We start from the raw sequence: 57,671 nt of genomic DNA on the forward strand, positions 1-57,671 counted from the left end.
TGCACCGCGACATCAAGCCCGCCAACGTCATGATCGGGCCCCAGGGCCAGATCAAGGTGATGGACTTCGGCATCGCCCGGGCCGTCGCCGACGCCAACGCCACGATGACCCAGACCCAGGCGGTCATCGGCACGGCCCAGTACCTCTCGCCCGAGCAGGCCCAGGGCCACCACGTCGACGCCCGCTCGGACCTCTACTCCACCGGCTGCCTCCTCTTCGAGCTGCTCACCGGCCGCCCGCCGTTCCAGGCCGACTCACCGGTCGCGATCGCCTACCAGCACGTCGGGCAGCCGCCGCCGCGGCCGTCCACGCTCAACCCGGCGGTCGACCCCGCGCTCGACGCCGTCGTCCTGCACTCGCTCGCCAAGGACCGCGAGGCCCGCTACCAGGACGCCACCGCCTTCCGTGCCGACCTCCAGGCCGCCCGGCTCGGGCGCCCGATCAGCGACGCCGCGCGCGGCACCGCCGGGAGCGCGGCCGACCCCACCGTCGCGATCGCCGCCCCGGTGGGCGCCGCCGCGACCACGGTGTTCGCCCCCACGGGCGGGTACGACGCACCGCCGGAGCCGGTGGGCTCCAACACCGCCAGCCTGCCCGCGATCGGCCACGACCCCGACGACGAGCCGCGCAAGCGGCGTGGGCTGGCCTACTTCCTGCTCGTGCTCGCGGTCCTCGGCGCGCTCGTGGTGTTGGGCGTCGCCGGCAAGGCCCTGCTCGACCGGCCCCCGACCGACGCGCCGAAGGTGGCCGTGCCGACCGTCATCGACCTGCCCCAGGCCGCGGCCGAGGCCAAGATCAGGGCCGTCGGGCTGGTCCCCGAGGCGACCCAGGTCGCCAGCTCCAAGGACATCGGGGTGGTCGTCGACCAGAGCCCCGGCGCCGCCGAGATGGTCGCCAGCGGCACCAAGGTGGGCATCAGCGTCTCCGCCGGACCGGACACGGTCGAGCTGCCCGACCTCAAGGGCTTCACCCAGGACGAGGCGACCGCTCGACTGGCCAACCTCGACCTCAAGGTCGGCACGGTCAAGGAGGTCGACGACACCGGGCTCGACAAGGGCAAGGTGTTCACGACGTCACCGGGCGCCGGCGAGGACGTCGCGGTGGGCTCCGCCATCAACCTCAACGTGTCCTCGGGCAAGGTGACCGTGCCGAACGTCGTGGGCAAGACCCGCAACGAGGCCGCCGACATCCTCGGCGAGCTCGGGCTCAGCGTGAAGACGACCTACGTCGACAGCACCGAGCCCGAGAACTCGGTGCTCAAGCAGAGCATCAAGGCCAAGACGAAGGTCGAGGACGGGTCGACGATCACGCTCACCATCGCCCAGCCTCCCCCGCCGGTGCAGACCCCGACGACCCCACCCACGACCGCCACCACGGAGCCGACGACCCCACCGACGACGGCCACCACGGTGCCGACCCTCACGCCGTAGGGAGCTAGCCGGCCGCGACCGCGCGCGCCACTCCCTCGGCGTCGTGGACCAGCGGGCTCAGGCCGGCCGAGCGCGCGACGGCGTCCTCGAGCCCGCAGCCGACCAGCCAGTTGGCCAGGATCCGGTGGCCGCCCTCGGTCAGCACGCTCTCGGGGTGGAACTGCACGCCGTGCAGCGGGAGGTCGCGGTGCCGGGCGGCCATGATGATCCCCGACTCGGTGTGCCCGTTGGCCACCAGGGTGTCGGGGACGGTCGCGGGGTCGATGGTCAGTGAGTGGTAGCGGGTCGCCGTGAACGGCGAGGGCAGACCGGCCAGCACCCCGGTGTCGTCGTGCAGGACCCGCGAGGTCTTGCCGTGCAGCAGCTCGGGCGCCCGCCCGACCGTCGCGCCGACGACGACCCCGAGGGCCTGGTGGCCGAGGCAGACGCCGAGCATGGGCTGGGACCGCTCGGCACAGGCCTCGATCATCGCCATGGAGACGCCGGCCTCCTCGGGCGTGCCGGGGCCGGGGGAGATCAGCACCCCGTCGAAGTCGGCTCCGTCGGCCGGGCCCAGGGCGTCGTTGCGCACGACCTCGCACTCGGCGCCGAGCTGCTGGAGGTAGCCGACGATCGTGAAGACGAAGCTGTCGTAGTTGTCGACGACGAGGATGCGGGTCATCAGACCTCCCTGACGTGGGCGACGACTCCGGCGCTCGGGTCGACGGTGTTGTCATTGAACGGCATCAACGGCGCGATCCGGGGAAACACCCACACGAAGAGGACCGCGACGACGGCCAGCACCAGCACGGCGGCGAGCAGCACCCGGACGACGAGGGGTCCGGGCAGCGCGCGCCAGATCGCGGCATAGATCATCGCTCAGGCCGCCTTCTTGGAGGAACTCAGGGGGACGGTCAGGGTGCCGGCGGGCAAGCCGTCGGCGTGCGGGTAGGTCTTCACCAGCTGCGCGAACACCACGTAGCGCTGCGCGGCGCTGTACTTCGGGTGGCACGCCGTCATCGTCATCCACCGCTCCGTCGGCTTCACGCCAGGTTTGTCGGGCACCGGCGCGACCACCTGCACGTCGGTGGGCGCCACGATCTCGTGCCGCTTCACGGCATACACGCTGTATGCCGTCTTGGTCTCGACCACGATCAGGTCACCGGTGCGCAACGTGTCGATGTCGTGGAAGGGACGCCCGTAGGTGGTGCGGTGCCCGGCGACGGCGAAGTTGCCGACCGCGCCCGGCAGGACGGTGCCGTCGTAGTGGCCGATGCCGTCCTGGAGGATGTCGCGACTGGTGCCCTCGAGCACCGGCCGGGCGTAGTCCGCGCCGAACCGGGGGATCCGCACGATCGCGAACGCCGACCCGAACGGCACCGCCTTGGGCGTCTCGGTGCCCGGGGTGCTGGCGGGCGGCTTGGCGAAGTCGCGGGTCAGTCGGGAGACGGTGGCGTCCTGCGTGCGGTTGGCGGTGACGTCGGTGAACCAGAGCTGCCACCCGACGAACAGGAGCAGCACGAGCCCAGCCGTGACCAACAGGTCGCCGACGATGCCGAGGGTCCAGCGCGCCAGCTTCACCGGGTGGTCCTTGCTCTCTCGAGGTTGATGGAGCCCGCATAGGCGGGGAAGGTCTGTTCACGACTCGACTGCACGTCGTAGCCGACGCCGACCGCGCCGACCCACTGCTTGTAGATGGCGACTGCCGGGCTGCGATCCAGTGACGCGCGCAGGTCGGACTGGTTGCCGATGGCAGTGATGACGTAGGGAGGGGAGTAGACCCGGCCCTGGAGGATGAGGGTGTTGCCGACGCAGCGGACCGCACTGGTGGAGATCACCCGCTGGTCCATCAGCATCATCGCCTCGGCGCCGCCCTCCCAGAGCGCGTTGACGACAGCCTGCACGTCCTGCTGGTGCACGACGTAGTCGTCGACCGAGATGCCGTCGGGGAGCACGGCCGGGACGTTGCGGGCATCGGTGAGGGTGACCCGCACCGTGGGGCCCGACACTGCCTGCGTGCCGGCGGCGAGCGCGAGCTTGTCGCCCTCCCTGGTCAGCTGGGTCACGCGCAGGTCGCCGGGCGCCTGCTGGGCGGACAACCGGTCCACCTCGGCGCGCAGCGAGGCGACCCGCGACGCCAGCGCGGAGTTCTGCCTGGTGTGCTCGCGGATCAGGCCGGGGAGGTCCCCGCCGGAGGAGCGCAGGTCGGTCCCGCGGGCGGTGGCCGCACTCAGCGCGAAGAGCACACCCGCGCCCAGCGCGACGAGGGGCACGACGGCCGACCAAGCGGTGGGGCGGCGTGTCAGCCACGTCAGCCGCTGGTCCGCCATGGCACTACGCTATGCCACACGTCGCGACGGTGATGGCGCTGTCCGAGCTACGAGGAGTGTTTCCGTGCCTGAGTCCAAGGGTCGCGCCAAGCGCGCGTACACCCCGCCGAGCAAGCCCGCGAAGGCCAAGGTCGGGAACCCGCCCTGGTTCGTGCCGGTGATGCTGACGCTCATGGTCGTCGGCCTCCTGTGGATCGTGGTCTTCTACATCACGAGCCAGCGGTTCCCCATCGAGGCGATCGGCCGCTGGAACCTCGGCGTCGGCTTCGGCCTGATGCTCTCGGGCTTCGCGATGACCACCCGCTGGCGCTGACCGACCCCTCGGTCCCCACCCGGTTGTCCACAGGGTTCTCCACAGCTGGGGACAAATGACAGGCGTGTAATCCGCCGCCGGTATCTCATGCAAAAGGCGAGTTAGCGCCGGAGGCAGGCGGCGCTAACTCGCCTTTTGCATGGGATGGCTCCGCCTGGTCAGGCGAGGATGTCGGTCGGCGACACGGCATACTTCGCGACCGCGACGGCGATGACCACCAGCAGCACGAGCACGACCCCCGGCCACTGCCAGCGGCGGCGCTGCTTCGACGAGGTCGCGGCGATGACGCCCGCCACGGCGGCCCCCGTCACCAGCCCGCCGAGGTGGGCCTGCCAGGCAATGCCCGGCACGACGAACCCGATCACGGCGTTGAGGCCGATCGTCGCGTACATGCCGGCCGACGACCGACCGAGGTGCCGGTTGAGCACGAGCAGGGCACCGAAGAGGCCGAAGACGGCACCGGAGGCACCCACGGCACCGATGTACCACGAGCTCGGGTTGCCCGGCTCGAAAGGAACCGCCGGTGACAGCAACAGGTAACAGGCCGAGCCACCGATGGCGCTGACGAGGTAGACCGCGGCATACCGGGCGCCGCCGAGCAGTCGCTCGAGGTACTGCGCGCCCACCATCCACAGGGCGAGCATGTTGAACAGGATGTGGGTGATCGTCGCGTGGGCGAACGCCGACGTGAGGAACCGCCACGGGTCGTGGGCCCCGAGGTAGGGCACGAACGAGATGTCGCGGCTCAGGCCGGGGCGCGCGGTCTGGAGCACGAAGACCGCGACACAGATCGCGATGATGGCGTAGGAGACCCTCGGGGTGTCGGTGACGTTGCCGCCGAACACCGTGCGCGTGGTGCGCATCGTGGCGGCCTGGGCCTTCACGCAGTCGACGCACTGGACCCCGACGGCGGCCGGGCGCTGGCAGTCCGGGCAGACCGGGCGGCCGCAGCGTTGGCAGCGCACGTAGGAGACCCGGTCGGGGTGCCGCGGGCACACCGGGGTCACCTGCTGCTGCGGGTCTGCCGTGGGCTCACTCATGGGTCGCGCTCCGGGGTCTCGGTGTCATCGCTGGGCCATCGGCGCGAGGTGCCCGACCCGTGGGGGCCGGGCACCTCGAACCGGTGGTCGGTCGCACTCAGTCGTTGACGACGACCGACTCGATGACAACGTCCTCGACGGGCTTGTCGTTCGCACCCGTGCGGACGGCGGCGATCTTGTCGACGACCTCGCGGCTGGGGCCGTCGGCCACCTCACCGAAGATCGTGTGCTTGCCCTGCAGCCAGGCGGCGTTGCCGACGGTGATGAAGAACTGCGACCCGTTGGTGCCCTTGCCCATCCGCTTGCCGGCGTTGGCCATGGCGAGCATGTAGGGCTTGGTGAAGTCCTTGTCGGGGCTGATCTCGTCGTCGAAGGTGTAGCCGGGGCCGCCGAAGCCCTGCCCCAGCGGGCACCCGCCCTGGATCATGAAGCCCGGGATGATGCGGTGGAACACCAGGCCGTCGAAGAACGGCGTGGGGTTCGAGCGGCCGGCGTCGTCGCGGTACTCCTGCTCGCCCTTGGCCAGTCCCACGAAGTTCTTGACGGTCTTCGGGGCGTGGTCGGGGAACAGCGTGACGTTGATGTCGCCGTGGTTGGTCTTGAGGGTGACGTCCATGTCACGCATCCTTCCATGCGGGCCCCCTCGAGATGGCTCCCAGTACCCCCACGGGCTTGCTCACCAGCGGAAACAAGGCAGGATGGGTAGCGAGAAGTCGTCCGTCCGGCCTTCGCCCGGCACCCTTCGGGGCACCGGTTCGCAGGCTCACGGAGTCCAGATAAGCCAAGCCACAGGAGGCACGGTGTTCCGCACCAAGACCAAGACTGAGCAGGCCACCGAGGCAGTCAGCAGCTCCGCCCAGAGCGCCGCCGACTACGCCTCGACACTGAAGGACCGGGTCGCCCCGGCCGCCGAGGTCGCCAAGGAGCGTGCCGTCCAGGCCAAGGACTGGGGCAAGCCGCACGTCGAGCACGGCATCGAGGCCGCCCGCGACTGGGCCAAGCCCCGCGTCGACCACGGCATCGAGGTCGCCGCTCCCAAGCTGCAGGGTGCCGTCGAGGGCCTGGCCCCGAAGGTCGACACCGCGCGCGACACCATCGTCGACTCGCTGCTCCCCAAGGTCGCCGAGGCCATCGCGGCCGTCGCCGCCGCCTCGGCTGCCGCGAAGACCGCGGCGAGCGACACCGCCGACCGGTCGTCTGACGCCTACTCGGTGCTCAAGGGCGACGCGGTGGCCAAGCCCCGTCGCCGCAAGGGCCGGTTCCTCCTGGTGCTCGGCCTCGCCGCTGCGGTGGCCGCTGGCATCGCCGCGTTCCGCAAGTCGGCGCCGCGCGAGGACCCCTGGGCCACCCCGCTCGACGACCCCTACACCGCGCCGACGACCGGTCGTGACTCCAGCACCAGCAAGGTCGCGAACCTCGCGGACGCCGCGAAGGACAAGGCCAGCAGCGCCGCCGAGACCGTGAAGGACAAGGCAGCCGAGGCGAAGGACAAGGCCACCGAGGCCGCGACCGATGCCAAGGACAAGGTCACCGCCAAGGGCAAGCACGCCGCCGACGAGGCAGCGGACGCCGCCGACGACGTGGCCGACAAGGTCGACTGACCCCGGCCGACGGGGCTGCCTCGACTACGGTTGGACCACATGTGGGACCTGGCAGCCGGACCGTTCCTCGCCGCGGCGGGGCTGCTGGTCGTGGCCGGGGTCCCCAAGGTCGTCGACCCGCTGCCCCTCGTCCGCGCCCTGCGCGCGGCAGGGGTGCGGGTCCATCGCCAGGTCGTGCGCGCCTTCGCCGTCCTCGAGGTCGCCCTGGGTGCCTGGGCGCTGGTCGCACCAGGTCGGTATGCCGCGGGGCTGGTCGCCGCGGCATACCTCGTCTTCACTGCCTTCGTGGCCCGGGTGCTGACGCGCGGTGGCGTCCTCGGGTCGTGCGGCTGCTTCGGCAAGCCTGACACCCCGGCCACCCGCACCCACCTGGTGCTCACCGCCCTGGCGGCGCTCACGGCGCTGCTGGTGGCGGTCGACCCGCCCACCGCTGCGTGGGCGGCGGTCGACGGGTCCACCGTCACCACGGTCGGATTCGCGGTGGTCATCGGGTTCCTCGCGTGGCAGGTGCTGGCCGTGCTGCCGACGACCGCACCGGCTGCCATCCGCACCACCACCGCACCGAACCCGAAGGGCTGACCCACAGATGCTTGCCGTCGTGATCGCCGAAGGCGTCGCCATCGTGCTCCTCGGCGTGCTCGTCCTCGGGCTGCTGCGCAGCCACGCCTTGATCCTCAAGGCGTTGCACGAGCTCGGCGCGGGTCTCGAGCTCGAGAAGGAGGCTGGCACCGGGGTGAGCCTGGCGACCACCGGCGGCAGGCCCGGCCCGGTGCCGGTCGAGCTGGAGACGGGCGTGGTGCAGGCCACCCGCAAGGACTCCACCACCGCCCACGACATCGTCGGCACCGACCTCGACCGCCGCGAGCAGCAGGTCACCGTGACGACCCCCGGCACGCGCACGCTGCTGGCCTTCCTCACCAGCGGCTGCTCGGTGTGCCAGACCTTCTGGGACGAGTTCCAGGGCTCGGTCGACGTGCCGGGCGAGGGGGCGCTGCACATCATCGCCAAGGGGTCCGGCGAGGAGTCGATCTCGAGCCTGCGGACGCTGGCCGGCGACCGCGACGTGGTGCAGTCGTCTGCGGCCTGGGTCGACTACGACATCCCCGGCTCGCCCTATTTCGTCTACGTCGAGGACGGCGTGGTAACGGGCGAGGGCTCGGCGACCACCTGGGCGCAGGTGCGCGGGCTGATGGCGCAGGGCGTGGCCGACAGCGTGGAGGCCCGCACCGCCGCCGGCCGCACCGGTCCCGGGCTGCTCGTGGGTGAGGCGATGGGGGAGGGCGGACGAGACAACCTGTCGCGCATCGACGCCGAGCTGCTCGCGTCGGGCGTCCGCCCCGGCGACCCCAGCCTCTACCGCGCCCCGGACGAGGACTCCCCCGAGGGGCCCGGTCACCACGACCACGACCACGACCACGACCACGCGCACGACCACACGCACCAGCACGACCACTGACATGTCGGTGACCGCGCTCGCCCTCGCCCTGGGTCTCCCGATGGCCGCGGTCGCGGCCGTCCGGGCGACCTGGTCCCCTTGAGGCGAGTCGATGCTCTCGAGCATCAGCCCGCTCGGCGAGCGGGCCCGACACTCCCGGTGGTGGCTGACCACCACGGCATACCTCCTCGGCTCGCTAGCCGGGGGGCTCGCGGTCGGTGGACTCGCCGCCACGCTCGGCGGGCTCCTGCCCGAGGCCGTCCGCACCTCGCGCTGGACCCTCGTGGTGGTCGCCGCGCTGCTGGTCGTCGGGCTGGCCGTCGACCTGCGCAACCAGCGCTCGGTCCCGTCGTGGCGCCGCCAGGTCGACGAGCGCTGGCTGACCCGCTACCGCGGCTGGGTCTACGGCGTCGGCTTCGGCGCCCAGCTCGGGTTCGGCCTGGTCACGATCATCACCAGCACCACGACGTATGCCGCGGTGCTGCTGGCGGCGCTCACCGGCCACCTCGGCGCGGGGCTGGCGATCGGCGCGACCTTCGGGGTGGTCCGCGCGCTGCCGTCGCTGCTGATGGCGGGCGTGGTCGACCGTGACGACCTGCACCGGGTCTTCATCCGGGTCGAAAGATGGGCAAATCCGGCACGAGCCCTCGCTAAGGTGGCTCTGGGAGGAGCGGCGGCGATCGTGCTGGCCGCCGCCGCGTTCGCGAGCTGACGCAGGGGAGTTGAGGAGCTGTGGCTGACCACTACGGGATGAGGGCTGACGCCCCCCCGGGCTGGCAGGTGGCCGTGACCCGCAGGCCCGGCGGCGAGCCGGGTGGCCCCCCAGCCCCGGCCGCGCGTGGCACCGCCGGCAGCAGCGTCGTGCCCGAGGGTGACGTGACCCGGCCGGTGCTGCACGCCTGCACGCGACCGATGCCGGCCGACCGCGGTGACTTCGGCAGCAACGTCGTCGACCTCTTGGGCCCCGACGACGTCTTCGTGGCGCTGGTCGACTACGGCACCGAGGTGGCCGACCAGGGACTGTTCGAGCGGCAGGGGATGCCGCGGCTCGCGCCCTCGCAGTTCGGGCCGAACCGGCTGCAGCGTCCCCTCCCGGGACTCAGCGCCTCGCAGCACTTCTTCAGCTCCGGCGGTCGGGCCTTCTGCCTGTTCACCGTCGTGGGCAGCCACGCGCGCCGGATGGCCTCGGTGCCCCGGGCCGCTGCCCTCGTCTCGACGATCAGGATCACCGACCGGGCCACCCTGGCCCGCCAGGGAGGACGCCCGTGAGCACGCTCGACGACCTCAACGCCGGGCCGGGCGGGATGGCGGGTTTCGTGTCCGCCCTGACCCGCCGGATGCGCCCGGTGTCGCGCCGCGACGTGCTCGTGGGCGCCACGGTGGCCGCCACGGCGCTGGCCACCAGACCCAAGGAGTACGCGCTCACTCCGGTCGCGGCATACGCCACCATCTGCGGGCCCGGCAACACGGCCTCGAGCGGCTGGACGGTGTTCTGCTCCACGGTGAACAAGGGCGTCAACACCTGTCCGCCGGGCAGCTTCGCCGCGGGCTGGTGGAAGGCCGCCGACTCGTCGTGGTGCGGGGGCGGCTACCGCTACATCGTCGACTGCAACGCCAGCTGCTCCAAGTGCACCACCGGCTGCAGCGACGGCATGTGCGACTCCAGGTGCTGGAGCTGCTCGTGCGGCACCGGGTCGTCGGCGACCTGCGACCAGCGCCGGGTCTGCTGCAACGCCTTCCGCTACGGCCAGTGCAACACCCACGTGAAGTGCTCCGGAGGGGTGCACTGCCGGGTCGTCAGCTGCGTGCCCCCCTACAAGTTCGCGAACTGCACGACCGCGTCGTTGTCCGACAACCGCACGAGCGAGCACAGCGCCCCGAGCCTGCCCCGCTGGGAGGCGATCACCCAGAAGTACCACGCGATGGGTGAGCAGGCGTCCTACCTCAAGGCCTCCACGGGCCCGGTCCGCTACGTCGGCGACGGCATCGGTCGCTACGTGCTGTTCCAGGGTGGGGTCATCTACTACACGTCGAAGTACGGCGCGGTGGCCGTCACCGATTACATCCGCAAGGTCTACGCGACCCACGGTGGACCGCTCGGCGCGCGGCTCGGCTACGCCACGGCCGACATCGTCTACACCGCCGACAAGGGCTGGCTCCAGACCTTCGAGCGCGGGGCGATCACCGACTCGGCAAGCAGCTCGACGCAGGCCGTGTGGGGCACCCACTGGACCATCTGGAAGGAGAACGGCCGCGAGGGCGGCATCCTCGGCTACCCGACGACGCCCCCCACCGCGGGCACCCAGGGCGGGTCGCTCCAGCTCTTCCAGAAGGGCGCCATCGTCGACCCGCCGTCCACCACCGCCCTGGTGGTCGCCGGGTCGAGCTACTGGAAGTGGAGCCGGCTGTCGCGTGACCGCGGCCCGCTCGGCTACCCCACCGGGCCGCAGCAGACCGTGCCCGACGGCTGGATCCAGCTGTTCCAGAACGGCGCGATCGCCGGTGGGCCGGTGCAGGCCGAGGCCGTCCCCGCGCCGATGTTCGCCCCGTGGGTCGACGCCGGCCGAGAGGGTGGCCTCCTGGGCTACCCGACCGGGCCCAACCACACCGAGCCCCGGGGGCTGGCGCAGTTCTTCCAGCGCGGCGAGCTCTGGGCCCTGGGGTCGGGCACGCCCCGACGCGTCCACGGTGCGGTGCTCACCCAGTGGAAGTCCGAAGGCGGGGCGACCGGCAGCTACGGCTACCCCGTCACCGACACGACACAGGCCGGCGGCGGCCGGCTCACCTGCACCTTCGAGGGCGGCACCATCACGGCCTGAGCGGACGCACCTCGCGGGTGCCGTCCGGCAGTTGTCGGGTCACCAGCAGGGAGTCGAGCCGCTCCAGCAGCGGGACGGCAACGCGTCGTGACGTGCCCATCGCCCGGGTGGCCTCGCCGACGGTGAACGGCTGGTCGAGCCCGCGCACGACCGCCTCCCCGCGGTGCACGGCGTCACCGGTGAGCACCACACCGCCGAGCCGGGTGACCTCACCACGGTCGGCCGCGGCGGCCAGATCGGCCGCGGTGATCGCCCAGCCGTCCAGCTGCTCGCGCGTCGGCGCCTGGAGGGGGTGGTCACCGAGCCAGGCCACCAGCTCGCGCACCCCGTACCGGGTCTCGTCCTCCGTCGTCAGCACCCCTCGGTATGCCGTGACCTCGCCTCGGTCGCGCGCCCCACGGCGGAGGGTCGGCGGGTCCACGACCCGGACCCGCACGCCCGCGAGGACCTCGTGGCGACCGGGGTCGCGCAGCACCGCGCGGTCGCCCACCACCAGCGGGAGCGGGTGGGCGAGGCGCAGCCGGACCCGACTGTCCGGCAGGACCTGGGTGCGCACCGGCACGGCGGCGGTGCCGGCGTGCAGCGTGAGCTGGCGTGGCAACCGAGGCCCTTCGATCGTCGACTCGAGGGGCACGAGGTCCACGTCGAGCACTGACGGGTGGGCCGGCCACTGGAGACCGGTGAGCGCGGTGCCGCGGCCGACCCGACCCACCTCGATCCCGCGCAGGTTGACGGCCACCCGGGCCGGACCGACGACCGAGGCCACCTCCTCACCGCAGGTCTGCAGCCCGCGCACCCCGACCGCCGCCCCGTCGAGGAGCAGCTCGTCGCCCACGGCGATCCGCCCCTGCGGGAGGGTGCCGGTGGCGACGGTCCCGGCGCCACGGATGCTGAACGAGCGGTCCACCCAGAGCCGCACCGGCGGGTGGCCGTCGGCGATGGTGCCACTGGCGTCGACCGGAGCGGGCGTCGCTGCTGCCGCGAGCCGGCCGAGGGCCGCCCGCAGCTCGGGGAGGCCCGCGCCGGTCGCGCCCGACACGAGCAGGCTCTCCGAGACGTGGACGCCGAGGGCAGCCATCCGGTCGAACGACTCGTCCCGGGCCGGCGCCCCGTCGGCCAGGTCGCACCGGGTCACCACGAGCAGCACATGTGCGATGCCGAGCGCGGCGACGGCCCGCGCGTGCTCGCGGGACTGCGCCGACCAGCCGTCGTCGGCCGCCACCACGAACAACACCGCGTCGACAGGACCCAGCCCGGCCAGCATGTTGCCCGTGAAGTGCTCGTGACCCGGCACGTCGACCAGGCTCACCCGCCGCCCGTCGATGTCGGTCCACGCGTAGCCGAGGTCGATGGTCAGGCCGCGACGTCGCTCCTCGGCCCACCGGTCGGGCTCCTGCCCGGTGAGCAGGCGCACCAGGGTCGACTTGCCGTGGTCGACGTGCCCCGCAGTCGCGACGACAGCCATCGCGCCCTACTGCCCGGCGTCGCGAATCGCCTGCGCCACCAACGAGTCCGCGTCCTCCGGGAGGCATCGCAGGTCGACCAGGCAGCGTCCGCGCTCGACCCGGGCGAGGACCGGCCGGTCCAACAGGCGCAACGACGCGGCATACGACTCGGGGAGTGCGACCGCCCAGCCGGGCAGCGTGTGCCCGGGGGCGCCACCGCCACCCACGACGCCGTCGGCGGGGACGACGCCGGCGAGTCCTTCGGGGAGGCTGGCGGCGACCGCCTCGCACCGGGCGCGGAGCACCGCCGGGTCGGCCTCCAGGGCGTCCCACACCGGCGCCCGTGGGCCGCGCAGCGTGGCCTCGAGCGCCGCGAGGGTGGTCTTGTCGGCCCGGACCGCCCTGGCCAAGGGGTGCCGACGAAGGCGGGTGACGGTGTCGGCGCGGCCGAGCACGAGCCCGGCCTGCGGGCCCCCGAGCAGCTTGTCGCCGCTGCAGGTCACCACGGCGGCACCGTCGGCGAGCGACCGGGCGGCATCGGGTTCGTCGGGCAGCAACGGGTGCGGACGCAGCAGCCCGCTGCCGATGTCGTGCACCACGGGCTGGCCGAGCGCCACGAGCTCGCTGACCGGGACGGCCGAGGTGAAGCCCTCGACCCGGAAGTTGCTGGGATGGACCTTGAGGATGCAGCCGGTCTCGGGACCGAGGGCCGACTCGTAGTCGGCGAGGGTCGTGCGGTTGGTGGTGCCGACCTCACGCAGCCGGGCCCCGGCACTGGCGATCAGGTCGGGCAGCCGGAACCCGTCCCCGATCTCCACCAGCTCGCCGCGGCTGACGACGACCTCGCGACCGGCGGCGAGCGCGGTGGTCGCGAGCACCAGGGCGGCCGCCCCGTTGTTCACGACCAGCGCGGCCTCGGCCTCGGGGAGCACCTCGAGCAGCGCGGCCGTCGTGCCCCGACCGCGCGCCGAGCGCTGGCCGGTGGCGAGGTCGAGCTCGACGTCGACCGTGCCGGCCGCGGCCGCCATCGCCTCGACCGCGGCGGCGGACAGGGGGGCGCGGCCGAGGTTGGTGTGGATGACGACGCCGGTGGCGTTGAGCACCGGCGTCAGGGTGGTCGACCGCTGGGGCAGCGCGGCCAGCGTCGCGTCGACGACGTCGTCGGGGCCGATCCGGCCCGCGCGCACCTGCTCCTGGGCCAGCTGCACCGCAGCCCGCACGACGTCGCGACCGAGACGCGAGATCGCCTGAGCCACAGCGGGTTTGGCGAGGACGGCGTCGGTCCGGGGCACGAGGCGACGCGCGTCGAGCGCACGACTGGGCTGCGGCTGCGGCATACGGCCTCCTGTCTGTGGCGGAGGCGGACGGGAATCGAACCCGCCCAGCCGAGGTGCTCGGCTGCACCGGTTTTGAAGACCGGGAGGGCCACCAGGCGCCTGTACGCCTCCGCGAGCGAGGCTAGCGTAGGGACCGTGACCGAACAGGGTGTGTCCGTGCGGCTGACGCAGTATGCCGCGGGGGGCGGCTGCGCGTGCAAGATCCCGCCGGGGGAGCTCGAGGAGGTGGTGCGCGGGCTGGGCGGCCAGGTGTCCGCCGACCTGCTGGTCGGGCTGGACGACGGGGACGACGGCGCCGTGGTGCGGGTCGCCGACGGCACGGCGGTGATCAGCACCGCCGACTTCTTCACCCCGGTCGTCGACGACGCGTATGACTTCGGCCGGATCGTGGCCGCCAACGCACTCTCCGACGTCTACGCGATGGGTGGTCGGCCGGTGCTGTCCATCAACCTGGTCGGCTGGCCGCGGTCGGTGCTGCCGCTCGAGCTGCTGCGCGAGGTGCTGCGGGGTGGGTTGGACGTGGCTGGACTGGCCGGGTGCCCGGTGGCCGGGGGTCACTCGATCGACGACCCCGAGCCGAAGTACGGCATGGCCGTGACCGGCGTCGCCGACCCGGATCGCCTGCTGCGCAACGACTCCGCACTGCCCGGGCTGCCGATCTCGCTGACCAAGCCGATCGGGGTGGGGGTGCTCAACAACCGGCACAAGGCCACCGGTGAGGTGTTCGAGCACGCAGTCGCGTCGATGGTGTCGCTCAACGACGTGGCGAGCGCAGCGGCGGTGTCGGCCGGGGTGCGGGCCGCGACCGACGTCACCGGGTTCGGGCTGCTGGGCCACCTGTTCAAGCTGCTCCGCGCCTCTGGACTCGGGGCCGTGCTCGACTCGGCGTGCGTGCCGGTGCTCGATGGCGCGTGGGAGTCGTTGCGCGACGGGTTCGTCAGCGGGGGCACCCGCCGCAACCTCGACTGGGTCCGGCCGCACCTCGACGTGGCGAGTGGGTGGGTCGACGAGGACGTGCTCCTCATGCTGGCCGACGCCCAGACCAGCGGCGGGCTGCTGGTGGTGGGCGAGGTGCCCGGCGCCCCGGTCATCGGCCACACCGTCGCGGGGGCTCCTCGGATCGAGATCCGCTGAGGGCCTTGTGAGTGAGTGCTCCGCGGCGCACGCTGGGGGCATGGCCAGGTACGAGCTCATCGCCCACGACCGCGCCGGGCGGCCCCACGGGCGCCCGGTCTTCGTCACGGCGTCCAGCCCCGGCGAGGCGGTCATGATGGGCGGACCGGCGCTGCGCCGGGTCACCGCCCGCGACCACACCCACACCGACCTGTATGCCGTGTACCGCCACCGACGGGTGCGCGGCCGTCGCTTGGTGGGCGCGTTCCTGCCGGACGATCCGGGTGACGGGTTGGCCGGCGTGCGCGAGCCGCGGCGCCCGCTGCCCACCCCACCGAGCCTGCGCGCGGAGGCCGAGCCACCGGCATACCCGGACATCTGAGGCAGGCCCTCCTGTGGGGAGCCGGCACGCAGTAGCGTGTGCGCACCCCCACCCTCGGAGACCGCCATGCCCCGCTTCGCCCACACGCTCTCGGTGAGCGCACCCCCGTCAGCTGTCTTCGCGATCGTCGACGACTTCTCCAAGACACCCTTGTGGCTGTCCCGCTGCACCGGCATCGACAAGCTGTCCGAGGGTGCGAACGACGTCGGCACCGAGCTGAAGTACCACTACGACGACGGCCGCCGGACCGGCACCATGGACGGACAGATCATCGCGCACGAGCCCGACCGGCACTTCGCGATGAAGTTCACCGACAGGATGATGGACGTCACCGTTGACTTCGTCGCGGCCTCCGACGGCGTCGGCACGACGCTCACGCACAGCATCGACATCGCCACCAAGGGGATTGGCAAGCTCTTCACGCCGCTGATCCGGCGCGACCTCCCGAAGCAGACGATGGACGCGATGACCAAGCTCAAGGCGATGGCGGAGTCGGCCTGAGCCGCTCGAGGTGCACTGAGCGGCTGGCCCTGTACGCGGCATACCGGCGGCCCTAGGCTGCGAACGTTCGCAGTCTGGTCCACTCACGGAGGTGCAGTGATGGCGGGGAAGTTCGAGCTCTACCAGGACAAGGCGGGCAAGTACCGCTTCCGGCTCAAGGCCAGCAACGGCCAGGTGATCGCCGTGGGTGAGGCGTACGAGTCGAAGGCCGCTGCCGAGAACGGCATCGCCTCGGTGCAGAAGAACGCGCCGGGGGCACCCACCGTCGAGGTCGACGGATAGCCCACCTCAGGCCCGACCAGGCCTCGCCCGGCAACCCCACCGGTATGCCGCGCGGGGCCTCGTCGTCTACCGCGGGAGGCCCCGTCGTCTGCCGCGCCCATCGCGTGGCGTGAGGCAGTGCTTTTGCCGGAGTTGCGCCCGGGAGGGTTCGGGCAAGGATGGCCACGATGACCGGGGAGCAGTGGAGGGTGTGGGCTGCGCGCATCGCCGTGGTGGTGGCAGCGGTGGTGGTGTTCGTCGCGCTCTCGAAGCTGTGGACCTTCGCCAACGCGGACGACCCCGACGTCGTCGAGCAGGGCGCGATCACGAGGGTGGCCTCGGCGGCGTGCGCCCGGATGCGCGAGTCCGCCGCGGCGTCCGCGGTCGCTGCGACGTCGCCGATCCCGCGCCGCGTCGGGGCGATCAACGCTCAGAACGACGCGGTCGTCGAGCTGATCACGGCGATGCAGGCCCTGGGGGACGCGCGGCTCGAGGCCGACCAGCCCGCGGCGCAGTGGGTCGAGGACTGGCAGCGGCTCGTCACGGCCCGGGATGCCTACGCGCGGTCGTTGGCAGCCGGCAAGCCGAAGCCGATGCAGCTGCCGACGATCGACGGCAAGCCCCTGGTCGAGCGACTCAACCACGTCGGCCTCAACTGCCGAGTCCCCCTGGTCCTGCTGGCCCCCTAGCTCTCCGACATCTGGCCACCGGTGCCTCACCAGACCCCCACTTCGGCCGATCCCTGAGGTACCACTGGCCACAAGTCAGCCTTGGGTGAGCTCGGCGATCTGGGTGCGGGCGGCGGTCACGAGCTCGGCGTTCGTGTGGGCGTGACCCCACAGACCCCAGCCACCCTCGGCCGCCTCGGTCAGCAGGACCCAGGTCCGCTGCGACAACGACTCGTCGCCAGCTGCCGCCGTCACGATGGCCGTCAGCCGCTCGACGACAGCCAGCTGCTTGTCGCGGTCGAGGGCTCCGGCGTTGGTGAGCACCTGCACCCGCACGTAGTTCGAGTCGCCGTCGACGTTGGCGAGCGAGTCAGCGGGAAGGTCGTGCACGAAGGCGGCGGTGTTCTGGCGGAACATCGGGATGTCCGGCACCTGCTCGACCTCCTTCACCGCACTGGCCAGGTCGACCGCGAGCTGGTGCTGGTCGGCAAAGGTGCCGCTGGCGGCATACACGTCGATCATCGGCATGGTGGACTCCTGGTGCGATAGTAGGACGGTCGTCATAGTCCACTATGATGACCGTCATAGTCAAGGGATGGAGACGTACGTGGGGAGTTCCGCGCGCGAGCGGATGGTCGACAGCGCCGTGGTGCTGTTGGCGAAGAACGGCTACCAGGCCACGTCCTTCTCGTCGGTGCTCGATCACTCGGGAGCGCCGCGCGGGTCGATCTACCACCACTTCCCCGACGGCAAGGACCAGCTGGTCGCGGCGGCGGTCGAGCTCGCCGGCGCCCGGGCGGTCGCGGTGCTCGACTCGCTCGACGGGCTACCTTCCGCGGAGGTCGTGGACGGGTTCATGCTGCTGTGGCGCAGCGTGCTGAAGCGGTCGGACTTCGGGGCAGGCTGCTCGGTGCTCGCCGTGACGGTGTCGGGGGAGTCGCCCGAGCTGCTCGACGGCGCGGCGGCCGTGTTCGCAGCCTGGGGGTCGCGGCTCACGGAGCTGTTGGAGCACGGCGGCGTGCCGGCGAAGGATGCCGCGGGGCTCTCGACCATGGTGATGGCAGCGTCGGAGGGGGCCGTCGTGCTTGCCCGTGCGGCTCGGTCGTTCGAACCTCTCGACTCGGTGACCGACCACCTGAAGGCGATGGCCGAGCGCCTCACCGTGGGCTGACCCTCCCGCACTTCTGGCCACCGATGCGGGGTGCGGCCGCGACAACCAGCCAGCCACGCGGCATACCTGGCCAGAAGTGGGAGAAGTGGAGGGTTGTTCAGCGGTCGACGACCACGACCTCGTACTCGCTCGCGGTCGGCGGCAGGCCGGTGTCGAACTTGGCGTTGACGACGGCCAGCCGGTCACCGAACCGGGCCACCGTCGTCGGCACCTGGAAGGCGTCGCTGGTGATGACCTTGGTCAGCGACCCGGACGACAGGGTGCCGCTCAGCCGGAACGTGGAGATCTGGTTGCTGAAGTTCTGCACGGCCCACAGGGTGCGTCCCTCGAGGAGGATGCCGTCGACGTTCGGGGTGGCCACGCCGGCCAGGGTCCGGCTCGTCCCGGTCGTCGGGTCGACCACGTTGACCGCGCCCTGACCGCTGTGCGCGACCAGCAAGCTCGTGCCGTCGGCCGTCGCGGCGATCCCGTTGTTGTTGAACTGGCCGCTGGTGTCCGCGGCCGGCCCGCTGAGTGCCAGGGTGCGCACCGGCCCGGTCGCCTTGCGCATGGCGGGGACGAAGTAGAGCTCGGCGGCATTGGAGTTGGTGAACCAGGCGCCGGTCCGGGTGACCGCGACGTCGTTGATGAAGGCGGGACCCGTCGTGAGCTGGTAGGTGGCGACCGAGGCTCCGGTGTCGAGGTCGTAGACGTAGGCCTGACCCGTGGGGCCACCTGCCACGAACAACAGGCCATGCGGCAGGTCGGCCTTGAGCCCCACCGCCACCCGCCCCGGCGGGTTGTCGACGAAGCGCTCCACTTGCCCGGTGGCCAGGTCGCCCCGGAACACGTCACCGGCGAAGAGATCGGTGGCGTAGAAGGTCGTGCCAGCGCCCCGCGCGATGCCCTCAGTGCTCGACGCCCCGGGCAGCACGATCACCCGGTCCGCATGAGCGCCCACGGCGGCCGGTGCCGCGAGCAGCATCACCGCGACGGTCGAGACGATCGATCCGAGGACCGTCCGGGCACGGAACATACGACCCACCTCGCTCAGGACAGCCACCGCGCCACGTGCGAGGTGGACCTCAGCCAGCGTGCGCCCCGGTCGTCGTCCGGCGCATCCACCAACCTGCGTAGGCGGCGAACTTCTGGCCACCAGTCACGGGTGCGGCGCGCAGATTGGGCCGGCGGTGCGGCATGCCTGGCCAGATGTGCGGAGGAGATGGTGGAGCCAAGGGGACTCGAAACCCTAACCCCCTGCTTGCAAACTCGGAGCGAGGTCGTCGGAAGAGGCCGTCCGTGCGTGCAGCGCGACGTGAACCGGCAGTTGCAGTTGCCCATTTGACCACCCGTTGCAGTTCTTCGTGGCAGTACGCGGGACGGGCGGCGAGAAGGTTTCCCGTTCTCTATCGGCGGGGGAGCAGCGCCGCCACGGATCTGTTGATCACGTCGAGGCCCTCTCGCGTCACGGTGGAGCCGCCACCGCTCAGCGTCCCGCGGCTGTCACATTCGCTAGTCCAAGAGAGACCGGCCTTCCTGGCAAGCCTCTCCCCGATCTCGGGCATGGATCCGCGCGAGACCCCGCATTGGCGGGCCGCCTCCTCGAACACGTGCGACGGCAAGCTACTGCCCCTGCCTACGGGAACAGTCGGGAGGCTCAGCTGCCGGCACAAGCGGTCCAGCTGGTCCTGCTTTACCTCCCCGCCCTCGAGGCCCGATCCTCGAACTCCGCTGAAGGCGCCGTCGTCGTCCCCACGGCAGGACGAGCACCATTCCGGGTTCATTCCATGTCGACAGTCATCAGCAATGCCGCAGAACGTACTGCTTGAGGGGGGTTGAAATGCCCCGTTCGAACGTATGAGGCCCACGGACGACGGTCGCCATGGACGCGCCCACGGTCGGCACAGCCCGCCTCCGCATGGCGGGATGGCCCGCATCTGTCCGCCCTCAATCGTCGTACGTTGGTCTTATGGCCGAGGAATGGACCAGCACCAGGGCCGGCGCGCACCTTGCCGGCCGTCGGAAGGAGAGCACAACCCCAGAGGTCGCCCTGCGGAAGGCGGTTCACGCCGCTGGCGGCCGCTTCCGCTTACACCCGCGGATCGCGAAGGGCTGCACCCCCGACTTCGTGCTGCCCGGCCGCAAAGTGGCGGTCTTCGTTGACGGATGCTTCTGGCATGGATGCCCCGAGCACGGCCGCAAGACTCCGTGGACGGGACCGAACGCGGACCTGTGGGCCGACAAGATGCGGCGCAACGCGGAGCGCGACAGTCGATCGACCCGACTGGCGGAGGACCACGGCTGGCGGGTCGTGCGGATTTGGGAGTGCACGGTAGCCCGCGACTCCGCCACCGCCGCGTTGGCGATTCTCGGCTGACCAGGCAGTCCGAGCGGCCTGTCGGCGGTTGGTGATTGAGTAGTGGGCTTCGAAACCATAAACAGTCGAAAGCACATCGGGTCGGCCTCTGGGATGTGCCCCAACCGGAGATTGGCCTGCCATGAATCTCGTTCTGCCACTTCGTTTCGCTCGACCCGCGCGGGAGCTTGACTTAGCTGATGCTTCAGCTAAGCTGGGTACCATGTCGACGAGATCCGCGCCCTTCTCCTACGTGGACCTCTTCGCTGGCATTGGTGGCTTTCACGCCATGCTGGATCACGCTGGTGGTCGATGCGTCTACGTGTCCGAGATCGATCGCGAGGCCCGGAACACGTACCTCCACAACTGGGTGGACCACCTCCCGGAGGCGGAGCGTCCGATCATCAACACGGACATCACCCTCGATACGCCCGAAGACGCGCCAGTCAACATTCCCGCCCATGACGTTCTAGCGGCCGGCTTTCCCTGCCAGCCCTTCTCCAAGTCGGGGTTCCAAAGGGGCATGGATGAGGCGCGGGGGACGCTCTTCTGGAACATCGCCCGGATCCTCGAGGAGCGGACTCCTGCCGTTGTCCTCCTCGAGAATGTCCGCAACCTCGCCGGCCCCAGGCACACGCACGAGTGGGACGTCATCATCAAGACCCTGCGTGAGATCGGATATCGCGTCTCGTCAACGCCATCCGTCTTCTCACCCCACTTCCTGCCGCCGTCCCTAGGCGGCACCCCCCAGGTGCGCGACCGCGTGTTCATCCTCGGGACCTACGTCGGCCCTCAACGTGCCATGACTGAGGTCGATGTCCCCCCAACCGTCGTGCGCGGACCGGTCGATGGGTGGAACGTGCATGATTGGGACGCCGACTGGATCCTCGACGAGGACTTGTCCATCCCAAATCTGGAGAAATACAAGCTCACGGTCGACGAGACTGAGTGGATCAACGTCTGGGACGACCTGGTCCAGCGGATGTGGTCCGCTCGGGGCGTGCGCCTACCCGGCTTCCCACTCTGGGCGGATGCCTGGATCCCGGAAAGGGGTCTCGACCCTCTCGAGCTCGATGCCCTGCCCAAGTGGAAGTCCGACATCCTCATCAAGAACGCACGCTTCTTCGACGACAACCGCGACGTGATCAGGGCCTGGAAGAAGGCCAACCCCTCCTTCGCCAGGTTCCCTGATTCCCGGCGCAAGCTGGAATGGCAGGCTCAGGACACAAGCTCGCTGTGGGAGACGGTCATGCATTTCCGCCCGTCTGGCATCCGTGCCAAGGCTCCGAGCTACCTTCCGGCGCTGGTGGCAATCACCCAGACCTCGGTCATCGGGAGCCGGCGCCGGCGCCTCACCCCCCATGAGGCTGCACGCCTGCAGGGCTTTGACCGCAACTTCAGGTTCTCAGGCCAACGCGACCAAGCGTCGTACAAGCAGGTCGGCAACGGTGTTGCCGTCGGTGCTGCTTGGCACGTCTTCCGTACACACGTGTCACAGAACCGTGCAGATCTTCCCAAGCGCTTAGTGACCAGCGTCCTCGACGCAGCGGCAAACCCACTGCGTGATTCGCTCGCACCCACCGCCTTAGACTCGGAGTTCGCGGCAAAGCACGGCCCAACAACCAGCCTGGCCGGATAGCGCGCCACCACGCACGGTCATCACTAGGAAGACCGCCGTAGCCCTGGATGGACTAAGACGCAATTAGTCGATCGCCGCTGAGAAAACCAAGAAGTTGTCGATGTTCCTCTTGGTAATCATTACCTTCAGCGCCCTCGTAGCGCCGCTTGGCTGAGGCCCTTGAGCGAAAGGTCCGAGCACGGAGTAGAAGTTGGCCTCGTTGATCTCGAGGATCATCATCCTCGTGAATCGCACGGATGCTTTGAACTTGGTGGCGTAAGAGAGCGGGTTATACGGCTTGCCGTTGTCATAGCCAACTGACTGCTTCCACTCGTTCCAGGCGATGGTGGCGCGGTCACCATCGGTGCGGCCATGCCACGTCTCGTGCTCGTATATGACGTACCAGAAGCGGCCAAACTCGCGGACGCATCGACTGATGTCCGCAGCATCGTTGCCTGGGGACTCATGCTTCTCGATGTTAGAAGCCTTCAGGTCGCCGAAGTAGTCGATCTGGCCGGAGTTCCTGAAGATGAGGTCGTAGTCATAATCCATCCGGCCCTTGACTTTCTGAAAGGCCACCCTGTCTCCGAGGCCGTGCCTGCGCACGAACGCGTCGAATCGGAACTCAAGGTAGAAGCCAGGCCACTCCGCTTGAAATGTATCCGGCCATTTCGAGGCGTGCATGTTCCTGAGCGCATCCAAGGCCTCGATCCGGCCACCCTGGAGGAAGCCCTCGTTGAATCTCGTGAACACATCCAGATGCGGGAGATGCTCTGCGACCGTGCCCAGCAAGTAGTCAGCGAATTGGTCCGCGCGAACACTCGTGAGCGAGTTGCCGTTGCGGTCTACACGTGTGAACACGCCCAGTGTCTGCGCCTGGTAGAGATCGTTGGTTGCCACGTGTGCAGCGGAGTTGTTGGCCTTGCGCTGGACGTAGGTGCTGGGGTCGAAGTCGACAAAGATCGTCACCTCGCCGTACCGGTAAATGCCTATGAATCGAGGTACCAGGCCGTCTTCGACCGCTTGGCGTTCAACGACAAGCCAAGCCTTCGGGATCTGAATGCGCTTCTTGAAACTGGGCCACGGGTGTCCCAGGTGGGTCACTTGCTTCTTGAGGATGATGTGGTCTCCGAAGCGGACGACTCGCTCGCCGGCATACACCTCGACGGCGGCTCCGGGGAGAGCAGTGAGCAGCAAATCGTTCTTCTGCCGGTCACTGAGCGTGGTGTCGACGTCTGACAGGAGGGAGCCGTCCTGCCCAATCTGATCGACGACGACTGATCCCACTGGGTCTTCTTATCAGTTGTCCGGTTGATGCTGCTCGATTCGCCTTGATTGCACGGTCTGGCGGCGTTGGAAAGGCCGTCTCGTGGCGTCAGACCTCACCAGTCAGGGCCAATGAGCCTGGAGTCCATGCCTTGCCACTGCGTAGACGGGAGGAGAGCCGGTTCCGCTGGTCGAGGCGAGGTCACTCTCATTAGCCGTCGGGGTGGTTGGAGGGGGCTCCTCAGGCCGGCCAATACAAGGTGTCCCACTGTGCACGAACGACGCGGTCACTACCGGCCGGCGAGACTCGAGAAACAGTCAACTCGTCGCCGCGTGACGTAGTGAGCCCAGCTGGGAGCCGCGTCACAACCACTTCTCCAGCGGGTGCTGTCAGTTGTTGTGGCTGGGCGAGGACGACATCAGTGGACGACTGATGGCGCCGAACCTCTTGCACCCGCCCTCTCGCAAGCGACACCGACCTTCCGAGGGGTGCACCACCGGAGGAGGCCGTCGACCACTGGCTGAGCAATGCTGGACAGATCGCCTGGAAGGGGCACCATGCACACCGTTCGGCAGATACCTGCACGGCACTTGCAAGGTTGCCCGCGGCGGCGTCGGCATTGAATCGCGCGCGGTCGGCCACTGCCCCTGCCCTCACGGATTCAACGTCCGTGTGGTCGTAATCAAGGTGAACCGGTCTCCCATTCACTGGGACTAGCTCCAACTCTGGCCATACCCCGTAGGACTGGTGGACCAAGCCTGCGTAGAAGAGCAACTGCAGGCGGTGACGTTCGATGAGCTCTTCGGGCGAGGCTCCGATTCCGGACTTGAAGTCCACCACGACGATCACGCCTGAACGGTTCTCAAGCCGGTCTATTCGACCCCAAAGCGCCCGCCGCGCATCACGCAGTGTGACCTCGGTTGCCACCTCGCCGGGACTTGGGAGAACAGGCACTGTCGGCGAATAGAAGGTGCCAGCGATGCCCTCCGCGTGTGGCCAGGGGATCTGCGACTCAGGCCAGTCGGGGCCGTCCTCCGTGCCAAGCTCCTTGGATATCTTCGCTCTGGTCAGGGCGATGTCGGGCCAGCTACGGACCGGGGGGACCTCAGCCGGCGACCACTGCTCTGTGAGTCGGTCCCGCTCCATAGAGACGCACCTGTCGAACTGACCTCTTACCCATCGTCTGTTCGGTTCAGGTCTTCCCTCGCGGCGACCCTCGGCGACTAGCTCAACAAGCCTGTGTCGTGCGTTACCGATTGCCGAATACTGGTTGCCTCGATCCAGACCGCTGGTCGTCGGGTCCAGTGCAAACGCCGCCCGCAGCGGACATGCGCGGATACGCGACCAACCGGAGTAGGACAGATCGTTCAGATCGTTGACTGCGGTCATGACCGTCCCTGCCGCAACGTCAAGACGCTCACCTGAAGAAGCGGACAAGAACGCGGGCAGGGCTCAGCGCGAGTTCGAACGGGTCAGAACGGACAAGGTGCCTGACGCCGTCGTCCTCGAGTAGGACATCGACCTCAGCCTGCTCGTCCGTCATGTGGTGCCCGTCGCGCCACCACAGCGGATGACCGATGACGACCGCGCTGCTCCTCCGTTGCCCGACACCCCGGAGGACGGGCACGCCGGCAACCTCGTCCAGGCCTAGATCGTCGGGGAACTGACGTGCAAGGTCGGTCCCGCGCTGACGGCCGACCGTGAACCAACGCTCAAGCGAAAGCGATTGACCCGCAGCAAGGTCAAGCATGTCGAGAGCAAGTCGCCAGTCCAACCCCGAGTGGTGGCGGCGGTTGTCCCACGAGCGCAGGCAGTCGGGGCACGAGGGCATGCAGGTCTCCCGATGGCGCTTGCTCCCCTCGTAGAGACCCGTCAATCGCTCGCGTCCCTCGGTAAGCAAGCGTTCGAAGACCTTGGGCCGACCAAGTTCAGCGGCGTACCCTGCGCCGTTGTCCAGGGCATCTGCGATAAAGACTCGAGCTGATGGAGTTCCATTGAGTGGAAACGGGTTGAGGTCTACGACGAGTTCATCGGGGCTCACTTGGAGCTCGACCTTGCAGGCCCGACGGAGTACCTCGGCGAAGGATCTGTGGGCTGCGATGCTGGCCGGCGCGATGTCGCGACTAAACGGCACCAACCCCGGCCCGGGTGCCTGAGACCTCTCTGGGTCCAGCTCAACGGTCAAGACGTCCGTCACGCGGATCTCCCCGATTGCGATACTGCGGGCATTCTGGGGCGATGGCGCCCTCCATTCGCCAAGATCGCTAGGGCGATAGAGCCAGTCGTCAGTAGCGACGACGCTGTCACCCTGCCGAACCACCGTGAATAGTGACCCGTTGTTGTCGTTGTACTGGACCAGTTGCTGCTGCTCGAATATCTCAAGGTGGGAGGCCATCACGGTCTCTTCGCGCTCTGCCGGACGCACAACCGACAAGGACGCGTCAGAAACGCGGCTGACATCATCATTCTCGTCGCGATAGTCGACGGGGTCGTACGTTGTCCGGAAACCCAGTGGTTGATGCAGCGGGAAGACGCGAACGGCACTGCCGCACGTACGGCAGGTCCCAGCGGTGCCGTTAAGAATCACGTCGCCACAGGTGTCGCATACGGAAGTTGGCATCGCTGGGCCAAGAGGGTCAGGGACGGCTATGGCCTTGGGGCCCTTCACTTCGTACGCGACGAATCCCACTGCTGTGTGGAGCCGTTTGTCCTTGACGACTTGGCCCCCCGGTGAGAATGTGCTGACAGCCATCCCAAGCGGGCGATCGGAAACGGTCGCCGTATCCAGATCAGCCTTCCTCACAAATCCGCCGAAGAGCTGGCGCACCTTGGTGGGGAACCCGAACATCGGTAGCACACCTCCGGCCGCGAGCAACCTGCTCAGTTGGTCGTCTGGGGCGCCATCTATCTCGGCCTGACTGACAACCCTCTCTATTTCGGAGATGAGCCCCCCAGGCGTTCCGGTGCCTCGGCACCACTCGATGAGCTTCGACGCGTCCGCGGGCAGGAGGGCTGTGTACGCGGCCAGCCTTGTTACAACCTCATCGACCTCTGCCGAAGACTTCAGCCATTCCTGGACTGGTCGCTTGTGCGCCGCCCATTGCGACCAGAGGCCAAAGGTCCCGTGAAGACTGTCCTTGCTCCACTCAGGTCGGGGTTCGAGACCAAGGAACGCGCGGCGAAGTACTTCCGCCGCGGCAACTCGCTGGATGATCCTCGGACGGCTGAGGTCGAGGAACGGTTGTGCCGGCTCGTCCCCGTTCATCTTCCATGGGCTGCGGAAGTAGTCGTCGTCGTGGGTCCTGTCTCTGCCCACAGTGAGGGCATATGAGAGCGCTTGTCCAGCGCGTCCGGCACGCCCAACACGCTGCTGGTAGTTGTATCGCTGAGGCGGCACATTGGCCATCACTGTCGACCTCAGTGATCCGATGTCTACGCCCACCTCCATTGTGGTGGTAACGCTCAGGACATCGATCGGCGTGGTGAGGTCGTTCTCTGCGGGGGGGAGCAAGACGCCCTTGAACGCCCTCTGCCGACGACGCTGTTCGGCAAGCGGTTTCGTCTGGCCCGTGAGCTCCTCAACATTGAGACGTGTGGCTTCCTGCATCGCCAGCCATCCGATGTAGTCGCTCTCATCATTCGGCCGGGCCCCCTCCACCAGCGACGTCCCACCACACATAGCGTTGGCGCAGACGCCTGCGCTCGGGTGGAGATGCCGGTAGTGGCACTTACTGCACTCCCAGACGGTCGAGCCGCCTTCGACGAACCGGAGTCCGACCGCGTTTCTGCCGGTGGCCAGAACCCACTCGTCATCGTTCTTGAGGAGCCCAAGTTGTCCAAGTGCCTTGTGCGCCCATCCCTCCAGCTCGGCGGCGTCGGCGCCCGATAACCCTGAGATGGTCTTGAGGTAGTGCTTTGCACCTGTCGGAAGGCCGGTGCCGGAGTTGTCCGGGCTGTCGTAGCGGTAGCCGCGCCCGAGGAGCCGGAGGAGTGACCGGAGAACCTCACGGCTCCCCTTTGCGGTCAGCCCAGGGCCTGTGGGAGGTGCGACGATCGTGTCGACAAAAGCAACACCTACAGACTCAAGATCGCGACGCGCCCGATCGAAGACGGCCTCGCTGACACCGATCGACAACTGGTGCGCATAGAACTCGCCGTGGTCGCCCTTGTCGGAGGGCGACAGCGGATTCCACAAACCCGCGCTAGGAGGTTGAAAGTATCGGTACCAAGGATGACCGCCTCTGCGCTGCGCTTTGGGCCCCGGACCCGCCGGGTTTGAGCCGAGATGGACCAGCGCGTCGGTTACGTGTGCCAGGGCCTCCGTCCAACTCCTTGCCGGCACTTCGGCACCAGTCGAGATGTCGGCGTCGATCACTGCCTGGAGCTCAGGTGGCACTGCGAGCCCATACTTCTCCGACATGTTGAGGGCTTGGCATGCCTGCCAGAGGTCGGGGCGGCTGACCTTTGCTGCTTCCGCGCGTGCCTTCTCGTCCCCGTTCAGCATCATGCCCTGAAGCTCGTCGCGTAGAACTTCAACGATGGGGCGCTGGCGGGCGACAAGCGCAGCGCGGATCAGCTGCCGAAGCTGGTCCCGATAGTGGTTCAGTGCAAGACCGGCCGCGGTCTTGGCCGCGTCGTCTCGACTGTCGGTGAAGATCAGCGTTCGAGCATCCGCACCGCGGCCCAACTTGCGCATGAACTCACCGAGGTAGACCTCGAGGGCGGCCGATGCACCCGCAGTATGAGCACGTATCGGCGTGCGAATCTCGCCGCGCTCGAACTTTTCTGTCTCCTGAGTGGCCCGCCCCTTTTGCCCGCACGCCGGGCACCGGTCTGGAAGCGCCGGAATACGGACCTTCTTTCCCTCTGCCTTCAACGGAGTCACCGGCTGGACCACCCATCCGGCGATCCAGCCATCCTCGTCGGCGCCGCCCAGGGCGACCTGACCCGTTCGAGGGTCAAGTTCCGCTTTGGAGAAATGGAAGTTCCGCTTGCTTACAGTGAACTTCTGGGTGTCACGAGGGGTCCGGCCGCCCGACGGCCAGAACCAGCGATACTCGTCGCGGCTTCGTTTAAAGACGAGTTGCGGATTCTTCTCGGGTGCATGGGGCGAAGAACTGGCGAGGAATTCGCTGCGGTCACCATCCGCATCAGTAATTTCGTCGACGTAGCCGCCGACACTGACGTCCCCGCATTCGTAGCAGTAGAGAAGTTCGAGTACACGCGACCCACATCGGATACAGACCGTGGTTGGGCGCTCGTAAAGGGAGCCGACCTCGAAGGAGTCGCCGGTATCCTCTTGTCGGCATTTCGGATTCGTGCAGGCCCACATTCCACGCATGGTCCGGACAAAGTGATGCGACCGAATCTGGGTCTTCTTCTCGCTTGGGGATGTGGCTGCCAGCCAGGAGAGGAGACGGCTGATGCCCCGCAGACCGGTGTCGGGCTCGCCGAATATCCGTTCGGCGACCACTCCAATCTCGGTGGTCCGAAGACGACCACCCGGCGCGACCTGGTAACAGGCTGCCGCGATTTCATCCGAAACCTGTTGCGGGTCACCGAGTGTCGCGACGTCCGGTGTCTCAAGAACGTCAGTGCGGCCGAACCCCCCCTGGGGTTGCGGTAGGCGGGGGACACCGTTGATGACCGCGAAAGAGCGGCGTTCCACGCCGAAGAACTGCTCCAGATAATCGAAGTTGTCCGTCAGCGATGCGCTGGTTGCGATCACTCGAAGCTGAGGGCTGTCCGCCTCGAGACCGAGGCGATGCAGAGTACTTCGGAGCACCATCGATACTTCACTTCCTGCTGTGCCCCTCTGCAAGTGAAGCTCGTCAACGACAACTGTGAACGTGTGCGATGGGTCCGCAGCCAGCCACTTCTTCGTCGCGGTGAAGATTCCCGCCTCTTGCTCGCGCATGAGGACCGCATTGAGCATGGAGAAGTTCGTGACGAGGATGTCGGGCGGCTCCTCGACCATGTCCCATCGGACGAGCATTTCGGTGTGGCGGGGGTCTGAGAAGAGGGCCAGCCGCTCTTCGATCGCACGCGCCTGAGCGGAGTCGTCGAGGGCGGCCAGGTCCGGGTCACTCTTGAGTGACGCGACCATGCGCAGGTGGTCGTCGACGAGGTCCCGTACATTCTGCGCAACGCTCTTCGCGCCGCTTGGTGTCTTCGGGGGGTTGACTGTCCCGAGGGTTGCGCTGGTGAGTCGACCGAACCACAGCGGTGTCCCCGCTGCTTGCAGTCGGTGCAGCGCCTTTCGTAGCCGTGACATCTGGTCTTCAACAAGCGCATTGGTGGGGTACAACACCAGAGCGCGCACGGCAGCTGGACGTGTCTCAGTCGAGCGGAGCGATATCCCGGGCGACCACGCGGCCCCTTCCCACCATTTGCTCGCGGTGGGCTGCTTGGCCCAACCAACGCTCTCGGAGACGAGGCGAAGCAGGATCGGCAGTAGGAATGCCTCGGTCTTACCGGAACCAGTCCCGGACGTGACTATCGGGTTACGCCGATCGGCCGTCCCCCTCTGGAACGTTGCGCGCACCGCCTCAGCCTGATGCGGCCGGAGCCGAATCGGCTGGCCACTTGGTGTGTAGTCACCGAACAGGACCCGACCTACAGCCGTGGAGACGCTGTCAGGGATCCCAACGGACCTGCACACGGCCAGCAGGTCTTCCGTCGCCTCGTAAGTCAGGACTGGCTCGAGATAGGGCGGCGTTGAGAGGAGCCCGTTGTCGAGAATGAGCCGACGCCGTTCGGCCATGAGCCGACTGTCACTGAGCCAGTAGGCGGTGTCGATGTATCGGAGATAGGCCTTAGTCAGCGCTTCGTTAAGCGCGACGGGATCTGCCGGAGTGTTCAACGGTCACCCTTTCAGGAGCGAGACGAGGGCGCTCGCTACATCTTCATCAACGGAGGGATAGGCGAGAAGCGCCGTACCTTGAACTTTGCTCGGTGGTCGACCAGACTGAAGGGTCAGCGCGCGCCCGTAGAGGCCGGGGAGGTCGGCGCCCAGAGGGACGAAGAGCCTGCGCGATTCGGCGTCGTACCCGACGATCGGTCGGCTGACATTCGCTAGATGTTTAACGACGCGGGTGTCGCCGCGCCGAACCTGCCCGTTGATGATGTCCATGGCAGTCCTGAGGAAGTACATGGATACGAACCCCCGCTTGGTGCGGTATGCGCCCGGTTGCCCGACTGACTGTGTCTTCACCCAGCGTGCCTGCTGCGGATCAAACCATTCAGCGTCGTAGATGCCCTCTGCACTCATTGTGCGCAGCGCGTCGTACTCAGCGGTTAGGTGCGGAAGTTCCCCGAGAAGACGTCGCCCTAATTGTGGCTCCACGGAGGCCTCGAGAAGCTCTCCCACCTCGCGTGCCTCTGGTTCTTCAAGGTCGGCCACGACTCGACGCGGGATCCAATCGCTAGTGTCGAGCTGGACCGTGCTGCCGTACTCGGCTGAGAGGTCATCCAGGGTCGCCACGTCGTTCCGAGACCATGCTCCGATTGCCATCCAGGTACCGTCAGCCAGACCGGCAAGACACCGCGGGCTCATTTCCCACCGCTCGACTCCCAGCGTCTCGGGATCGCGCACCACGCTGACGTGGCCCAATACCTCCAGCGTCCGGACGATCTCGTCAACGGTGAGCGCAGAGTCGAAAACCTGCCGCACGACCCGTGCGAGCTCCGCGGGGGAGCCGCCGCCCAGCCACGTCAACGCATCAAGTAGACACTCTCCGGAGATGTCGCTGGCCGGCTCGCCGAAGTTCAAGTGCCGAAGGGGTGCTTGTGGGTACGAGGCTACGGGGGCGGTCTTCCTCTTCCTCGCCGTCGCACTGTAGAGCCGAACGCGGCCACACTTGACGCACTCCGCACGGTCTTTCATGCCCTGCCGGTGACGCTCAATGTCCCAATGATGCGAGCCGGTAACTGCGCAACTGTCGGGCGCGGGAGGAGCTCCGAGGGCTTCCGCCCCGTATTGAAGGGGCTTCATGCTCCACCAGGCCGGTCCGGCCTCAACGCTGACCGCTTGAGGAGTGCTCCTACCAGACGACAACACAGGCCCGTCGCGGCCGTCAGTCTCAACCGCGGAGAGGGCGCCGAGGGGGACGGCCAAGTCGTAGGCGACGTGGCCGGTGGCAGTGCGAACCCGCGGTTCGTCGGAGCTGCAGAGGGTGAATGTCGCGACGGATTTCTGGCTCTTCTGACCGATCCGGGCGTCCAGTTCAGCCCTATACATGCCGGGCGAGAGACCGAGTTCTTCAGTAGAGGCCGTGATCTCCTCAACCTCCCCGGTCCACGCCTGAAGGGGTTCTTCGACGTTGACAGACACGAGCGAGAGGCTGAGTTCCGTGGCCCCGATGACCGATCCCTTGAGGACCAGCGGTGCATCCGCGTGCCACCGAACCGCATGGCCCGGGAGCCGAAGGCCACCATTCACAACAAGGGTCGATGTCTGCGCAGGCTTGAGAGGCTCAAGGAGTGGGTCTGACTCCGCGTGTGGTCGCCCAACCGTTACGTCGCGGTAGAGGGTCCACCCATCGGGGACTCCCTTGAGTGTTTCATCCTTCGAGTGGCCGGGCTCGGCGATGTCATCGAGGAGGAGGTCAAAGTTGATCGCTCCCGGCCCCTTGAAGCGTCTGGAGTTGCTGTTCACGAGCAGGAGGTGAGGTTCGAGCATCCGCACTCTGTCGACCTCGACAAATAGCCCAGCCTCTTCAAGATAGCTGAGCACGACCATTGGCTGTGGCCGCCTGGAGGAGACGGTGAGTGAGGAGCCAGTCTCTGCGGGGCGAACGGCAAGTTCACCATTCAGCAGCGAGCCGGCATCGACCTCGGCAGGTATGTCTGGGGCGAGCAGGCGGTCGTTGATGGCGACCAGGTCCACCTGTGGCGACCCCTCGGCAGATGTGATCTCCCATCGACTGGGAAGGCCGTCGCGGCCCCCGAGATGTCCGCGAAGTGCGAATCCCAGCCGGAGACGCTTCCCGCTGAGAAGCTTAGTCACGCGCGCCGTCAAGACGGGTTTCTGCACGAAGCGATCGTCGTGCGCATCGGTCCGGAAGGTCCCGTCCCACTGACTCAGGCTGATAGCAGCGGCGTCGGCCACGATCGTCCGGCCGTTCGGGGAGTCCCATAGCTTGCTGATCGATGCAGACGCTCCGCCCGCCTTGATCCATCGGTCCAGGTGCGCTGTCATGTCGCTGGAGCTAAGGCTTAGGCCAGGTTCAAGGTCAGCTGAGTCAAAGAACTGACCGAACCGGTGGCGGTCTGCGGCGCGAATCAGGGCTTGGGAGAGCGGTATGCCAACGTATCGGTAGCCAATTGCCTCCGCCGTAGGTAGGCCTATCGCACCATCCAGGCCACTCAGCCAGTCGTTCAGCGCGGCCCAGAATCGCTCGCTTTCGCGCCTGAAGCTCGCTTGCAGACGCCTGTCTTCTGACCCCGAAGTACCGAGGAGTTGGTTCAATCGCGGGAAGTATGCGTTGGCCTGGAACCGGTCGTCCTCTCCCATTAGCTCTGCGGCTCGGGCGAAGACCGCCAAGAGCGCAAGTACCGGCGGAGGCTCGTCGGGCCGCGCTCCTGCACTTGCCCGCCTCCGCCAAGCGTCCAAACGTCGCCGGTGTCCAGAAAGGACACTGCCGGCCCCTGAATCGGAGCCAAGGATCAAGGTGTCACGGACTGCTGCGTAGAGTGCCTCGGCAGCCGCATTGGCACTCAGGTCAAGTCCGAGGCGGGAGGCAACGGACTCGAGGAGGTCGTCCTCGACATCGAGGTACGCCGGCATGTTCGCGCAGTCGGCGTTGTAGACCTCCTGCGCGAACGCCGCGTTCCACCTGTCGTACGTCTGCCAGGCCGGAGTCAATGCAGACGTCCTGTCAGCAGGGCCGTTCGAAGCAGCCTCAAGACCGGCCATCTCCCCGCTGCGCGCTATCCGCCTGGTCCGCTCTACGAGTTCATCCCAGAGCTTGGCGCGTATGGCCGGTTCAACAGTTGCGATCTCGAGCGACTGCTGTGCGAGGAACGCACGCACTCCTGACGAGGACCCGGCGCGATCCTTCAAGTGGTAGAGCTCTCGCGCATTCCGCATCCGCGGTCGTCTCTCGGCCTCGACGAGTCCGGCGTTGACAAGCCATCGATACGAGGCAACCCATTGGCTTAGCAGAGCCGGGCTCACGCCGTAGAACCCGGCAACGGCTCGCTGAGTTGTGAGCCGCTGAACTGGCGATCCCGTCGGGAGCGTGCCCTCGGTGCGGCGAAACTCCGTGAGCGTGACAAGGGCTCGGAAGTCATCCTCGCTGAGCACGTCTTTCGGCTCGCGCTGCGGCTTGGTCCCGCCGTTAGCCGCTGCGTGGATCTGTGCAGCGAGATTTCGTGGCGATGGCGTGGCTCGGGACGCCACCGGTGCGGACGCCGTTCTGGGAGGACGACAGTCCGCACACCACGCGGTCGGCATCTTGTGAACGCACTCCGCCTCGCTCACACGTTGGCCCGAGCACTTGGTGCGTCACCGACGTGGGGCAGAACGTGATCATGAAGGCCGATTTCAAGGAGTCCCACCACGGCATCAGGCTACTGACCACGGATGACACTGCGGCCGGTTTGCTCCCATTTCGCCCGTTCGGATGAGGAACCGTCCGAAATGAACGTTCCGCACCCGCCCTATGGCAACTTGGGACTGCGGCAACTGGGGATGGGGGAGAAACGCCCATGCTGCAAGATGCTGCTCAACACAGTGGAAAAGCCCTCGCGCCATACCGGAAAAGCCCTCTGACCTGTGGTGTAGCGAGGGGACCTCGAACCTTAACCCTCCTTGCAAACCCGGCGCGACCGTCTCGTGGATACGCCCGGCTGAGCGTGCGGCGACGCGTCTCGCGCCGTCAGTTGGAGTCTGCGGTCCGCCGCTTTGCAGTACCTCGTCGCAGTACTGTCGCCAAGCCTGACGTGTGAAACGGGATGGCCTGTGGCGAACTGATGGTGACGCCGATGCGGTGGCGGCGTTGACGACGGGACCGAGCGGGCGCGGATGCGGCGGACGAGAGGGCGGCCGAGGAGATGCTGGCGGATAAGGGCCATGACTTGTGCGGATGGGGCCTGGGCCGGACCGAGCGACGTCGTCCTTGGAAGTTTGGTCCACAAGCCGCGCCAGGTGGGGCGCTGGCACGATTCGGCTCATCCACAGTTGGTGGCGGAGACCTTGACCAGGGCGTTGGCCGATGGCGAACTCAGATGGTGCCCCCTGAGAGCCGTTGTCTGTCTAGTGGCGAAACCAAGCGTTCGATGACGGTGGACGCGGTCACCAAGGACGAAAGGAGCCGTTCACGTCGGATGTGGTGCTGACGAGGCGCTGGCACACGGTCGCGGAGGTCGCCGAGATGCTGGGGTCTGGGGAGACGAAGGTCCGTATGGCGATCCTGTCCGGCGACCTCAAGTCCGTGACGGACGGCACGCTCCGCGGGATCCTGCGGGTCAAGGGCGAGCTGGTCCGGCGACAGACCAAGACGCCCTCATCCGACGCACCTCTGCCGCTGCCGGACCTCTGCGTCCGCGCGCTCGAGGACCGCCGTCGGACGGAGGCACGGCTGCGGCTGGCTTCGGGCGAGGCATGGGCGGGCACCGGCCTCGTGGTCACCACACGATTTGGCGATGCCCTGGATCCTCGGAACTTCCACCGCGCCTTCAAGACCCGCGCCAGCAAGGCTGGCGTTCCCGTGATCCCTGTCCACGCCACCCGCCGCACCTGCGCGAGCCTGCTGGTCTCGCTCGACGTCCACCCTCGGGTGGCCATGGCGATCCTGCGGCACAGCAAGATCGCGGTGACGATGGACATCTACTCGCAGGCCTCGTCCGCCACGACGAGGGAGTCCCTCAAGCGGTTGGGGGAGGCCTTCGGATGAGCACCACTGCAGTACTTTCCAGCAGGACGGGCGCGAAAGAGGCCCTCCCCGGATACCGGAAAGAGCCTCTGACCGGTGGTGGAGCCAAGGGGACTCGAACCCCTAACCCCCTGCTTGCAAAGCAGGTGCGCTACCAATTGCGCCATGGCCCCTGGGTGTCACACCTTCGTGTGACAGGCGGCCAGGGCCGCCCCAGTGCTAGCGAGGGGAGTCAGTCGCCTCGGCCCAGAGGTCCTTCTCGGCCTTCTGGGCCTTGAGCTTCCGCTGGATTGCCGTGGCGCCGATGGCCGTCACGATGAGGAGCAGGAGCTTCTTCATGGGCCGTCGCCTTCCCTCGCCGAGCAACCGCGGGGATCGGGATTGGTGGGCCTAACAGGACTTGAACCTGTGGCCTCTTCCTTATCAGGGAAGCGCTCTAACCGTCTGAGCTATAGGCCCGTGAGCCCAATCTCCGCTGCGCCACGGGAGGTGGCGCGAGGCACGAGGTTACAGCACGCGCACACGCACTTCCAAAACGGTCAGAAGGGCTCGGCTCAGTCGTCGGTGAGGGTGAGCTGGAGGCCGCCGACGAGGGCCGAGCAGATGTTGTAGAGGAAGGCGCCGAGGGTCGACAGGGCGGTCAGCAGGATGACGTCGATGACCCCGATGACGATCGACAGGGACAGCACCCGGCCGAAGCCGAGGAAGTCCATGATGTCGAACGGGTTCTCCGAGTCGCTGATGATCGTGCCGACCAGCCGGTTGACCTCGCTGAAGACGCCCATGCCGGACAGGATCATCCACAGCACGGCGACCATGACGACGCCGGCGATGCCGAGGGCGACCGAGATGAGGAACGACATCTTCATCGCCGACCACGGGTCGACCCGCGAGACCGTGAGCTTGACCCGCCTGGCGCGAGCGGCCTGGGCGGCCGTCGGGCCACCAGCGGGGCGAGCGCCGGCCGGGCGCGCGCCTCCCTGGGACAGGGACTGGGTCTGGCTCACAGGAGCGGCCCCTCCCTGGGGGAGGGCCGACCTGCTGGTCTGGCCTGCCGTGCTCACTCGCTACCTCCGGTGGCGTCGCTCTCAGGTGCGTCCGAGGCCTCCGCGGAGGCCCCAACACCCTGCTCGTTTCCAGACGACGGTACGGCATCAACCCGTGCGGAGTCGCCTTCCGCGCCAGCGGACGTCGTGATTGCCGCGCCAGCGGACGTCGTGATTGCCGCGCCAGCGGACGTCGTGATTGCCGCGCCAGCGGCGGACTGGATTGTCGGGGCCGCACCGGACTCGATGGCTGCGTCCTTGTCCAGCTCGTCGTCCACCTCGTCGACCGCCCGCTCGGGGTTTCGGGCGAGTGCGACGACCGAGTCACCGTTGCCCGGGTTGGCGAACTTCATGCCCTGGGTGTTGCGGCCGCGCCGCGTCACCGGGCTCACCGGCATACGCACGATGTTGCCCTTGCCCATGATCACGAGGACCTCGTCGTCCTCACTGACCGTGAGGGCTCCGACCAGGTCACCGTTGCGCTCGGTGATCTTGGCGACCGCGACGCCGAGGCCACCCCGACCCTTGGCGTTCCAGTCGGAGGCCGGCGAGCGCTTGGCCATGCCGTTCTCGAAGACCACGAACACGTCGGGGTCCTCGCCCTCGTGGATGACGCTCAGCGACAGCAGCGAGTCGTCGCCGCGGAACCGCATGCCGGTCACCCCGCTGGTGGCCCGACCCATCGGCCGGAGCTGCTCGTCGGTGGCGTGGAACCGCACCGACTGGGCGTGCCGCGAGACGAGGAGCAGGTCGTCGGTCGCCGACGCCAGGTCGGCCGCGACGAGCTCGTCGCCCTCCTTGAGGTTGACGGCGATCAGGCCGCCGGACCGGGGGGAGTCGTAGTCGGCGAGGCGGGTCTTCTTGACCAGGCCGTTCTTCGTGGCGAGCACGAGGTAGGGCTGCTGGGCGTAGTCGCGCACGTCGAGGACCTGGGCGATCTTCTCGTCGGGCTGGAAGGCCAGCAGGTTGGCGACGTGCTGGCCCTTCGCGTCACGACCGGAGTCGGGCAGCTCGTAGGCTTTGGCACGGTAGACCCGGCCGAGGTTGGTGAAGAACAGGAGCCAGTGGTGCGACGTGGTGGTGAAGAAGTGGTCGACCATGTCGTCGCCGCGCAGGGAGGCCCCACGCACGCCCTTCCCGCCGCGACCCTGCGAGCGGTAGGCGTCGACCCGGGTGCGCTTGGCGTAGCCACCACGGGTGATGGTGACGACCACGTCCTCCTCGGGGATGAGGTCCTCCATCGACATGTCGCCGTCGAAGAACTCGATCCGGGTGCGGCGGTCGTCGCCGTACTTGTCGACCAGCTCGGTCAGCTCGTCGGATACGATGGTCCGCTGCCGCTCGGGCTTGGCGAGGATGTCCTCGAAGTCGAGGATCATCGCCTCGAGGCGGTCGTGCTCGTCGATGATCTTCTGGCGCTCGAGGGCGGCCAGCCGACGCAGCTGCATCTCGAGGATCGCGCGGGCCTGGACCTCGTCGATCTCGAGCAGCTCGATCAGCCCGTCGCGAGCCGCCTCGACGGTCTGCGACCGGCGGATGAGGGCGATGACCTCGTCGAGGGCGTCGAGCGCCTTGAGCAGACCACGCAGGATGTGGATCTCGTTCTCGGCCTTGCGCAGGCGGAACTTCGTCCGACGCTGGATGACCTCGATCTGGTGCTCGACCCAGTGCCGGATGAACGCGTCGATCGGCAGCGTGCGCGGCACCCCGTCGACCAGGGCGAGCATGTTGGCGCCGAAGTTGTTCTGCAGCTGGGTGTGCTTGTAGAGGTTGTTGAGCACCACCTTGGCCACCGCGTCGCGCTTGAGCACGATGACGAGGCGCTGGCCGGTGCGGCCCGAGGTCTCGTCGCGGATGTCGGCGATGCCGTTGAGCCGACCCTCCTTGGTGAGCTCGGCGATCTTCTGCGCGAGCGTGTCGGGGTTCACCTGGTAGGGCAGCTCGGTGACCACGAGGCACTGCCGGCCCTGGATCTCCTCGACCTCGACGACCGCGCGCATGATGACCGACCCGCGCCCGGTGCGGTAGGCGTCCTCGATGCCCTTGCGGCCGAGGATCAGCGCACCGGTGGGGAAGTCGGGGCCGCTGATCCGCGCCAGCACCGCGTCGAGCGCCTCGTCACGAGCCGCCTCCGGGTTGGCGAGCATCCACTGGGCGGCGTCGGCCACCTCGCGCAGGTTGTGCGGCGGGATGTTGGTCGCCATGCCGACCGCGATGCCCGACGAGCCGTTGACGAGCAGGTTCGGGAACCGGCTCGGCAGGACGACCGGCTCCTGCGTCTTGCCGTCGTAGTTGTCGCGGAAGTCGACGGTCTCCTCGTGGATGTCGCGGACCATCTCCATGGCCAGCGACGCCATCCGGCACTCGGTGTACCGCGGGGCCGCCGCCGGGTCGTCGCCCGGGCTGCCGAAGTTGCCCTGGCCGTCGACCAGCGGGTAGCGCAGCGACCAGTCCTGCACGAGCCGGACCAGGGCGTCGTAGATCGAGGAGTCACCGTGCGGGTGGTACTGACCCATCACCTCGCCGACGACGCGGCTGCACTTGTTGTAGCCGCGGTCGGGGCGGTAGCCACCGTCGTACATGGCGTAGACCACGCGACGGTGCACCGGCTTGAGGCCGTCCCGCACGTCGGGCAGCGCGCGACTCACGATCACGGTCATCGCGTAGTCGATGTAGCTGCGCTGCATCTCCGTGTTGAGGTCGACCGCCTCGGTGCGGTCGTACTCGATCGGCGGTATCTCAGTCATGAATTCCCTTGTCCGTCATAGCTATTCAACAGCCGTGCCATTCACACTCAGTGGGTATGCCGGGTGGCCAGGTTCCACGTGAAACGCGGCCCGGCTGCATACCTAGATGTCCAAGAACCGCACGTCGCGGGCGTTGCGCTGGATGAAGCCACGACGGGACTCGACGTCCTCGCCCATCAGGATCGCGAAGATCTCGTCGGCCGCGGCCGCGTCGTCGAGGGTGACCTGGAGCAGCACCCGGTGGTCGGGGTCCATCGTGGTCTCCCACAGCTCCTGGTAGTCCATCTCGCCCAGACCCTTGTAGCGCTGGATGCCGGCGTCCTTCGGCAGGCGCCAGCCCTGGCCCTGGCCGGCCAGGATCATGGCGTCGCGCTCACGGTCGGAGTAGGCGAACTCGTGGGGGTGGTTGCTCCACTTGAGCCGGTAGAGCGGGGGCTGCGCGAGGTAGACGTAGCCCTCCTCGATCAGCGGCCGCATGAACCGGAACAGCAGGGTCAGCAGCAGGGTGCGGATGTGCAGGCCGTCGACGTCGGCATCGGCCATCAACACGATCTTGTGGTAGCGAGCGCGGGTCTTGTCGAAGTCCTCGCCGATGCCGGTGCCGAACGCCGAGATGAGCGCCTGGACCTCGTTGTTGGCCAGCACCTTGTCGATGCGGGCCTTCTCGACGTTGAGGATCTTGCCGCGGATCGGGAGGATCGCCTGGTTGTGCGGGTTGCGTCCGCGTACGGCCGAGCCGCCGGCTGAGTCACCCTCGACGATGAACACCTCGGAGATCGCGGGGTCCTTGCTCTGGCAGTCGCGCAGCTTGCCGGGCAGGCCGCCCGACTCGAGCAGGCCCTTGCGCCGGGTCGCCTCGCGCGCCTTGCGCGCCGCCATCCGTGCGGCCGCGGCCTGCACGGACTTGCGGACGATGTCGCGACCCTCGGTCGGGTGCGCCTCGAGCCAGTGGCCGAACTCGTCGGTCATGGCGCGCTGCACGAAGCCCTTGACCTCGGAGTTGCCGAGCTTGGTCTTGGTCTGGCCCTCGAACTGCGGCTCGCCGAGCTTGACCGACACGACGGCGGTCAGGCCCTCGCGGATGTCGTCGCCGGTGAGGTTGTCGTCCTTGTCCTTGAGGAGGTTCTGCTTCCGCGCGAAGTCGTTGATGAGCTTGGTCATCGCCGCGCGGAAGCCCTCCTCGTGGGTGCCACCCTCGTGGGTGTTGATGGTGTTGGCGTAGGTGTGCACCGACTCCGAGTAGGCGTTGGTCCACTGCATCGCGAGCTCGAGGCTCAGCTGGCGCTCGGTGTCCTCGGACTCGATCGAGATGATCTCGGCGTGCACCGGCTCTGACTTCTTCGACGAGACGAGGTGGGTCACGTAGTCGACCAGGCCGTTGTCGTACTTGTAGGAGACCTTGCGCGGCTTGCGCTCCGACGCGTCGACGGTGTCGGCGTCGTCCTCGGCCGACTCGGGCTGACGCTCGTCGACGAGGTTGATGGTCAGGCCCTTGTTGAGGAAGGCCATCTGCTGGAACCGTGCGCGGATCGTCTCGAAGTCGTAGGTCGTGGTCTCGAAGATGTCGCCGTCGGCCCAGAAGGTCACCGTGGTGCCGGTGCGGTCGGACGCCTCCATCTGCTCGAGGGGGGCGACCGCCTCGCCGTAGTTGAACGAGATCCGGAAGACGTGGCCCTTCTGGTGCACCTCGACGTCGAGCCGGGTGGAGAGCGCGTTGACGACGGACGAGCCGACGCCGTGCAGCCCACCGGACACCTTGTAGCCGCCGCCGCCGAACTTCCCGCCGGCGTGCAGCTGGGTGTAGACCACCTCGACGGCCGACTTGCCCTCGCCGGCGTGGATGTCGGTCGGGATGCCGCGACCGTTGTCGGCGACCCGCACGCCACCGTCGGCGAGCAGGGTGATGTCGATGGTGTCGGCGAAGCCGGCCAGCGCCTCGTCGACGGAGTTGTCGACGATCTCCCAGACCAGGTGGTGCAGACCGCGCTCACCGGTCGACCCGATGTACATGCCGGGGCGCTTGCGGACCGCCTCGAGACCCTCGAGGACGGTGATCTGGCTGGCGTCGTAGTCGGACCCGGGGGCCGCGCCGACGATCTCGGCCTCGACCACCTCACGAGCAGCCTCGGCCTCCGCGGCCGTGAGGTGCTCGGTGGGGGTCTGCTGCGGGGCGCTGGCTGCGGCGTCTGCCGGGGTGCCTGCTGCGGGGGTGTGCTGGTCTGGCGTGTGGTCAGCCTCGGACACGGTGCTCCTTCTCCGGTGGCACAGCGAACAGGGGGTGCCCCCCTGGCTCGCTGGACCCGCTCATGGCACGCGACCAGACCGGGTTGACCAGCTGGCCGCGAATTCACCCCCAAGTCTACCTGTCGGCGGTGTCGGATCTCGCGTCAGGAGGCCCGGGAACACGGATTTGCGCCAAAAACTTGCCCTTTCACGGGTGGGGATACGTCTCCCACCCCCTGAGAGCCCGATTCTCGCGTTTCGTGACGCCCCACCGGCCCCCGTGCGCCGCAGGGGGGAGCGCCGCATCCTCGCCGTTCGGGCCCAGCCGGGGCCGTGCGGTCGCTACATTGCGCGCGTGCGGCGAGTCCCGGTCCTGGTGGTCCTGGTCGCCCTCCTCGTGGGGGTGAGCGGGTTCCTCGGCGTGCGCGCGGTGCGGGGCCCCCTCGAGCTGGTGGTCGCCGACCCCCCGCTGCGCTTCGCGCTGCCCGCCGGCTGGCACCGCTACGACCGCTCGGGCGACCGGAGCGAGGCGTACGTCAGAGAGGCAGCCGCCCGGCAGGGCTACACCCCGGAGGAGTTCGTCGCCCAGCTGGAGGCAAGCACGCTGGCCACGGCCGTCGGGCCGGTCTCGGGTGGCCGGTACCAGTCGATCGACGTGCAGAAGGGCGGCTTCTCGAGGCTGCCGACCCCGGAGCAGGTCACGAGTGAGATGACCCGGCTGGCGATGGAGGTGGACGGCACGCGCACCGTGTCGACCGGCGCCGGCGAGGTGCTGGTGGCGCAGGCTCACTACCCGGTGGCCGAGGGCCGGACCGACACCGAGGTCATCCACCTCGTGACCCGAGGACAGGGACTCATGATCACGGTCAGCTCCGTGGGAGGTGGCGACGTCGCGGCGGTCACCGCCGACGTCCTGGCCACCCTCCACACGAGCTGACCCGCGAGGTCAAGGGGCGGTCGAGCCGCGCCCGCGGCCCGCGCACGCTCACGATTTGCGCTGGTCAGCGCCGCGAGCAGGGTGGACACTGCCAAGTGGAAGTCGTCGCAGGGACGCGAGTGCTCGAGTGCTGCTCGTCCGGGGAGGATGCGAGTGACTACACCGGCAGGGTCGACGCCGCCCACAGCTGGGGCGTCGCAGGGGGGGCCTGACCTCACCGCCGAGCTGCGGGAGAGCCGGGAGCAGCTCGCGGCCGTCAACGAGGTGCTCTCTGCGTTCGGCCTCTCTGCGGGAGACCCCGAGATGGTCCTCGCCACGATCGTCGAGAGCGCCCTCCGGCTGTGTCGCTCCGATGCCGCGCAGCTCTGTCTCCTCGACGACGAGCGCGTCTTCCAGCTGATCAAGGCGGTCGGCGTCAGCGACGAAGCGATCGCCTACATCGCCGAGCACCCCCTGCCGATGGACCGGGACACCCTCATGGGGCGGGTCGCGCTGGATCGCCGGGCCCAGCAGATCGAGGACGTCGTGGCCGACCCGGAGTACGGCCGCCTGGACCTGCAGCGCGTCGCCGGCTTCCGGACCACCATGGGCGCACCGCTGGTCGTCGACGACGAGGTGGTCGGGGCGCTGGTGCTGTGGCGCAACCAGGTCAGCCCGTTCGCCGAGCGCGAGCTGACCATCGTGACCGCCTTCGCGGGACAGGCCGCCCTGGCGATCAACGGGGTTCGGCTCGTGCAGGAGCTCCAAGCCGGCCGGGCCGAGCTGGCCCGGCGGGTCGACCAGCTCGAGGCCCTCGCCGAGGTGGGGGAGGCGGTCAGCTCGAGCCTCGACGTCGACGAGGTCCTGACCACGATCGTCAGCCTCGCCGTCGAGCTCTCGGGCACCGACGGCGGCTCCCTGATGGAGTTCGACGAGAAGACCCAGCTGTTCTCGGTGCGCACCACCTTCGGCACCGAGCCCCATGTGGTGCAGGCGTTGCGCGGCACCAGGATCCACATCGACGAGACCCTCGTGGGCAAGGCCTGCCTCGACCACGCGCCCCAGCAGATCGAGGACCTCACGCTCACGGAGCGGGACCCCCACCTGTCCGTCCTGTATGCCGCGGGGTGGCTTTCCGTCGCCGCCATCCCGATGGTGCGCTCGGACCGGGTCGTCGGCGCCCTGGTGGTGCGCCGCAAGGCTCCCGGGCTGCTCAGCGACGAGACCTGCGAGGTGCTGGAGGCGTTCGCCAGCCAGTCCACGATCGCCCTGACCAACGCCCGGCTCTACCAGCAGCTGGAGCTCCAGAGCGCCGAGCTGGCCGAGGCCAGCCAGCACAAGTCCGAGTTCCTGGCGAGCATGTCGCACGAGCTGCGCACTCCGCTCAACGCGGTGATCGGTTTCTCCGAGGTGCTGCTCGAGCGGATGTTCGGCGACCTCAACGACCGGCAGGAGGACTACCTTCGCGACATCCTCAACTCGGGCCGGCACCTGCTCGCGCTGCTCAACGACGTGCTCGACCTGAGCAAGGTCGAAGCCGGGCACATGGAGCTCGACCCCACCGAGTTCGACGTGGCCGAGACCGTGGACTACGCCCTGTCGATGGTCCGGGAGCGGGCGGTGGGGCACAGCATCACGCTCCACCGGGAGGTGGCGCCCGAGGTCGGCGTGGTCCGCGCCGACGAGCTGCGGTTCAAGCAGATCCTGCTCAACCTGCTCAGCAACGCGGTGAAGTTCACCCCGGACGGCGGGCGGGTCGAGGTGCACGCCCGGACGGCCGACGGCGACCTCGAGATCACCGTGTCGGACACCGGGATGGGCATCGACCCCGCAGACCAGCAGCGGATCTTCGACTCCTTCCAGCAGGGGGGCCGCACCGCCCGCCAGGTCGAGGGCACCGGCCTCGGGCTCACCCTCACCAAGCGGATCGTCGAGCTCCACGGCGGACGGCTCTGGCTCAACAGCGAGGTCGGCCACGGGAGCACCTTCGGCTTCTCGATCCCGCTCGGCCGCAGCCTCGTCGCGACGGTGCTGCCCGACCACTCGGTCGAGACCGCGGACGACCGGCCCGTGGTGGTCGTCGTGGAGGACGACCGCAGCTCGGCGGAGCTGATGTCGCTGCACCTGGAGGCCGCCGGGCTGCGACCGGTGGCTGTTCCCAACGGGCCCGACGGACTGGCCGCCGTGCGCGAGCTGTCCCCGGCCGCGGTGATCCTCGACATCCGGCTCCCCGGGATGGACGGCTGGGACGTCCTCGGCGCGATCAAGGGCGACCCGCACACCGCGTCGACCCCCGTGGTGGTGGTCTCGGTGATCCACGAGCGCGGTCGCGGGTTCGCGCTCGGTGCCTCCGACTACCTCGTCAAGCCGGTCGCCCGGGACGACCTCCTTGCCGCCCTCCGACGCCTCGTCGCGCTGCCGGTCGACCAGGCGCCGCGCAAGGTGGCCGTCTTCGTCGACGACGACCCGATCGCCCTCGAGCTGGTGCGGCTGGCGCTGGATCCGGCCGGCTGGGTGGTGCACACCTGCACCACCCCCGACGTCGCCATGACCCTCATCCGCACCCATCAGCCGTCGGTGATCCTCGTCGACCTGCTCATGCCGGAGACCGACGGCTTCCAGGTGGTCGACCTCCTGCGTTCGGACCCGGAGACCGCGTCGATCCCGGTCGTGGTGCTCACCGCCAAGACCGTCACGACCCACGACCGCGAGCTGCTCGACGGGCGGATCGAGTTCGTCACGTCCAAGAGCGCCGTCGACCTCGGGCTGCTGGCCGTCCGGCTGGCCCAGATCACCGCCGGTCCGGTCCGGTCCCGCGGTCGGGAGGCCGGATGACCAACCACGTCGTCCTCCTCGTCGAGGACAACGAACGCAACCTCAAGCTCGCGCGCGACGTGCTCGAGTATGCCGGGTTCACCGTCCTCGTCGCGACGACCGGTGAGGAGGCGGTCGCCACCGCCCAGCGCTCCGCACCCGACGTCATCCTGATGGATCTCCAGCTGCCCGGGATCGACGGCCATGCGGCCCTGTCCCTCCTGCGCGCCGACTCGGCCACGTGGAACATCCCGGTCGTGGCCCTGACCGCCTTCGCCATGGCGCAGGACCGGGACCGTGCCCTGGCGGCCGGCTTCGACGGGTACCTCGAGAAGCCGATCAGTGTCCGCAGCTTTCCCGACCAGGTACGTGCCCACCTCAGAACGGAGGACCCCCGATGACGACCGACGACGCCGTGATCCTGGTGGTCGACGACCTGCCGCAGAACGTGAAGCTGATGGATGCCGTCCTCACCCCCCGCGGGTTCACCGTCCACACCGCTACCTCGGGGGAGGAGGCGCTCGAGTGGCTGTCGACGCAGGTCCCCGACCTCGTGCTGCTCGACATCCTGATGCCCGGGATCGACGGCTACGAGACCTGTCGGCAGATCCGCGCCAACGAGGCGACCTCCTTCCTGCCGGTGGTGATGGTGACCGCGAGCGGCCAGGAGCAGAAGCTGCGCGCCATCGAGGCCGGTGCGGACGACTTCGTCACCAAACCCTTCGAGCAGGCCGAGCTGCTGGCGCGGGTGCGCTCGCTCGTGCGCGTGAAGCGGTACCACGACACGGTCGAGCGGCAGGCTGCCGAGCTGGCTGGCTGGAACCGCGAGCTCGAGGCCAAGGTGGCGGCCCAGGTGACCGAGCTGGAGCGGGTCGGCCGGCTCCGCCGGTTCCTGTCGCCGCAGGTGGCCGGCCTCGTCGTCGAGAGCGGCGACGACGCCTTCCTGCAGAGCCACCGCAGCGAGATCACTGCGGTCTACTGCGACCTGCGGGGCTTCACCAGCTTTGCCGAGACGGCCGAGCCCGAGGAGGTGATCTCGGTCCTGCGGGAGTACCACGAGGCGCTGGGTGACCTGGTCTTCCGCTTCGAGGGGACGCTCGAGCACTTCGCCGGCGACGGGCTGCTCGTCTTCTTCAACGACCCGATCCCGTGTCCCGATGCGCCGGAGCGCGCGGTGCGGATGGCCGTCGCGATGCGGGGCCGGGTGGCCGAGCTCGCGGAGGGCTGGCGCAAGCACGGTCACGACCTCGGGTTCGGGGTGGGCATCGCCCAGGGCTACGCCACCCTCGGCCGGGTCGGCTTCGAAGGGCGCTACGACTACGCGGCGATCGGCACCGTGACCAATGTCAGCGCCCGGCTGTCGGACACCGCCCGGGCGGGGCAGATCCTCGCCACCCAGCGGGTCGTCACGGGTGCGGCGGAGGTCGCCGTGACCCGCTCGCTCGGGCCGATGGAGCTGCGCGGTATCACCAGGCCGATCGAGGTGTTCGACGTCCTCGGCCTCGACGCGGCCCGGGTGACGCCATGACCTCGCTCGACGTCTCGCGACCGCTGGGCGAGCTGAACGAGGAGGAGCGCAACGCGGCATACGACCGGCTGCAGAGCCGGCTGCCCGCGGTCTGGAGATCCATGCGGCTCAACGAGCCCGGCGAGTCCGTCGTGGTGGTGCCGTCGGTGTCCCTCGACCGTGTCACGGCCAGGGCCGGGGCGATCAACCAGGCGATGGAGGAGCGCTACCTCTTCCTGTTGCTCCTGCTGCGGCAGCCCCGGCTGCGGATGGTCTACGTGACCTCGGGTCCGGTCGACCCGGCGATCGTCGAGTACTACCTCGCGCTGCTGCCGGGGGTCATCCCCAGCCATGCTCGCGCCCGGTTGTCGCTGGTGTCGGTGGGCGACCTCACCCCGCGCCCCCTCACCGAGAAGCTGCTGGAGCGGCCCCGGATCCTCGCCGACATCGGGGCCCTCATCCCCGACCGCAGCCGCTCGCACCTGGTGCCCTACACGACCACGACCCTGGAGCGGGACCTCGCCCTCGAGCTCGGGATCCCCATGTACGGGGCGGACCCGAGGCACTTCGCGCTGGGGACGAAGACCGGGTGCCGGCGGCTGTTCGACGAGGCGGGCGTGGACTACCCCGCCGGCTTCGAGGACCTCCGCTCGGTCGACGCCATCGTCGACTCCCTCGCCGAGCTGCGCGCTCGCAGGCCCGGCGTCGCGGAGGCGATGGTGAAGCTCAACGAAGGAGTGGCCGGCGCCGGGAACGCCCTCGTCGACCTCCGGGGACTCCCACCCACGGGGTCGGCGTCGGAGCGCGCGGACCTGGAGGGGCGGGTGCGGAGGATGGAGCTGGAGGGCAAAACCGTCACGCACGACCTGTACTTCGCGAAGTTCGCCGAGCGCGCCGGCATCGTCGAGGAGCGGATCATCGGCGAAGAGGTGCTGAGCCCGAGCGTGCAGCTGCGGATCACCCCGCTCGGGGAGGTGGAGGTGCTGTCGACGCACGACCAGATCCTCGGTGGCCCCACGGGTCAGTCCTACCTCGGCTGCCGCTTCCCGGCCGACCCCGAGTATGCCGGCACCATCACGCAGCAGGCGAGCGCGGTGGGTGCCCGGCTGGCCGAGCTCGGCGTCCTGGGGCGGTTCGCGATCGACTTCGTGGTCGTCCGACGCGGTGCCCGCTGGGACTCGTACGCGATCGAGGTCAACCTGCGCAAGGGCGGGACCACGCACCCCTTCCTCACCCTGCAGTTCCTCACCAACGGTCGGTACGACAGCCAGACCGCGCTGTTCACGACCCCGGCCGGTCGGGAGAAGCACCTCGTCGCCACCGACCACCTCGAGGACCCCAGCCTGCGCGTACTTCGCGTCAACGACCTGTTCGACGTCGTGGCCCGGACCGGGCTGCACTTCGACCCCGCCAGCCAGACGGGAGTGGTGTTCCACATGATCAGCTCCGTCACCGAGGCTGGCCGGGTGGGGATGACGGCCGTCGGCGACACCGCCGGCAAGGCGCAGGAGTGCTACGACAGGGCGGAGCGGATCCTCCTCTCCGAGGCCCGCTCCGCCGCCACCCCCAGATCTCTCCCCTGAGGAGGGTGGCCCCGAGCGCGTCATGAGCTCAGGCAGCGATGGTGGTGGCGTGCCGCAGCGCCTCGACGACGACCTGGTGCCAGTTCAGCTGGGTCAGGTCGGTGCGACAGGATGCGCTGCCGCACTCGCAGGACCACACCCACCTGCCGCGCACCTTGTGGACGACCGGGTGGTGGTGGGCGAGGTCGGGGTGGTGTCGGTGGTTCCGCTTCATGACCGCCTCCTTCGTCCGTCCCTCCCGGAGCTTCCGGGTGGTCACTCCACGGTCGCGGACGAGGGCCGGCCGGTCTGTGCACGGGCGGACGGAGCGAGTGTGCTCGTCGTGACACAGCGCAGCGCCCGGTGGCACTCCGAGCCGCATGTGGTGCACTGAGTCATGGAGTGGCAGCTGCTTCGGGACCTGACCGAGGGGGAGCGCCGTGAGGTCCTGACCATGGCGAGGCGCCGTCAGTTCAAGCGCGGCGAGATCCTCTTCCACGAAGGTGACCCCGCCGACACGGTGCACTTCATCGCCGAGGGCCGGGTGATGGCCCGGCGGACCTCACCGATGGGCGACTCGGTGGCCTTCCGGGTGATCGGGCCCGGGCGCGCGCTCGGCGACGTCGCGGTCGTGTCGACGGCCCAGCGGCGCAGCTCGACCGTGAGTGCCCTCGAGCCCACGACGACCCTGAGCCTGACCTTCGCCGAGTTCGCCCAGCTGTGTGCGGCGCACCCCGGCATCCAGACCCACCTGGCCACCCTCCTCGCCGCGCGGGTGAAGCGGCTGTCCGACCACCTGCTCGAGGCGCTGTTCCTGCCCACCGACCGCAGGGTGGTGCGCCGGCTGCTCGACCTGTGCGAGCAGTACGACGCACCGCCCGACCGCCCGGTGGTCATCCCGCTCACCCAGACCGACATCGCCGAGCTGGCCGGCGCCACCCGCCCGTCGACGAACCGCGTGCTGCGGGCCCTGGAGACCGAGGGCCTGCTGCGGTTGGGGCGCGGACAGGTCGAGGTCGTCGACCGCGCCGGGTTGCGCCGCAAGGACCGCTGAGTCAGAGCTCGATGACCTGGCGCACCGCCCGCCCGGCGGCCAGCTCGTCCATCGCGTGGTTGACGTCGTCGAGCCCGATCCGCGCCGACACCAGGGCCTCGACCGGCAACCGCCCGTCGCGCCACCACTGGGCGAGCACCGGGATGTCCCGCGCCGGCACGGCCGACCCGAGGTAGCTGCCGATCACGGTCTTCGCCTGGGCCACGAGCGCCAGCGGCGAGATGCTGGCCCTGGCGTCCGGGTGGGGGAGGCCGACCGTCACGGTCCGTCCTCCCGGCGCCGTCGCGGTGACCGCGGCCTCGAACGCCCGGACGTTGCCGGCGGCCTCGACCACCACGTCGGCGGTGGTCCCGGTGCTGGCGAGCTCGTCGGGGCTGAGCGCCCGGGTGGCACCGAGCTCGAGGGCCTGCTCACGCTTGGCCGCCACCGCGTCGACGGCGACCACATCTCCCGCGCCGAGCGCCAGGGCCGTGAGCAGGGCCGCCATCCCGACCCCGCCGAGGCCCACCACCATCACCGTCTGGCCCGACTCCGGGGGCGCCGCGTTGAGGAGTGCCCCTCCTCCCGTGAGCACCGCACACCCAAGCACCGCGGCCACGGCGGGCGGCACGTCGTCGGCGACGGCGACGACCGACCTGGTGTCCACCACCGCGTGCGTCGCGAACGCCGACACCCCGAGGTGGTGGTGCACGGGTATGCCGCCGCGAGACAACCGTCGCCCGCCGCCGAGCAGCTCGCCGGCGTTGTTGCTCGCCGAGCCGAGGCCACACGGCATACGTCCGCCGGTGGCGCAGCCGGCACACTGGCCGCACCGGGGCAGGAAGGTCATCACCACCCGCTGGCCCACCGTGAGGTCGGTGACCCCCGGCCCGAGCCGCTCGACGCGACCCGACGCCTCGTGACCGAGCAGCATCGGCACCGGTCGCGCGCGGTTGCCGTCCACGACCGACAGGTCGGAGTGGCAGACTCCCGCGGCCTCGATCCGCACGAGCACCTCGCCGGACTCCGGGGCGACGAGGTCGAGGGTGCCGACGGTGAGGGGACGGCTCACGGCGAAGGGCGGAGTGCGCCCGACCTCCTCGAGGACGACGCCGGTGATCTGCATCAGCGCTGCACCCTCATCAACGCTGGGCCACGGCCCGCTCGAGCAGCTCGCGCACCATGGCGGGCATCGGCACGGTGCCGCGCGAGTCGCGGTCGATGTAGACGTGCACCCAGTGGCCGAGGGCGGCGATCGCGGAGTCCTCGGCGTCGAACAGGCCGAGGGCGTAGGTGATGCTGCTCCGGCCGAGGCGCTCCACCCGCACCCCCACGTCGAGCGGCCGCGGGTACTCCAGCTCGCGGAGGAAGCGGCAGCCCGACTCGGCGACGACCCCGAGCTCGGGTCCGGCCATCGCGTCGGACTCGCCCCCGGTGATCAGCCAGGCGTTGATAGCCGAGTCGAAGAGCTCGTAGTAGACGGCGTTGTTGAGGTGGCCGTACATGTCGTTGTCCGACCAGCGCGTGGTGACCCGGGTGACGTGGTCGAAGTGGTCGCGGGTCAGGGATCGGTCCGGGGACCGTTCGGCGTCGGCCGTCATGGTCCGATCCTAGGCAGGGAGCCGCTCACCCGTAGGTGTCACGCGGCCCCGGTCCCGTCGAGCGACGCGGCCCCTTCTTCCACGACGGGGCGCTCGGGCCGACGATCTTGAGCGCCGTCACGGTGTCCTTGCCGACCTCGCCCTCGAGGCGGGCCATGATCGACGACTCGAGCAGCTTGAGCTGGGTCGCCCAGGCCGTGGAGTCGGCCCGCACGGTGAGGACCCCGAACTCGAAGCTCACCGGCGTGCAGTGCTGCGCCACCTCCTCGCCGACGATCTCGGGCCAGCGACCCATCACCGAACCCACGGCGACGTCGACCTTCCACCCGCGGTCGGCCATCAGCCGGTCCATCTGGTCCCCCAGCAGGAGCGGGTCGCGGCGGTCGGTGGGTGCGCCCGGCGTGGGGCGTCCGATCTGCCTACGGCGCATGGGTTTCAGCCCGGGTCGCAAGCCCTTCTCGCGCGCCGCCGCACGGGCCCGCAGCAGGGCTGCCTCGGCCGCGTCATCGACCAGCACGGTCTCGTCGAGCAGCTCGGCACCGGTCGCGCCGGGATCCATCTCAGGGGTCGGGTCAGTCACGGGACCCTCGTCGTCGGGCTCGTCACTCACGCCGCGCCACCGCCCCGAGGGTCACGTGGAAGGTCTGGCCGACCAGGCTCGTCGGCACGTCGGCGTCGACGGCGGCGGTGATCAGCACCTGCTCGCAGTCGGCGACCATGGCCGCGAGCCGTTCCCGGCGCCCGGTGTCGAGCTCGGCGAACACGTCGTCGAGGATCAGCACCGGGTCCTCACCGAGGTCGTGCCGCAGCAGCTGGTATGCCGCGAGCTTGAGTCCCAGCGCGAACGACCAGCTCTCGCCGTGGCTGGCGTAGCCCTTCGCCGGCAGCTCGCCCAGGGACAGCACGAGGTCGTCGCGGTGGGGTCCGACGAGGGAGATCCCGCGCTCGACCTCCTTGTCACGCACCTCCGCGAAAGTGGCCAGCAGCTCGGCGCGCAGCACCTCGATCTCGGGCACCTCCCCGGCGGCCAGAGACGCGGCGACCGACTCCCGCAGGCTGCTCTTGTAGGAGACCCGCGCGTCGGACTGCCCGGCACTCACCTCGTCGTAGGCCTTGGCGAGGTAGGGGGCGAGGTCGCGCAGCAGCCGCAGCCGGGCGTAGAGCAGCTGCGACCCGACCGCGGCCAGGTGGTCGTTCCACACGTCGAGGGTGTGCAGCGCCGACGCCCGGGCGTCGTCCACCGGTTCGTCGGCAGGTCGGGAAGGTGGTCTGCGACGAGATCCCTTGCGCAGCAATGGTTGTGCAGACTTCAGCAGGGCGTTGCGCTGCTTGAGTGCCTTGTCGTAGTCGCTGCGGACGGCGGCCCACCGGGGCTGCCGCGCGACGAGCAGGTCGTCGAGGAACCGGCGCCGCTCCGAGGGGTCACCCTTGACCAGGGCGAGGTCCTCGGGGGCGAAGAGCACCGTGCGCAGGGTGCCGAGCACGTCGCGCGGTCGCGACACGGGGGAGCGGCCGAGCCGGGCCCGGTTGGCGCGCCCCGGGTTGAGCTCCAGCTCGAGCATGGTCTCGCGGCCGGCGCGCATGACCGCACCCCGGATGACGGCCTGCTCCGCCCCGAACCGCACCAGCGGCTGGTCGGTCGAGACCCGGTGGCTGGACAGCGTCGCGAGGTAACCGATCGCCTCGACCAGGTTGGTCTTGCCCTGCCCGTTCAGCCCGACGAGCGTGGTGACGCCGGGCTCGAGCGGCAGCTCGGCCGTCCGGTAGCTGCGGAAGTCGGCGACGGTCAGGTGGCGGACGTGCATGGTCGCCCGATCTGGTGCTCGTGGGTCGGCTGCTGGGCGCGCAGTGCCTGGGTCAGCTGGACTTCTTGGCGGCGCGCTTGCGGGTGGACCCGGTGCCGGACGTCGGACCGGACTTCGAGCCTGACGTGGACCCGGTGCCGGAGGACGGGCCGGCCGAGGCCGCCTTGCGTCCCTTGGCTGCCGCCTTGGCGGCGCTCCTGGTCGGCTTCTCCTTGGGGGCCACCTTCGCAGCGACGGCCTTCTCGTGCTTGGGCGCGCCGTCGGCGCGCAGCTTCTCGCCCTCGGAGACGGACATGACCTGGTGCCCACCGAAGCCGCCGCGCAGCGCTGCGACGGCCTGCATGGTCGGCGACTCCTGCTGGCGGGAGGCGAACCGGGAGAACAGCGAGGCCGAGATCACCGGCATGGGCACCGAGTTGGCGATGGCCTCCTCGACGGTCCAGCGGCCCTCCCCGGAGTCGACCGTGTAGCCGGAGACGTCGTCGAGGTGCGGGTTCTTCTCCAGCGCGTCGACCAGCAGGTCGAGCAGCCAGGAGCGGACCACGGTGCCACGGGTCCAGGCCTTGAACGCTCCCGGCACGTCGGTGACGATGTCCTTGGCCTCGAGCAGCTCGTAGCCCTCGGCGTAGGCAGCCATCAGGCCGTACTCGATGCCGTTGTGCACCATCTTCGCGTAGTGGCCCGCGCCGACCTTGCCGGCGTGGACGAAGCCTTCGTCGCGCGGGCCCTCGGGGCGCAGCGCGTCGAAGATCGGCATGGCCTTGCGCACGTTGGCCGCAGTGCCGCCGACCATCAGGCCGTAGCCGTTCTCCAGACCCCAGATGCCACCGCTCACCCCGCAGTCGAGGTAGGCGATCCCCTTGGCCTTGAGGAGCTTCTCGTTCTCGAAGTCGTCGGTGAACCGGCTGTTGCCGCCGTCGATGACCATGTCGCCCTTGTCGAGCAGCTTGGCCAGCTGGGCGACGGTGTCAGTGGTCGGCGCACCCGACGGCACCATCACCCACACGGTGCGGGGGGCGTCGAGCGCCTTGACCAGACCGGCCAGCGTCTTGACGTCCGACACCTTCGGGTCGCGGTCGAAGCCGACCACCTCGTGCCCTGCGCGGCGGATCCGCTCGCGCATGTTGCCACCCATCTTGCCGAGACCGATCAGACCAAGCTGCATGATGCGACGCCCTTTCGTGTGGGTGGTGCGGTATGCCGCGGAGCCGGCTTCGCGGCATACCTCGGGGTGCGGCCCGCTCAGGCTACGCCCGGGGGTGGTCAGCTCGCGAAGCGAACGGGCATCAGCACGTAGCGGTAGGTGGTGTCCGCCTCACCGTCGAGCTCGTCCTGGCCGGACAGGACCGCCGGGCGCGAGGGCTGGGTGAAGGAGAACCGCGAGTAGTCGGTGCCGACCGCGCCCAGCCCGTCGAGCAGGAACTGCGGGTTGAAGGCGATCTCGATCTCGGGTCCGGTCAGGGTCGACTCGACCGCCTCGGAGGCCTGGGCGTCGTCGCCGGTGCCGGCCTCGATGGCGACCTGGCCGTCGCTGAACTTCAGTCGCACGGGGGTGTTGCGCTCGGCCACGAGGGCGACCCGCTTGACGGCCTCGATCAGCTCCGACGTCTTGATCACGGACTCGGTGTCGACGGTGGTCGGGAAGATCGAGGTGACCTTCGGGTACTCGCCGTCGAGCAGGCGGGTGGTGGTGCGCCGCTGCCCGGCCTCGAAGCCGACCAGGCCGTCGCCGCCGGCCGACGAGCCGAGGGCGAGCTCGATCGAGCCGGACGCGCCGAGCGCCTTGGCCGTCTCGGAGAGGGTGCGGGCTGGGACCAGCGCCAGGTGGCTGGCGTCGGTGGCCTCGGGGTTCCAGGTCAGCTCGCGCATGGCCAGCCGGTAGCGGTCGGTCGCCAGGAGCGTCATCTTGTCGCCGTCGATCTCGACCCGCACGCCGGTCAGGATCGGGAGGGTGTCGCCACGGTCGGCCGCGATCGAGACCTGGGCGACCGCCTGGGTGAACACGTCACCGGCGATGGTGCCACTGGCCGTCGGGGAGGTCGGCAGCGTCGGGTAGTCGTCGGCGGGCATCTGCATCAGGCTGAACCGCGACGAGCCACAGACGACCGAGACCTTGTTGCCCTCGGTCGCGACGTCGACCGGCTTGGACGGCAGGTTGCGCGAGATGTCGGCGAGGAGCCGGCCGAGCACCAGGACGGTGCCACCCTCGGCGACCTCGGCCGCGACGGTGATCTTGGCGGAGACCTCGTAGTCGAAGGCCGAGAGGGTCAAGGTGCCCTCTTCGTTCGCCTCGAGCAGCACGCCGGCCAGGACCGGCACCGGCGGACGGGCCGGGAGGCCGCGGGCCACCCACGTCACGGCATCGGCGAGGACCTCACGTTCGACCCGGAACTTCACCGTGACTACCTGCCCTTCGCGTGCGGCCACGCCGCTGAAAACTTCAAGAATGTGATTGCGGACTGACCCTAGTGCTCACCGTGCGGTCGGCCAACCCGGATCGGGCAATCCGCTGGCCCTGATCTCGGTCGTCGAGCATCCGGTCGTTCCCTGTCGTTCGGGCCGGGTGGGCCCAGGGTTTGGTACTCGGGGCTGGATCCATGACTAGGGAGGGGTAGTCGTTGTCATAGGGGGTGTGGATCCTGTGGACGACCGACATCGGTGCAGGTCAGCGCGGCGCGTCCGGTGTGCACGAGCGGTGGACGGGCCGGCGGACAAGCTGGTCGTGGTTGTGGAGGCGGCCCGGCCGCCCACACCGGCTCCACACGGCATACCCCGCTTGTCCCCAGTCCTGGGGGTGTCGTGCACGCGTTGTCCACCGGTTGTCCACAGGCCTTGGGAAAAGATCATCCATTCAGACGATGGTCGTAGGGGCGGAATACATACCCACAGAGTTGTCCACAGGTGTGGACCACGGGCCGGGTACCGCGTTTGTCCGGTTCCTGAGCGTGGTCCGTGCTCGTCTGAGCACGTCTGACCGGGCGCCGGACGAAGATGTCGGGAGGATGAACAAACCTTCACAGCTGTGCACAACCCTGTGGAGAACGTCCCGGCAAAGGGGGACCGAGGTCAGCGGGACTGCTGCTTGATCCGGTTGGTGAGCTCGGTGACCTGGTTGTAGATCGCCCGGCGCTCGGCCATCAGCTGCCGGATCTTCTTGTCGGCGTGCATCACGGTGGTGTGGTCGCGGCCCCCGAACTGCTGGCCGATCTTCGGCAGCGAGAGGTCGGTCAGCTCGCGGCAGAGGTACATCGCGATCTGCCGGGCGGTCACCAGCACCCGCGAGCGCGACGTGCCGCAGAGGTCCTCGATGGTCAGCCCGAAGTAGGCCGCCGTCTGCGCCATGATCGTGGCGCTGGTGATCTGCGAGCCCTGCTCGTTGGGGATGAGGTCCTTGAGCACGATCTCGGCCAGGCCCATGTCGACGCTCTGGCGGTTCAGGCTGGCGAACGCGGTGACGCGGATCAGGGCGCCCTCGAGCTCGCGGATGTTGGTGGAGATCCGGCTGGCGATGAACTCGAGCACCTCGTCGGGCGCGCTCATCCGCTCCTGGATGGCCTTCTTGCGCAGGATCGCGATGCGGGTCTCGAGGTCGGGCGGCTGGACGTCGGTGAGCAGGCCCCACTCGAACCGGCTGCGCATCCGCTCCTCGAAGCCGCTGAGCAGCTTGGGCGGGAGGTCGCTGGTGATGACGACCTGCTTGTTGGCGTTGTGCAGGGTGTTGAACGTGTGGAAGAACTCCTCCTGCGTCTGCACCTTGCCCTGGAGGAACTGGATGTCGTCGATCAGCAGGACGTCGACATCGCGGTAGCGGCGCTGGAAGTTGCTCGCCTTGTCGTCGCGGATGCTGTTGATGAAGTCGTTGGTGAACTCCTCGGAGTTCACGTAGCGCACCTTCACGTGCGGGTAGAGGTTGCGCGCGTAGTGGCCGATCGCGTGCAGGAGGTGGGTCTTGCCCAGGCCGGACTCGCCGTAGACGAACAGCGGGTTGTACGCCTTCGCCGGCGCCTCGGCCACCGCGACCGCCGCGGCGTGGGCGAACCGGTTGCTCGCGCCGATGACGAAGGTGTCGAAGGTGTACTTCGGGTTGAGCCGGGTCGCCGACTCGTCGGTGATGCTCGGGACCTCGTCGCGCGGTCGGCGCTGCGGCTCGGTCGCGGGGGTGAGCGCGTAGACGTTGTCGCCCTGCCCGGGCGCACCCATGCCGGAGCTGATGCCGGAGCTCGTGCCCGAGTTGATGCCGGAGTTGATGCCGGAGTTGATGCCGGAGTTGATGCCCGCCTGGAGGTCGGAGCCCAGCGTGAGGGCGAGAGCCGACCCGGTCTCGTCGGGGTAGCCGGTCGTGTCCTCGGTGTGGTGCGCCTCGTCGAGTGAGGTGTCGACCGTGACCGCGAGGTGGACCTGCTCCCCGAGCTGCGAGGAGAGCGCCCGGGTCACGGCGTCGCGCACTCGTTGCTCGACGACGTCCTTGGTGTAGTCGTTCGGGACCTTGACCAGGGCGGTGCCGTCGAGCAGGCCGGCCAGGCGGGCCAGCGTGAGGAACGCGCGCTCGCGGGCCGGCAGTCCGTCGGCGTCGAGGGTGGCGATGGTGTTCTGCCAGATCTGTGTGAAGTCCAGATCTGTGTCACTCACCGGTCCACATCCCTTTCGACGGTCTTCGCGGATCTGCCCTGTCGCAGGGTCTGTGCTGGTCTGCTGCCTCAGCATGCCTTGTCCACATGGTTATCCACAACCTGTGGGCAAGGAATGGGACGAGGAGGGACGGTAACAACAGCGGCGGTGCCTCGGCAACCGAAACGGCCGAAAATTGGCCCGCTTGCGCCAAAATCAGTGCGCGAGGTCGGCGTGTCCCCGGCCTGAACCGGGACCAGCGGTGCTAAAAGCCCCAGGTATGCCGGGTGGTCGGCGCTGGTTTGACCCTGCCCGCCGCGCTCGCGTACCTTTGACCAGGCCTGTCGGCCGTTTTCGCATGCCCGTGACGCCCCTGGATCGTCGGTGAGTCCCACCGCTGGTCGAGGCGCGGGCCTCCGATTGCGGCCGAACAGGCGCCCCAAGCACTCAGCAGGCCACCCGGGCCTGACCAGTAACGGAGATCCTCGTGAGCAAGCGTACTTTCCAGCCGAACAACCGTCGTCGGGCCAAGACCCACGGCTTCCGTCTGCGCATGCGCACCCGTGCGGGTCGTGCCATCCTGTCGGCCCGCCGCGCCAAGGGCCGCTCCGAGCTCTCCGCCTGAGGACGACCCCGTGCTGCCCGCGGGGCACCGGCTCCGTGCGAGCTCGGACTTCGCGGCCACCTTCCGGGGGCCCAGGGGAGCCCGAGCTGGCGCCACGCTGATCGTGGTCCACGCCAACCAGGCCGACGCGCGTGCGGGACAACCGCCGCGGGTCGGTTTTGTTGTCTCCAAGGCCGTGGGCAACGCCGTCGTCCGCAACCGCACCAAGCGCCGCCTGCGTGCCCTGATGGCGGCCCGGGTTGGGGCCGTGCCCGCTGGGACTG

Annotated in this window: 51 protein-coding genes and 3 tRNA genes (2 of these 54 running past the window's edge); 25 read left to right on the forward strand and 29 right to left on the reverse strand. The window is 68.9% G+C overall.

Annotated features, from left to right (window positions below):
• A protein-coding gene (pknB, locus tag ACXJKD_RS10135; protein ID WP_457254402.1) for a Stk1 family PASTA domain-containing Ser/Thr kinase crosses the window boundary here: on the forward strand, positions 1–1,430 show its 3' portion. 418 nt of this gene lie to the left of the window's left edge; only the last 1,430 of its 1,848 coding nucleotides appear in the window; its start codon lies beyond the left edge, outside the window; it ends in the stop codon at positions 1,428–1,430.
• Positions 1,431–1,434: 4 nt separating this feature from the next.
• Here pknB and ACXJKD_RS10140 read toward each other — a convergent pair whose 3' ends face one another.
• The 4 genes from ACXJKD_RS10140 to ACXJKD_RS10155 are packed head-to-tail and all read right to left on the reverse strand — an operon-like array spanning position 1,435 to position 3,739.
• Positions 1,435–2,091: an aminodeoxychorismate/anthranilate synthase component II gene (locus tag ACXJKD_RS10140; protein WP_457254403.1), complete on the reverse strand. Its 657-nt coding sequence runs from the start codon at positions 2,089–2,091 to the stop codon at positions 1,435–1,437.
• Complete coding sequence (locus ACXJKD_RS10145; protein ID WP_457254404.1) at positions 2,091–2,285, reverse strand: hypothetical protein; 195 nt, start codon at positions 2,283–2,285, stop codon at positions 2,091–2,093. Before ACXJKD_RS10145 ends, ACXJKD_RS10140 begins: the two co-directional genes overlap by 1 nt.
• Positions 2,286–2,288: 3 nt before the next feature.
• Positions 2,289–2,990: a class E sortase gene (locus ACXJKD_RS10150; RefSeq protein ID WP_457254405.1), complete on the reverse strand. Its 702-nt coding sequence runs from the start codon at positions 2,988–2,990 to the stop codon at positions 2,289–2,291.
• Positions 2,987–3,739 (reverse strand): DUF881 domain-containing protein, encoded by a 753-nt coding sequence (locus ACXJKD_RS10155; protein ID WP_457254406.1) that lies wholly within the window; start codon positions 3,737–3,739, stop codon positions 2,987–2,989. The genes ACXJKD_RS10150 and ACXJKD_RS10155 overlap by 4 nt, the downstream gene beginning before the upstream one ends.
• Before the next feature lie 64 nt (positions 3,740–3,803).
• On the opposite strand from ACXJKD_RS10155, the gene ACXJKD_RS10160 reads away from it, so the two are divergent.
• Positions 3,804–4,052 carry a cell division protein CrgA gene (locus ACXJKD_RS10160; RefSeq protein WP_344136728.1) on the forward strand — a complete coding sequence of 83 codons (249 nt, stop codon included), beginning with the start codon at positions 3,804–3,806 and terminating at the stop codon, positions 4,050–4,052.
• Between the two features lie 158 nt (positions 4,053–4,210).
• Here ACXJKD_RS10160 and ACXJKD_RS10165 read toward each other — a convergent pair whose 3' ends face one another.
• Both ACXJKD_RS10165 and ACXJKD_RS10170 read right to left on the reverse strand, forming a co-directional pair.
• Complete coding sequence (locus ACXJKD_RS10165) at positions 4,211–5,092, reverse strand: rhomboid family intramembrane serine protease (protein WP_457254408.1); 882 nt, start codon at positions 5,090–5,092, stop codon at positions 4,211–4,213.
• A gap of 97 nt (positions 5,093–5,189) precedes the next feature.
• On the reverse strand, positions 5,190–5,708 hold the full coding sequence (locus tag ACXJKD_RS10170) for a peptidylprolyl isomerase (RefSeq protein WP_457254409.1): 519 nt from the start codon (positions 5,706–5,708) through the stop codon (positions 5,190–5,192).
• 184 nt (positions 5,709–5,892) lie between these two features.
• Between ACXJKD_RS10170 and ACXJKD_RS10175 the strand changes: the two genes are divergently transcribed.
• From ACXJKD_RS10175 to ACXJKD_RS10200, 6 genes are all read left to right on the forward strand, one after another.
• A complete protein-coding gene (locus tag ACXJKD_RS10175) occupies positions 5,893–6,693 on the forward strand; it encodes a hypothetical protein (RefSeq protein ID WP_457254410.1) in 801 nt (266 codons plus the stop codon).
• A gap of 39 nt (positions 6,694–6,732) precedes the next feature.
• Positions 6,733–7,272, forward strand: a complete 540-nt coding sequence (locus ACXJKD_RS10180; protein WP_457254412.1) for a MauE/DoxX family redox-associated membrane protein — start codon at positions 6,733–6,735, stop codon at positions 7,270–7,272.
• Between the two features lie 19 nt (positions 7,273–7,291).
• Positions 7,292–8,149: a hypothetical protein gene (locus tag ACXJKD_RS10185; protein ID WP_457254413.1), complete on the forward strand. Its 858-nt coding sequence runs from the start codon at positions 7,292–7,294 to the stop codon at positions 8,147–8,149.
• A 91-nt stretch (positions 8,150–8,240) separates the two neighbouring features.
• Entirely contained in the window at positions 8,241–8,840 is a 600-nt protein-coding gene (locus tag ACXJKD_RS10190; protein ID WP_457254414.1) for an urease accessory protein UreH domain-containing protein, read from the forward strand.
• Positions 8,841–8,860: 20 nt separating this feature from the next.
• Positions 8,861–9,397, forward strand: a complete 537-nt coding sequence (locus ACXJKD_RS10195) for a hypothetical protein (protein ID WP_457254415.1) — start codon at positions 8,861–8,863, stop codon at positions 9,395–9,397.
• Positions 9,394–10,947 (forward strand): hypothetical protein, encoded by a 1,554-nt coding sequence (locus ACXJKD_RS10200; protein WP_457254416.1) that lies wholly within the window; start codon positions 9,394–9,396, stop codon positions 10,945–10,947. The genes ACXJKD_RS10195 and ACXJKD_RS10200 overlap by 4 nt, the downstream gene beginning before the upstream one ends.
• Here ACXJKD_RS10200 and ACXJKD_RS10205 read toward each other — a convergent pair.
• From ACXJKD_RS10205 to ACXJKD_RS10215, 3 genes are all read right to left on the reverse strand, one after another.
• Positions 10,937–12,412 (reverse strand): SelB domain-containing protein, encoded by a 1,476-nt coding sequence (locus ACXJKD_RS10205; protein WP_457254417.1) that lies wholly within the window; start codon positions 12,410–12,412, stop codon positions 10,937–10,939. The genes ACXJKD_RS10200 and ACXJKD_RS10205 overlap by 11 nt on opposite strands.
• Positions 12,413–12,418: 6 nt before the next feature.
• The gene (gene selA, locus ACXJKD_RS10210) at positions 12,419–13,729 is read right to left on the reverse strand and encodes an L-seryl-tRNA(Sec) selenium transferase (RefSeq protein WP_457254418.1); all 1,311 of its coding nucleotides are present in this window, start codon (positions 13,727–13,729) and stop codon (positions 12,419–12,421) included.
• Between the two features lie 15 nt (positions 13,730–13,744).
• Positions 13,745–13,840 (reverse strand) — tRNA-Sec (locus ACXJKD_RS10215).
• Positions 13,841–13,864: 24 nt separating this feature from the next.
• Here ACXJKD_RS10215 and selD point away from each other — a divergent pair.
• The 5 genes from selD (at position 13,865) to ACXJKD_RS10240 (ending at position 16,675) form a co-directional block, all read left to right on the forward strand.
• A complete protein-coding gene (selD, locus tag ACXJKD_RS10220; RefSeq protein ID WP_457254419.1) occupies positions 13,865–14,863 on the forward strand; it encodes a selenide, water dikinase SelD in 999 nt (332 codons plus the stop codon).
• 40 nt (positions 14,864–14,903) lie between these two features.
• On the forward strand, positions 14,904–15,224 hold the full coding sequence (locus tag ACXJKD_RS10225) for a hypothetical protein (RefSeq protein ID WP_457254420.1): 321 nt from the start codon (positions 14,904–14,906) through the stop codon (positions 15,222–15,224).
• A 66-nt stretch (positions 15,225–15,290) separates the two neighbouring features.
• Positions 15,291–15,725, forward strand: coding sequence for an SRPBCC family protein (locus ACXJKD_RS10230; protein ID WP_457254422.1), 435 nt, complete (start codon positions 15,291–15,293; stop codon positions 15,723–15,725).
• Positions 15,726–15,824: 99 nt separating this feature from the next.
• Entirely contained in the window at positions 15,825–16,007 is a 183-nt protein-coding gene (locus tag ACXJKD_RS10235) for a YegP family protein (RefSeq protein ID WP_344136771.1), read from the forward strand.
• 167 nt (positions 16,008–16,174) lie between these two features.
• Entirely contained in the window at positions 16,175–16,675 is a 501-nt protein-coding gene (locus ACXJKD_RS10240) for a hypothetical protein (protein WP_457254423.1), read from the forward strand.
• 75 nt (positions 16,676–16,750) lie between these two features.
• Here the strand turns inward: ACXJKD_RS10240 and ACXJKD_RS10245 are convergent, their stop codons facing one another.
• The gene (locus tag ACXJKD_RS10245) at positions 16,751–17,182 is read right to left on the reverse strand and encodes a hypothetical protein (RefSeq protein WP_457254424.1); all 432 of its coding nucleotides are present in this window, start codon (positions 17,180–17,182) and stop codon (positions 16,751–16,753) included.
• A gap of 67 nt (positions 17,183–17,249) precedes the next feature.
• Between ACXJKD_RS10245 and ACXJKD_RS10250 the strand changes: the two genes are divergently transcribed.
• Complete coding sequence (locus ACXJKD_RS10250) at positions 17,250–17,825, forward strand: TetR/AcrR family transcriptional regulator (protein WP_457254425.1); 576 nt, start codon at positions 17,250–17,252, stop codon at positions 17,823–17,825.
• 97 nt (positions 17,826–17,922) lie between these two features.
• Here the strand turns inward: ACXJKD_RS10250 and ACXJKD_RS10255 are convergent, their stop codons facing one another.
• The gene (locus tag ACXJKD_RS10255) at positions 17,923–18,840 is read right to left on the reverse strand and encodes a hypothetical protein (RefSeq protein ID WP_457254427.1); all 918 of its coding nucleotides are present in this window, start codon (positions 18,838–18,840) and stop codon (positions 17,923–17,925) included.
• Positions 18,841–19,773: 933 nt separating this feature from the next.
• Between ACXJKD_RS10255 and ACXJKD_RS10260 the strand changes: the two genes are divergently transcribed.
• Both ACXJKD_RS10260 and ACXJKD_RS10265 read left to right on the forward strand, forming a co-directional pair.
• On the forward strand, positions 19,774–20,181 hold the full coding sequence (locus ACXJKD_RS10260; RefSeq protein WP_457254428.1) for a very short patch repair endonuclease: 408 nt from the start codon (positions 19,774–19,776) through the stop codon (positions 20,179–20,181).
• 202 nt (positions 20,182–20,383) lie between these two features.
• Complete coding sequence (locus tag ACXJKD_RS10265; RefSeq protein WP_457254429.1) at positions 20,384–21,799, forward strand: DNA cytosine methyltransferase; 1,416 nt, start codon at positions 20,384–20,386, stop codon at positions 21,797–21,799.
• A 63-nt stretch (positions 21,800–21,862) separates the two neighbouring features.
• Here ACXJKD_RS10265 and ACXJKD_RS10270 read toward each other — a convergent pair whose 3' ends face one another.
• The 4 genes from ACXJKD_RS10270 to ACXJKD_RS10285 form a co-directional block, all read right to left on the reverse strand.
• Positions 21,863–23,065: a hypothetical protein gene (locus tag ACXJKD_RS10270; protein ID WP_457254430.1), complete on the reverse strand. Its 1,203-nt coding sequence runs from the start codon at positions 23,063–23,065 to the stop codon at positions 21,863–21,865.
• 220 nt (positions 23,066–23,285) lie between these two features.
• Complete coding sequence (locus ACXJKD_RS10275; RefSeq protein WP_457254431.1) at positions 23,286–24,434, reverse strand: PD-(D/E)XK nuclease family protein; 1,149 nt, start codon at positions 24,432–24,434, stop codon at positions 23,286–23,288.
• A 28-nt stretch (positions 24,435–24,462) separates the two neighbouring features.
• Positions 24,463–29,907 (reverse strand): DEAD/DEAH box helicase, encoded by a 5,445-nt coding sequence (locus tag ACXJKD_RS10280; protein WP_457254433.1) that lies wholly within the window; start codon positions 29,905–29,907, stop codon positions 24,463–24,465.
• Positions 29,908–29,910: 3 nt separating this feature from the next.
• Complete coding sequence (locus ACXJKD_RS10285; protein WP_457254434.1) at positions 29,911–33,351, reverse strand: hypothetical protein; 3,441 nt, start codon at positions 33,349–33,351, stop codon at positions 29,911–29,913.
• Between the two features lie 1,099 nt (positions 33,352–34,450).
• Here ACXJKD_RS10285 and ACXJKD_RS10290 point away from each other — a divergent pair.
• Positions 34,451–34,942: a tyrosine-type recombinase/integrase gene (locus ACXJKD_RS10290; protein ID WP_457254436.1), complete on the forward strand. Its 492-nt coding sequence runs from the start codon at positions 34,451–34,453 to the stop codon at positions 34,940–34,942.
• 76 nt (positions 34,943–35,018) lie between these two features.
• On the opposite strand, the gene ACXJKD_RS10295 is transcribed toward ACXJKD_RS10290, so the two are convergent.
• From ACXJKD_RS10295 to gyrB, 6 genes are all read right to left on the reverse strand, one after another.
• Positions 35,019–35,094 (reverse strand) — tRNA-Ala (locus ACXJKD_RS10295).
• Positions 35,095–35,140: 46 nt separating this feature from the next.
• A complete protein-coding gene (locus tag ACXJKD_RS10300; RefSeq protein WP_235543224.1) occupies positions 35,141–35,260 on the reverse strand; it encodes a DLW-39 family protein in 120 nt (39 codons plus the stop codon).
• Positions 35,261–35,303: 43 nt separating this feature from the next.
• A tRNA-Ile gene (locus ACXJKD_RS10305) sits at positions 35,304–35,380 on the reverse strand.
• 95 nt (positions 35,381–35,475) lie between these two features.
• Positions 35,476–35,928, reverse strand: coding sequence for a DUF3566 domain-containing protein (locus ACXJKD_RS10310; RefSeq protein ID WP_457254437.1), 453 nt, complete (start codon positions 35,926–35,928; stop codon positions 35,476–35,478).
• Positions 35,929–35,981: 53 nt separating this feature from the next.
• Entirely contained in the window at positions 35,982–38,714 is a 2,733-nt protein-coding gene (gene gyrA, locus ACXJKD_RS10315; protein WP_457254438.1) for a DNA gyrase subunit A, read from the reverse strand.
• A gap of 102 nt (positions 38,715–38,816) precedes the next feature.
• Entirely contained in the window at positions 38,817–40,826 is a 2,010-nt protein-coding gene (gyrB, locus tag ACXJKD_RS10320; protein WP_457254507.1) for a DNA topoisomerase (ATP-hydrolyzing) subunit B, read from the reverse strand.
• Positions 40,827–41,292: 466 nt separating this feature from the next.
• On the opposite strand from gyrB, the gene ACXJKD_RS10325 reads away from it, so the two are divergent.
• The 5 genes from ACXJKD_RS10325 to ACXJKD_RS10345 all read left to right on the forward strand — a co-directional run bounded on the left by ACXJKD_RS10325 (position 41,293) and on the right by ACXJKD_RS10345 (position 47,757).
• Positions 41,293–41,874 (forward strand): hypothetical protein, encoded by a 582-nt coding sequence (locus ACXJKD_RS10325; RefSeq protein WP_457254439.1) that lies wholly within the window; start codon positions 41,293–41,295, stop codon positions 41,872–41,874.
• A gap of 153 nt (positions 41,875–42,027) precedes the next feature.
• Positions 42,028–44,688 carry a response regulator gene (locus ACXJKD_RS10330; protein ID WP_457254440.1) on the forward strand — a complete coding sequence of 887 codons (2,661 nt, stop codon included), beginning with the start codon at positions 42,028–42,030 and terminating at the stop codon, positions 44,686–44,688.
• The gene (locus tag ACXJKD_RS10335; RefSeq protein WP_457254441.1) at positions 44,685–45,068 is read left to right on the forward strand and encodes a response regulator; all 384 of its coding nucleotides are present in this window, start codon (positions 44,685–44,687) and stop codon (positions 45,066–45,068) included. Before ACXJKD_RS10330 ends, ACXJKD_RS10335 begins: the two co-directional genes overlap by 4 nt.
• Positions 45,065–46,195 (forward strand): response regulator, encoded by a 1,131-nt coding sequence (locus tag ACXJKD_RS10340; RefSeq protein WP_457254442.1) that lies wholly within the window; start codon positions 45,065–45,067, stop codon positions 46,193–46,195. The genes ACXJKD_RS10335 and ACXJKD_RS10340 overlap by 4 nt, the downstream gene beginning before the upstream one ends.
• The gene (locus ACXJKD_RS10345; protein WP_457254443.1) at positions 46,192–47,757 is read left to right on the forward strand and encodes a peptide ligase PGM1-related protein; all 1,566 of its coding nucleotides are present in this window, start codon (positions 46,192–46,194) and stop codon (positions 47,755–47,757) included. Before ACXJKD_RS10340 ends, ACXJKD_RS10345 begins: the two co-directional genes overlap by 4 nt.
• Positions 47,758–47,785: 28 nt before the next feature.
• Here ACXJKD_RS10345 and ACXJKD_RS10350 read toward each other — a convergent pair whose 3' ends face one another.
• Entirely contained in the window at positions 47,786–47,971 is a 186-nt protein-coding gene (locus ACXJKD_RS10350; protein WP_457254444.1) for a hypothetical protein, read from the reverse strand.
• Positions 47,972–48,133: 162 nt separating this feature from the next.
• Here ACXJKD_RS10350 and ACXJKD_RS10355 point away from each other — a divergent pair, with 162 nt between their 5' ends.
• Positions 48,134–48,790, forward strand: a complete 657-nt coding sequence (locus ACXJKD_RS10355; RefSeq protein WP_457254446.1) for a Crp/Fnr family transcriptional regulator — start codon at positions 48,134–48,136, stop codon at positions 48,788–48,790.
• 1 nt (position 48,791) lies between these two features.
• Here the strand turns inward: ACXJKD_RS10355 and ACXJKD_RS10360 are convergent, their stop codons facing one another.
• From ACXJKD_RS10360 to dnaA, 7 genes are all read right to left on the reverse strand, one after another.
• A complete protein-coding gene (locus ACXJKD_RS10360; protein WP_457254447.1) occupies positions 48,792–49,895 on the reverse strand; it encodes an alcohol dehydrogenase catalytic domain-containing protein in 1,104 nt (367 codons plus the stop codon).
• A 16-nt stretch (positions 49,896–49,911) separates the two neighbouring features.
• Positions 49,912–50,370, reverse strand: a complete 459-nt coding sequence (locus tag ACXJKD_RS10365) for an acyl-CoA thioesterase (protein WP_457254448.1) — start codon at positions 50,368–50,370, stop codon at positions 49,912–49,914.
• 25 nt (positions 50,371–50,395) lie between these two features.
• Entirely contained in the window at positions 50,396–50,950 is a 555-nt protein-coding gene (locus ACXJKD_RS10370; RefSeq protein ID WP_457254449.1) for a DUF721 domain-containing protein, read from the reverse strand.
• 22 nt (positions 50,951–50,972) lie between these two features.
• Positions 50,973–52,175, reverse strand: a complete 1,203-nt coding sequence (gene recF / locus ACXJKD_RS10375; protein WP_457254450.1) for a DNA replication/repair protein RecF — start codon at positions 52,173–52,175, stop codon at positions 50,973–50,975.
• Between the two features lie 52 nt (positions 52,176–52,227).
• Entirely contained in the window at positions 52,228–53,340 is a 1,113-nt protein-coding gene (gene gnd / locus ACXJKD_RS10380; protein ID WP_457254451.1) for a phosphogluconate dehydrogenase (NAD(+)-dependent, decarboxylating), read from the reverse strand.
• Between the two features lie 98 nt (positions 53,341–53,438).
• On the reverse strand, positions 53,439–54,572 hold the full coding sequence (gene dnaN, locus ACXJKD_RS10385; protein ID WP_457254508.1) for a DNA polymerase III subunit beta: 1,134 nt from the start codon (positions 54,570–54,572) through the stop codon (positions 53,439–53,441).
• Positions 54,573–55,241: 669 nt separating this feature from the next.
• A complete protein-coding gene (gene dnaA, locus ACXJKD_RS10390; protein ID WP_457254453.1) occupies positions 55,242–56,804 on the reverse strand; it encodes a chromosomal replication initiator protein DnaA in 1,563 nt (520 codons plus the stop codon).
• A 466-nt stretch (positions 56,805–57,270) separates the two neighbouring features.
• Between dnaA and rpmH the strand changes: the two genes are divergently transcribed.
• A complete protein-coding gene (gene rpmH, locus ACXJKD_RS10395) occupies positions 57,271–57,408 on the forward strand; it encodes a 50S ribosomal protein L34 (protein WP_056882794.1) in 138 nt (45 codons plus the stop codon).
• Positions 57,409–57,418: 10 nt separating this feature from the next.
• A protein-coding gene (gene rnpA, locus ACXJKD_RS10400) for a ribonuclease P protein component (RefSeq protein WP_457254454.1) crosses the window boundary here: on the forward strand, positions 57,419–57,671 show its 5' portion. Its footprint extends 116 nt past the window's final position; the window shows 253 of its 369 coding nt (coding positions 1–253); its start codon is at positions 57,419–57,421; the stop codon falls past the right edge of the window.

This window comes from Pedococcus sp. P5_B7, assembly GCF_054049895.1.

Bases quoted from the DNA above. Each gene is read 5' to 3' on its own strand.
- ACXJKD_RS10235 (WP_344136771.1), top strand. From the start codon at position 15,825: ATGGCGGGGAAGTTCGAGCTCTACCAGGACAAGGCGGGCAAGTACCGC.
- ACXJKD_RS10260 (WP_457254428.1), top strand. From the start codon at position 19,774: ATGGCCGAGGAATGGACCAGCACCAGGGCCGGCGCGCACCTTGCCGGC.
- ACXJKD_RS10245 (WP_457254424.1), bottom strand. From the start codon at position 17,182: ATGCCGATGATCGACGTGTATGCCGCCAGCGGCACCTTTGCCGACCAG.
- ACXJKD_RS10190 (WP_457254414.1), top strand. From the start codon at position 8,241: ATGCTCTCGAGCATCAGCCCGCTCGGCGAGCGGGCCCGACACTCCCGG.
- ACXJKD_RS10165 (WP_457254408.1), bottom strand. From the start codon at position 5,092: ATGAGTGAGCCCACGGCAGACCCGCAGCAGCAGGTGACCCCGGTGTGC.
- selA (WP_457254418.1), bottom strand. From the start codon at position 13,729: ATGCCGCAGCCGCAGCCCAGTCGTGCGCTCGACGCGCGTCGCCTCGTG.
- ACXJKD_RS10140 (WP_457254403.1), bottom strand. From the start codon at position 2,091: ATGACCCGCATCCTCGTCGTCGACAACTACGACAGCTTCGTCTTCACG.
- ACXJKD_RS10145 (WP_457254404.1), bottom strand. From the start codon at position 2,285: ATGATCTATGCCGCGATCTGGCGCGCGCTGCCCGGACCCCTCGTCGTC.
- ACXJKD_RS10350 (WP_457254444.1), bottom strand. From the start codon at position 47,971: ATGAAGCGGAACCACCGACACCACCCCGACCTCGCCCACCACCACCCG.
- ACXJKD_RS10225 (WP_457254420.1), top strand. From the start codon at position 14,904: ATGGCCAGGTACGAGCTCATCGCCCACGACCGCGCCGGGCGGCCCCAC.
- recF (WP_457254450.1), bottom strand. From the start codon at position 52,175: ATGCACGTCCGCCACCTGACCGTCGCCGACTTCCGCAGCTACCGGACG.
- ACXJKD_RS10265 (WP_457254429.1), top strand. From the start codon at position 20,384: ATGTCGACGAGATCCGCGCCCTTCTCCTACGTGGACCTCTTCGCTGGC.
- ACXJKD_RS10180 (WP_457254412.1), top strand. From the start codon at position 6,733: ATGTGGGACCTGGCAGCCGGACCGTTCCTCGCCGCGGCGGGGCTGCTG.
- ACXJKD_RS10360 (WP_457254447.1), bottom strand. From the start codon at position 49,895: ATGCAGATCACCGGCGTCGTCCTCGAGGAGGTCGGGCGCACTCCGCCC.
- ACXJKD_RS10155 (WP_457254406.1), bottom strand. From the start codon at position 3,739: ATGGCGGACCAGCGGCTGACGTGGCTGACACGCCGCCCCACCGCTTGG.
- ACXJKD_RS10230 (WP_457254422.1), top strand. From the start codon at position 15,291: ATGCCCCGCTTCGCCCACACGCTCTCGGTGAGCGCACCCCCGTCAGCT.
- gnd (WP_457254451.1), bottom strand. From the start codon at position 53,340: ATGCAGCTTGGTCTGATCGGTCTCGGCAAGATGGGTGGCAACATGCGC.
- ACXJKD_RS10170 (WP_457254409.1), bottom strand. From the start codon at position 5,708: ATGGACGTCACCCTCAAGACCAACCACGGCGACATCAACGTCACGCTG.
- gyrA (WP_457254438.1), bottom strand. From the start codon at position 38,714: ATGACTGAGATACCGCCGATCGAGTACGACCGCACCGAGGCGGTCGAC.
- ACXJKD_RS10290 (WP_457254436.1), top strand. From the start codon at position 34,451: ATGGCGATCCTGTCCGGCGACCTCAAGTCCGTGACGGACGGCACGCTC.
- ACXJKD_RS10275 (WP_457254431.1), bottom strand. From the start codon at position 24,434: ATGACCGCAGTCAACGATCTGAACGATCTGTCCTACTCCGGTTGGTCG.
- ACXJKD_RS10355 (WP_457254446.1), top strand. From the start codon at position 48,134: ATGGAGTGGCAGCTGCTTCGGGACCTGACCGAGGGGGAGCGCCGTGAG.
- ACXJKD_RS10340 (WP_457254442.1), top strand. From the start codon at position 45,065: ATGACGACCGACGACGCCGTGATCCTGGTGGTCGACGACCTGCCGCAG.
- ACXJKD_RS10255 (WP_457254427.1), bottom strand. From the start codon at position 18,840: ATGTTCCGTGCCCGGACGGTCCTCGGATCGATCGTCTCGACCGTCGCG.
- ACXJKD_RS10300 (WP_235543224.1), bottom strand. From the start codon at position 35,260: ATGAAGAAGCTCCTGCTCCTCATCGTGACGGCCATCGGCGCCACGGCA.
- ACXJKD_RS10345 (WP_457254443.1), top strand. From the start codon at position 46,192: ATGACCTCGCTCGACGTCTCGCGACCGCTGGGCGAGCTGAACGAGGAG.
- ACXJKD_RS10205 (WP_457254417.1), bottom strand. From the start codon at position 12,412: ATGGCTGTCGTCGCGACTGCGGGGCACGTCGACCACGGCAAGTCGACC.
- ACXJKD_RS10365 (WP_457254448.1), bottom strand. From the start codon at position 50,370: ATGACGGCCGACGCCGAACGGTCCCCGGACCGATCCCTGACCCGCGAC.
- ACXJKD_RS10250 (WP_457254425.1), top strand. From the start codon at position 17,250: ATGGAGACGTACGTGGGGAGTTCCGCGCGCGAGCGGATGGTCGACAGC.
- ACXJKD_RS10240 (WP_457254423.1), top strand. From the start codon at position 16,175: ATGACCGGGGAGCAGTGGAGGGTGTGGGCTGCGCGCATCGCCGTGGTG.
- ACXJKD_RS10335 (WP_457254441.1), top strand. From the start codon at position 44,685: ATGACCAACCACGTCGTCCTCCTCGTCGAGGACAACGAACGCAACCTC.